This is a genomic window from Rhizobium sp. 01T444, from assembly GCF_056398305.1.
On record NZ_JBFTPD010000028.1, the window covers coordinates 1 to 55,209 of the forward strand.

Annotated in this window: 55 protein-coding genes and 2 pseudogenes (1 of these 57 only partly in view); 25 read left to right on the plus strand and 32 right to left on the minus strand. The window is 60.8% G+C overall.

Features of this window, described 5'->3' with window-relative positions:
* Nucleotides 1-315 precede the first annotated feature (315 nt).
* Nucleotides 316-507, plus strand: a complete 192-nt coding sequence (locus AC1DTN_RS28575; RefSeq protein ID WP_439015469.1) for a DUF6494 family protein — start codon at nt 316-318, stop codon at nt 505-507.
* Between the two features lie 62 nt (nt 508-569).
* Here the strand turns inward: AC1DTN_RS28575 and AC1DTN_RS28580 are convergent, their stop codons facing one another.
* A complete protein-coding gene (locus AC1DTN_RS28580; protein WP_477923638.1) occupies nt 570-1,064 on the minus strand; it encodes a BA14K family protein in 495 nt (164 codons plus the stop codon).
* A 482-nt stretch (nt 1,065-1,546) separates the two neighbouring features.
* On the opposite strand from AC1DTN_RS28580, the gene AC1DTN_RS28585 reads away from it, so the two are divergent.
* Entirely contained in the window at nt 1,547-2,608 is a 1,062-nt protein-coding gene (locus AC1DTN_RS28585) for a class I SAM-dependent methyltransferase (protein WP_439017238.1), read from the plus strand.
* A gap of 220 nt (nt 2,609-2,828) precedes the next feature.
* Here AC1DTN_RS28585 and AC1DTN_RS28590 read toward each other — a convergent pair whose 3' ends face one another.
* On the minus strand, nt 2,829-3,224 hold the full coding sequence (locus AC1DTN_RS28590; protein WP_442205523.1) for a hypothetical protein: 396 nt from the start codon (nt 3,222-3,224) through the stop codon (nt 2,829-2,831).
* 409 nt (nt 3,225-3,633) lie between these two features.
* Between AC1DTN_RS28590 and AC1DTN_RS28595 the strand changes: the two genes are divergently transcribed.
* A complete protein-coding gene (locus tag AC1DTN_RS28595; RefSeq protein ID WP_442205522.1) occupies nt 3,634-4,155 on the plus strand; it encodes a hypothetical protein in 522 nt (173 codons plus the stop codon).
* 132 nt (nt 4,156-4,287) lie between these two features.
* On the opposite strand, the gene AC1DTN_RS28600 is transcribed toward AC1DTN_RS28595, so the two are convergent.
* The 4 genes from AC1DTN_RS28600 to AC1DTN_RS28615 form a co-directional block, all read right to left on the minus strand.
* On the minus strand, nt 4,288-4,494 hold the full coding sequence (locus tag AC1DTN_RS28600; protein WP_113321299.1) for a hypothetical protein: 207 nt from the start codon (nt 4,492-4,494) through the stop codon (nt 4,288-4,290).
* A 39-nt stretch (nt 4,495-4,533) separates the two neighbouring features.
* Entirely contained in the window at nt 4,534-4,782 is a 249-nt protein-coding gene (rpsU, locus tag AC1DTN_RS28605) for a 30S ribosomal protein S21 (RefSeq protein ID WP_007819039.1), read from the minus strand.
* A 28-nt stretch (nt 4,783-4,810) separates the two neighbouring features.
* Nucleotides 4,811-5,101, minus strand: coding sequence for a cold-shock protein (locus tag AC1DTN_RS28610; protein WP_113321298.1), 291 nt, complete (start codon nt 5,099-5,101; stop codon nt 4,811-4,813).
* A gap of 128 nt (nt 5,102-5,229) precedes the next feature.
* On the minus strand, nt 5,230-5,439 hold the full coding sequence (locus AC1DTN_RS28615; protein WP_007819041.1) for a cold-shock protein: 210 nt from the start codon (nt 5,437-5,439) through the stop codon (nt 5,230-5,232).
* A gap of 420 nt (nt 5,440-5,859) precedes the next feature.
* Here AC1DTN_RS28615 and AC1DTN_RS28620 point away from each other — a divergent pair, with 420 nt between their 5' ends.
* Nucleotides 5,860-6,345 carry a GNAT family N-acetyltransferase gene (locus AC1DTN_RS28620; RefSeq protein ID WP_477923641.1) on the plus strand — a complete coding sequence of 162 codons (486 nt, stop codon included), beginning with the start codon at nt 5,860-5,862 and terminating at the stop codon, nt 6,343-6,345.
* 140 nt (nt 6,346-6,485) lie between these two features.
* Nucleotides 6,486-6,998 (plus strand): GNAT family N-acetyltransferase, encoded by a 513-nt coding sequence (locus AC1DTN_RS28625; RefSeq protein WP_439015473.1) that lies wholly within the window; start codon nt 6,486-6,488, stop codon nt 6,996-6,998.
* A 13-nt stretch (nt 6,999-7,011) separates the two neighbouring features.
* On the opposite strand, the gene AC1DTN_RS28630 is transcribed toward AC1DTN_RS28625, so the two are convergent.
* Nucleotides 7,012-7,425: a hypothetical protein gene (locus AC1DTN_RS28630; RefSeq protein ID WP_477923642.1), complete on the minus strand. Its 414-nt coding sequence runs from the start codon at nt 7,423-7,425 to the stop codon at nt 7,012-7,014.
* Nucleotides 7,426-7,833: 408 nt separating this feature from the next.
* On the opposite strand from AC1DTN_RS28630, the gene AC1DTN_RS28635 reads away from it, so the two are divergent.
* Together AC1DTN_RS28635 and AC1DTN_RS28640 are read left to right on the plus strand one after the other, a co-directional pair.
* Nucleotides 7,834-8,151, plus strand: coding sequence for a hypothetical protein (locus AC1DTN_RS28635; protein WP_477923643.1), 318 nt, complete (start codon nt 7,834-7,836; stop codon nt 8,149-8,151).
* Between the two features lie 194 nt (nt 8,152-8,345).
* Nucleotides 8,346-8,720: a hypothetical protein gene (locus AC1DTN_RS28640; RefSeq protein WP_113321294.1), complete on the plus strand. Its 375-nt coding sequence runs from the start codon at nt 8,346-8,348 to the stop codon at nt 8,718-8,720.
* A 356-nt stretch (nt 8,721-9,076) separates the two neighbouring features.
* On the opposite strand, the gene AC1DTN_RS28645 is transcribed toward AC1DTN_RS28640, so the two are convergent.
* Entirely contained in the window at nt 9,077-9,694 is a 618-nt protein-coding gene (locus AC1DTN_RS28645) for a TetR/AcrR family transcriptional regulator (protein WP_477923645.1), read from the minus strand.
* Nucleotides 9,695-9,756: 62 nt separating this feature from the next.
* Here AC1DTN_RS28645 and AC1DTN_RS28650 point away from each other — a divergent pair, with 62 nt between their 5' ends.
* Nucleotides 9,757-10,941: a serine hydrolase domain-containing protein gene (locus tag AC1DTN_RS28650; protein ID WP_477923647.1), complete on the plus strand. Its 1,185-nt coding sequence runs from the start codon at nt 9,757-9,759 to the stop codon at nt 10,939-10,941.
* 107 nt (nt 10,942-11,048) lie between these two features.
* Here the strand turns inward: AC1DTN_RS28650 and AC1DTN_RS28655 are convergent, their stop codons facing one another.
* Complete coding sequence (locus AC1DTN_RS28655; protein ID WP_477923649.1) at nt 11,049-11,471, minus strand: cupin domain-containing protein; 423 nt, start codon at nt 11,469-11,471, stop codon at nt 11,049-11,051.
* 127 nt (nt 11,472-11,598) lie between these two features.
* The gene (locus AC1DTN_RS28660) at nt 11,599-11,955 is read right to left on the minus strand and encodes a hypothetical protein (RefSeq protein ID WP_113321290.1); all 357 of its coding nucleotides are present in this window, start codon (nt 11,953-11,955) and stop codon (nt 11,599-11,601) included.
* A 97-nt stretch (nt 11,956-12,052) separates the two neighbouring features.
* On the opposite strand from AC1DTN_RS28660, the gene AC1DTN_RS28665 reads away from it, so the two are divergent.
* Entirely contained in the window at nt 12,053-12,856 is an 804-nt protein-coding gene (locus AC1DTN_RS28665; protein WP_477923650.1) for a phosphodiester glycosidase family protein, read from the plus strand.
* Between the two features lie 200 nt (nt 12,857-13,056).
* On the opposite strand, the gene AC1DTN_RS28670 is transcribed toward AC1DTN_RS28665, so the two are convergent.
* Nucleotides 13,057-13,518 carry an Lrp/AsnC family transcriptional regulator gene (locus AC1DTN_RS28670; protein ID WP_024324002.1) on the minus strand — a complete coding sequence of 154 codons (462 nt, stop codon included), beginning with the start codon at nt 13,516-13,518 and terminating at the stop codon, nt 13,057-13,059.
* A 137-nt stretch (nt 13,519-13,655) separates the two neighbouring features.
* Here AC1DTN_RS28670 and AC1DTN_RS28675 point away from each other — a divergent pair, with 137 nt between their 5' ends.
* Nucleotides 13,656-14,648: an ornithine cyclodeaminase family protein gene (locus AC1DTN_RS28675; protein WP_477923651.1), complete on the plus strand. Its 993-nt coding sequence runs from the start codon at nt 13,656-13,658 to the stop codon at nt 14,646-14,648.
* Nucleotides 14,649-14,677: 29 nt separating this feature from the next.
* Here the strand turns inward: AC1DTN_RS28675 and AC1DTN_RS28680 are convergent.
* Nucleotides 14,678-14,797 (minus strand): annotated as a pseudogene (locus AC1DTN_RS28680) (IS5/IS1182 family transposase); the annotation flags it as partial.
* Nucleotides 14,798-14,891: 94 nt separating this feature from the next.
* Nucleotides 14,892-15,440, minus strand: coding sequence for an isochorismatase family protein (locus AC1DTN_RS28685; RefSeq protein WP_442205512.1), 549 nt, complete (start codon nt 15,438-15,440; stop codon nt 14,892-14,894).
* A gap of 398 nt (nt 15,441-15,838) precedes the next feature.
* Here AC1DTN_RS28685 and AC1DTN_RS28690 point away from each other — a divergent pair, with 398 nt between their 5' ends.
* Nucleotides 15,839-17,437 carry a GMC oxidoreductase gene (locus AC1DTN_RS28690; RefSeq protein WP_477923652.1) on the plus strand — a complete coding sequence of 533 codons (1,599 nt, stop codon included), beginning with the start codon at nt 15,839-15,841 and terminating at the stop codon, nt 17,435-17,437.
* A gap of 34 nt (nt 17,438-17,471) precedes the next feature.
* Here AC1DTN_RS28690 and AC1DTN_RS28695 read toward each other — a convergent pair whose 3' ends face one another.
* A complete protein-coding gene (locus tag AC1DTN_RS28695; RefSeq protein WP_477923653.1) occupies nt 17,472-18,083 on the minus strand; it encodes a TetR/AcrR family transcriptional regulator in 612 nt (203 codons plus the stop codon).
* A 118-nt stretch (nt 18,084-18,201) separates the two neighbouring features.
* Here AC1DTN_RS28695 and AC1DTN_RS28700 point away from each other — a divergent pair, with 118 nt between their 5' ends.
* The 3 genes from AC1DTN_RS28700 (at nt 18,202) to AC1DTN_RS28710 (ending at nt 19,493) form a co-directional block, all read left to right on the plus strand.
* A complete protein-coding gene (locus tag AC1DTN_RS28700) occupies nt 18,202-18,582 on the plus strand; it encodes a DUF4267 domain-containing protein (protein ID WP_477923654.1) in 381 nt (126 codons plus the stop codon).
* 1 nt (nt 18,583) lies between these two features.
* Nucleotides 18,584-18,904 (plus strand): DoxX family protein, encoded by a 321-nt coding sequence (locus AC1DTN_RS28705; protein ID WP_477923656.1) that lies wholly within the window; start codon nt 18,584-18,586, stop codon nt 18,902-18,904.
* 211 nt (nt 18,905-19,115) lie between these two features.
* Nucleotides 19,116-19,493, plus strand: coding sequence for a hypothetical protein (locus AC1DTN_RS28710; protein WP_442205507.1), 378 nt, complete (start codon nt 19,116-19,118; stop codon nt 19,491-19,493).
* Nucleotides 19,494-19,514: 21 nt separating this feature from the next.
* Here AC1DTN_RS28710 and AC1DTN_RS28715 read toward each other — a convergent pair whose 3' ends face one another.
* Nucleotides 19,515-20,432 (minus strand): DUF1003 domain-containing protein, encoded by a 918-nt coding sequence (locus tag AC1DTN_RS28715; RefSeq protein WP_477923658.1) that lies wholly within the window; start codon nt 20,430-20,432, stop codon nt 19,515-19,517.
* Between the two features lie 162 nt (nt 20,433-20,594).
* Nucleotides 20,595-20,705, minus strand: a pseudogene (locus AC1DTN_RS28720) (TetR family transcriptional regulator); the annotation flags it as partial.
* A gap of 608 nt (nt 20,706-21,313) precedes the next feature.
* Here AC1DTN_RS28720 and AC1DTN_RS28725 point away from each other — a divergent pair.
* The 3 genes from AC1DTN_RS28725 (at nt 21,314) to AC1DTN_RS28735 (ending at nt 26,126) form a co-directional block, all read left to right on the plus strand.
* Nucleotides 21,314-23,071: an SIR2 family protein gene (locus tag AC1DTN_RS28725; RefSeq protein WP_477923660.1), complete on the plus strand. Its 1,758-nt coding sequence runs from the start codon at nt 21,314-21,316 to the stop codon at nt 23,069-23,071.
* A 77-nt stretch (nt 23,072-23,148) separates the two neighbouring features.
* Nucleotides 23,149-23,697, plus strand: coding sequence for a hypothetical protein (locus AC1DTN_RS28730; RefSeq protein WP_477923661.1), 549 nt, complete (start codon nt 23,149-23,151; stop codon nt 23,695-23,697).
* Nucleotides 23,694-26,126 carry an AAA family ATPase gene (locus AC1DTN_RS28735; RefSeq protein WP_477923663.1) on the plus strand — a complete coding sequence of 811 codons (2,433 nt, stop codon included), beginning with the start codon at nt 23,694-23,696 and terminating at the stop codon, nt 26,124-26,126. Before AC1DTN_RS28730 ends, AC1DTN_RS28735 begins: the two co-directional genes overlap by 4 nt.
* 496 nt (nt 26,127-26,622) lie before the next feature.
* On the opposite strand, the gene AC1DTN_RS28740 is transcribed toward AC1DTN_RS28735, so the two are convergent.
* The 7 genes from AC1DTN_RS28740 to AC1DTN_RS28770 form a co-directional block, all read right to left on the minus strand.
* Nucleotides 26,623-28,065 (minus strand): HlyD family type I secretion periplasmic adaptor subunit, encoded by a 1,443-nt coding sequence (locus AC1DTN_RS28740; protein ID WP_113321277.1) that lies wholly within the window; start codon nt 28,063-28,065, stop codon nt 26,623-26,625.
* Nucleotides 28,062-30,206, minus strand: coding sequence for a peptidase domain-containing ABC transporter (locus AC1DTN_RS28745; RefSeq protein ID WP_310386245.1), 2,145 nt, complete (start codon nt 30,204-30,206; stop codon nt 28,062-28,064). The genes AC1DTN_RS28740 and AC1DTN_RS28745 overlap by 4 nt, the downstream gene beginning before the upstream one ends.
* A 42-nt stretch (nt 30,207-30,248) precedes the next feature.
* Nucleotides 30,249-30,557 carry a hypothetical protein gene (locus AC1DTN_RS28750; RefSeq protein ID WP_113325782.1) on the minus strand — a complete coding sequence of 103 codons (309 nt, stop codon included), beginning with the start codon at nt 30,555-30,557 and terminating at the stop codon, nt 30,249-30,251.
* A gap of 67 nt (nt 30,558-30,624) precedes the next feature.
* A complete protein-coding gene (locus AC1DTN_RS28755; protein WP_477923664.1) occupies nt 30,625-31,857 on the minus strand; it encodes a GTP-binding protein in 1,233 nt (410 codons plus the stop codon).
* Between the two features lie 47 nt (nt 31,858-31,904).
* Nucleotides 31,905-37,244, minus strand: a complete 5,340-nt coding sequence (locus AC1DTN_RS28760; protein WP_477923666.1) for a DUF4082 domain-containing protein — start codon at nt 37,242-37,244, stop codon at nt 31,905-31,907.
* Nucleotides 37,245-37,462: 218 nt separating this feature from the next.
* Nucleotides 37,463-38,626 carry an acyltransferase family protein gene (locus AC1DTN_RS28765; RefSeq protein WP_477923668.1) on the minus strand — a complete coding sequence of 388 codons (1,164 nt, stop codon included), beginning with the start codon at nt 38,624-38,626 and terminating at the stop codon, nt 37,463-37,465.
* A gap of 229 nt (nt 38,627-38,855) precedes the next feature.
* Nucleotides 38,856-39,386 (minus strand): dihydrofolate reductase family protein, encoded by a 531-nt coding sequence (locus AC1DTN_RS28770; protein WP_477923669.1) that lies wholly within the window; start codon nt 39,384-39,386, stop codon nt 38,856-38,858.
* A 185-nt stretch (nt 39,387-39,571) separates the two neighbouring features.
* Between AC1DTN_RS28770 and AC1DTN_RS28775 the strand changes: the two genes are divergently transcribed.
* A complete protein-coding gene (locus tag AC1DTN_RS28775) occupies nt 39,572-39,952 on the plus strand; it encodes a hypothetical protein (protein ID WP_477923670.1) in 381 nt (126 codons plus the stop codon).
* Nucleotides 39,949-40,419, plus strand: a complete 471-nt coding sequence (locus AC1DTN_RS28780; RefSeq protein ID WP_477923672.1) for a MarR family winged helix-turn-helix transcriptional regulator — start codon at nt 39,949-39,951, stop codon at nt 40,417-40,419. The genes AC1DTN_RS28775 and AC1DTN_RS28780 overlap by 4 nt, the downstream gene beginning before the upstream one ends.
* Nucleotides 40,420-40,454: 35 nt before the next feature.
* On the opposite strand, the gene AC1DTN_RS28785 is transcribed toward AC1DTN_RS28780, so the two are convergent.
* Complete coding sequence (locus AC1DTN_RS28785) at nt 40,455-40,685, minus strand: hypothetical protein (protein WP_113325709.1); 231 nt, start codon at nt 40,683-40,685, stop codon at nt 40,455-40,457.
* A 553-nt stretch (nt 40,686-41,238) separates the two neighbouring features.
* Between AC1DTN_RS28785 and AC1DTN_RS28790 the strand changes: the two genes are divergently transcribed.
* Nucleotides 41,239-41,823: a hypothetical protein gene (locus AC1DTN_RS28790; protein ID WP_477923673.1), complete on the plus strand. Its 585-nt coding sequence runs from the start codon at nt 41,239-41,241 to the stop codon at nt 41,821-41,823.
* Between the two features lie 155 nt (nt 41,824-41,978).
* Here the strand turns inward: AC1DTN_RS28790 and AC1DTN_RS28795 are convergent, their stop codons facing one another.
* Complete coding sequence (locus tag AC1DTN_RS28795; RefSeq protein ID WP_477923675.1) at nt 41,979-42,500, minus strand: hypothetical protein; 522 nt, start codon at nt 42,498-42,500, stop codon at nt 41,979-41,981.
* A 116-nt stretch (nt 42,501-42,616) separates the two neighbouring features.
* A complete protein-coding gene (locus AC1DTN_RS28800) occupies nt 42,617-43,198 on the minus strand; it encodes a dienelactone hydrolase family protein (protein WP_477923677.1) in 582 nt (193 codons plus the stop codon).
* Between the two features lie 149 nt (nt 43,199-43,347).
* On the opposite strand from AC1DTN_RS28800, the gene AC1DTN_RS28805 reads away from it, so the two are divergent.
* Nucleotides 43,348-43,563 carry a hypothetical protein gene (locus AC1DTN_RS28805; protein ID WP_113324993.1) on the plus strand — a complete coding sequence of 72 codons (216 nt, stop codon included), beginning with the start codon at nt 43,348-43,350 and terminating at the stop codon, nt 43,561-43,563.
* A 117-nt stretch (nt 43,564-43,680) separates the two neighbouring features.
* On the opposite strand, the gene AC1DTN_RS28810 is transcribed toward AC1DTN_RS28805, so the two are convergent.
* A complete protein-coding gene (locus AC1DTN_RS28810) occupies nt 43,681-44,814 on the minus strand; it encodes an FAD-dependent oxidoreductase (RefSeq protein WP_477923678.1) in 1,134 nt (377 codons plus the stop codon).
* 83 nt (nt 44,815-44,897) lie between these two features.
* Between AC1DTN_RS28810 and AC1DTN_RS28815 the strand changes: the two genes are divergently transcribed.
* On the plus strand, nt 44,898-45,632 hold the full coding sequence (locus tag AC1DTN_RS28815; protein WP_477923679.1) for a TetR/AcrR family transcriptional regulator: 735 nt from the start codon (nt 44,898-44,900) through the stop codon (nt 45,630-45,632).
* A gap of 76 nt (nt 45,633-45,708) precedes the next feature.
* On the opposite strand, the gene AC1DTN_RS28820 is transcribed toward AC1DTN_RS28815, so the two are convergent.
* The 3 genes from AC1DTN_RS28820 to AC1DTN_RS28830 form a co-directional block, all read right to left on the minus strand.
* Complete coding sequence (locus AC1DTN_RS28820; protein ID WP_477923680.1) at nt 45,709-49,203, minus strand: hypothetical protein; 3,495 nt, start codon at nt 49,201-49,203, stop codon at nt 45,709-45,711.
* Nucleotides 49,204-49,947: 744 nt separating this feature from the next.
* The gene (locus tag AC1DTN_RS28825) at nt 49,948-50,343 is read right to left on the minus strand and encodes a KTSC domain-containing protein (RefSeq protein ID WP_477923681.1); all 396 of its coding nucleotides are present in this window, start codon (nt 50,341-50,343) and stop codon (nt 49,948-49,950) included.
* Nucleotides 50,340-50,597 (minus strand): KTSC domain-containing protein, encoded by a 258-nt coding sequence (locus AC1DTN_RS28830; protein WP_113324987.1) that lies wholly within the window; start codon nt 50,595-50,597, stop codon nt 50,340-50,342. The genes AC1DTN_RS28825 and AC1DTN_RS28830 overlap by 4 nt, the downstream gene beginning before the upstream one ends.
* 314 nt (nt 50,598-50,911) lie before the next feature.
* Here AC1DTN_RS28830 and AC1DTN_RS28835 point away from each other — a divergent pair, with 314 nt between their 5' ends.
* A complete protein-coding gene (locus tag AC1DTN_RS28835; protein WP_477923683.1) occupies nt 50,912-51,466 on the plus strand; it encodes a terminase small subunit in 555 nt (184 codons plus the stop codon).
* Between the two features lie 4 nt (nt 51,467-51,470).
* Nucleotides 51,471-52,967, plus strand: coding sequence for a terminase (locus AC1DTN_RS28840; RefSeq protein ID WP_477923685.1), 1,497 nt, complete (start codon nt 51,471-51,473; stop codon nt 52,965-52,967).
* A gap of 163 nt (nt 52,968-53,130) precedes the next feature.
* On the opposite strand, the gene AC1DTN_RS28845 is transcribed toward AC1DTN_RS28840, so the two are convergent.
* The gene (locus AC1DTN_RS28845) at nt 53,131-53,697 is read right to left on the minus strand and encodes a hypothetical protein (protein ID WP_439015504.1); all 567 of its coding nucleotides are present in this window, start codon (nt 53,695-53,697) and stop codon (nt 53,131-53,133) included.
* Entirely contained in the window at nt 53,694-54,923 is a 1,230-nt protein-coding gene (locus tag AC1DTN_RS28850; protein WP_439015505.1) for an AAA family ATPase, read from the minus strand. The genes AC1DTN_RS28845 and AC1DTN_RS28850 overlap by 4 nt, the downstream gene beginning before the upstream one ends.
* A gap of 63 nt (nt 54,924-54,986) precedes the next feature.
* On the opposite strand from AC1DTN_RS28850, the gene AC1DTN_RS28855 reads away from it, so the two are divergent.
* Nucleotides 54,987-55,209 carry the 5' portion of a hypothetical protein gene (locus AC1DTN_RS28855; RefSeq protein ID WP_439015506.1) on the plus strand. The gene runs 53 nt beyond the window's last position, so the window shows 223 of its 276 coding nt (coding positions 1-223); its start codon is at nt 54,987-54,989; its stop codon lies beyond the right edge, outside the window.

Below are 55,209 nucleotides of genomic sequence, written 5' to 3' on the forward strand. Positions count from 1 at the left end.
CCTTTGATCCTGGCGGAAAGATGCCTTTGATCCTGGCGGAAAGATGCCCGGCCCTAGCTGGTTTGCAAGCAAACCACCGGGGTTGGCTGAAACGGGTCGCCTGATCGATCGGCCGGCTTGGCCGTAGATCTGGGCTACGACGCGCGCCGGCCGGTCGACCATCCGACTCCGTTTGAGCCAACAGAATGCTGCAATCTGACCAGGAAAGGCTCTAGGATGCGCCGGCGGCTGCATTATTGACACCGCACCTCCCATCCAGCTTTCCTGATCGCTCGCCTTCCCTTACAATCCCTTCCGGACACAGAGGACTCCACCATGAGCGAAGACGCCTTCAACATGTCGATCCGCAAGTTCCTGAAGGAAGTCGGCGTGACCTCACAGCGCAAGATCGAGGAGACGGTGCGTGACCACCAGATCGGCGGCAAAAAGCTGAAGGTCCGCATGACGCTGACGGCGGAAGGCACCGCCCTCAACCACGTGGTAGCAGGCGAAATCGAACTTCCGTAGGCAGGCGAACGACGCGATCAAGGCAAGGCGATGAGTGTGACGCCGGCCGCTCTACGCGCCCATCAATAGTAAGGCGAGACGCACGCCTGTCGTGGACCGTGATAGGGCTGGAACGTATCGTCGTAAGCTCTGTAGGACCGGTAACGCGCATAGCACCAGCGCACATGTCCGTTGCCGCCATAATAGGTCTGGCGATAATAATAGCGTGGCGCGTAATATCGCGTCGAGCCGTAGTAGTACGGACCGTCATAGGTCGAGCCGTAATAGCCCTGATCGTAGTAGCTGGGGCCATAATATCTAGGCTGCGCCAGCATTCCGCCGATGATCGCGCCTGCGGCCAGGCCGCCGAGCGCCCAACCCCAATCGTTGCCACCATGGTGGCGATAGTATCCGCCGTGATAGCCGCCATAGTAGCCGCCATAGCCGCCACGGTAGCGCACCGGTTGCGCCTGTAGCGCCTCGACATCAGGGGCGACAATGGTGGGAAATGCCACGGCCGGCGGGGCGCTCGTCAACGCCGCCGTGAGCGACAGGGCAATGATTGCGAGCCTCTTCATTGGCTTCACCTTTCCGTCTAAATCGCAGCCGATCATTATAACGCGGAAAGGACGGCGTGGCACTTAATTTCCAAGCGGGGACGGTGTCTCTGGCTGACTTTAGTCGCCATTTCTCCCGCGGCGGTCGATCCGTCATGCGCCACCGCTGGCGGCTCTGCTGCCGAATTCCGCAAACCGCTCGCTCCCTCCAGATCTCTGCGCTTGTCGCTATCACATGCGAAGGACAGGCCATGTTGCTGCAACGCTTCAACCTGTGGCCGTTGACACGATCGGATCGCCTCCAAGCTTTCCACGTCGCCCTCACCCGCCCTTGTCACCCGAATGCAGCATTGACTGACCCGCGCCTCGACCTACAATCCCCACAAGGTCGATCCATCGGGCTGGGGTTAACGCATCTTGAGGAGGGTGCCATGCCTAATACTGATCTGCCGAAAGCTGAAAAATCGAAACAGGCCAAGCCAAAAGCCGATATGCCGAACGGCATGAAGCAACCTGACATGCAGAAAGTCGACGCACTCGTCGGTCGCCTCGTCGGCGATCTCGGGGCTGGGGTGTCAGGCGTTCTCGTTGTGCTCGGTGATCATCTCGGTCTGTTCAAGGCGATGATGGATGGGCGGCCGCGCTCCTCGATGGAGCTTGCGGAAACGACCAGCCTCACGGAGCGCAATGTGCGCGAATGGCTGGCCGCCATGGCGGCCTCCGATTACATCACCTATCACGAAGCCTCCAACAAGTTCGCCATGACGCCCGAGCAGGCGCTGGTCTTTGCCAATGAGGACAGCCCCGCCTTCTTCGGCGGCGCCTTCGAGATTGTGCAGTCCATGTGGATGGACGAGCCGAAGGTGGAGGAAGCCTTCAAAACGGGGCGCGGTCTCGGCTGGCATGAACACAGCACCTGCCTCTTCCGCGGCACCGAGCGCTTCTTCCGGCCGGGCTATAACAGCCATCTCGTGACCGAGTGGATTCCGGCGCTGAAGGGCATGAAGGAAAAGCTGGAACGCGGGGCCGAAGTCGCCGATGTCGGCTGCGGCCACGGCGCCTCGACCATCCTGATGGCCCAGGCATTCCCGAAATCGCATTTCCACGGCTTCGATTATCACGGTCCGTCGATCGAGCGGGCAAAGCGCGCTGCGAAGGAAGCAGGTGTGGCCGACCGGGTGACCTTCAGCAAGGCATCCGCCAAGGATTTTCCGGCCGGCGACTATGATCTGGTGGCCATGTTCGACTGCCTGCACGACATGGGCGACCCTGTCGGCGCCGGCCGCCATATCCGCGAGACGATGAAAAAGGACGGCACCTGGATGATCGTCGAACCCTTCGCCCATGACGGCCTGAAGGACAACCTAAACCCCGTCGGCCGCGTCTATTACGGCGCCTCGACGATGATCTGCACACCCGCCTCCATGGCCCAGGAAGTCGGCCTCGGGCTTGGCGCGCAGGCGGGCGAGATGAAACTGCGCAAGGTGGCGCTGGATGCGGGATATCACCACTTCCGCCGCTCGAGTGAAACGCCGTTCAACATGATCTTCGAGGTGCGGAACTGAGTGGGGTTGGGTTGAGCTAGTACGGCGCGGTCCCCCCCACCGCCCCTCATTCCCTCCTCGTGCCGGCACGAGGGATGTCACAGGAATCCAGCCTGCCCAAGTCCTTGGGCAGGAGAGACTTTTCCTCTTAATGCATGAGTCATTCACCGCGCAGACGCGCGGTGGGTGGATTCCTGTGACAGGCACAGGAATGAGGGAAGTTGGGTGCCGACAGCTGCAATTAGCGCCGGCCTGCCGCCTCTCCCCGCGAACAACGCAACATGGCGAGCCACTGGAAATAGCCGAGCGTAGCAATGAGCAAGAGTACCGCTCCAAGGCCCATCCACATCAATGATAGGGTTGCGGAGTCGTCGTGGGATGTCGAGATGCCCCAAAGAGTCCACAGCGGCCGGACGACGCGATAGGCGATGTAGGCTGCATAGATCTTGGAAAAGGTGCTCCAATATCGACGGTCTATTATCTCAAGGTCGAACCCATAGCTGAGTACGGCCGCAACGCCAAAAAGCTGCATGACGCCGTCGACAAACATCTCGAACGTGGGCTCATTGCTATAGAGAATATAGACGCAATCCAGGAGCCAGAGGCAAAGCGCTCCCGCAAATAGTTTCCACAGCATAAGGTGCCCCGAAGTTCGCTTGTTGTCTTGATAGTATCGCCTGGAGATATCAATTTATGCGAGCATCGAGCCGCGAAGTTGATGCCGTGGTAAATGAACTGTTAGGGCAGTAGCGCGGTTGGCTTTGGGCGCTGCGTTGCCTGCCCTGCCGAAGTCCGGGCCGGTCCGAAAGTCTCGGCCAGTCCTTCTATTCCCCATTATTGGCGAGATAGGCTGGGCGCCGACTCCTCCCCACCCTCATTCCCTCCTCGTGCCGTCACGAGGGATGTCACAGGAATCCAGCGCGCCCCAGTCTTGGGGGGCGAGAGGCTTTTTGCGAAAGCGGCCGCAAACAACCGTTCCCAGCCTTGAACAACCCGAAGATGCAGTCGATATTGCCGACGCTAGAATGCATCGGCAGGTACCTTGGATGTCCCCAAATAAATTTGTAGCCGCTTTCTGCGCCGTCATTACGTTGCCGGCGTCCACGTTTGCTATGGAATCGGCACAACTGATATCTGCACTCGAACGGTTTAATGACGGCAACGGCGCTCAGCAGTTAGCAATCAAACTGGCTGGGCTGGTTGAGAAGGCCGATAAGGTTGGCCTGGAAAGACTCGGTGAGCGGATCGAAGCCGAAGACGGGCCTCTGCTTTCAGAAATAGCGGGCGTGGCTCAACGTGAAGGAGATGAACGGACGAAGTTTGCAGCGGCCATGCGGCCATGCCAATACGCGAATATGTTCATCAGGATAATCGCCCTCGATATTGCAAACGGGACAGTCCGGCCCGTCATCAGGGGCGGAACGGTCATGATTGACGGGACGGACATGGATACCGATTTTGCGCAACACATGTGGAGATGCGAGATCCTCAGCCAATTGCCACATAAAACATCAATCGGCTCCAAATGTGCGATGACTGGAGTTTGCAAGGACGACCCCGACCTTTAAAGCCTCTTGCCCTCCTGACGGCGAGCCGAATCGATGTAGCGCCATCACCAAACGCAAAAAGCGGCGCCCAAAGAGCACCGCTTCAAAATCATCAATCATACCAAGCCGTAGCAAGGCGAGGCTCGAAAGCCCCTAGCCCTTCTTCGGCGCCCTGGTCTTCTTTGCCGGCGCCTCGGGGGCTGGCTGGGCGAGCCTCAGCGCGCGCAGCTTTTCCGTTTTCTTCTGCCGGGCGGCAGCTTCGCTTTCAAGGATGTCCCTGGCGACAGACGTCGTCTGCTCGGCCTTCGCCTGCGGCGAAAGCTTTTCGGGCTTGAAGAACGTGTCCTTCGTCTCGGTCATGCTTCCTCCTTCTCGATGGATCGGGAGACCGGGAAAAGATCAGCGACCGCCGCGGGCGGGCATCACCTTCTTCTTCGGTGCCGGCAGCAGGCCTTCGCGCTGCGCCTGTTTGCGGGCGAGCTTGCGGGCGCGGCGGATTGCTTCGCCCTTTTCGCGGGCGCGCTTTTCCGACGGCTTTTCATAGGCGCTGCGTTCCTTCATTTCACGGAACACACCTTCGCGCTGCAGCTTCTTCTTGAGCACACGGAGGGCCTGATCGACATTGTTGTCTCGGACGAGTACCTGCAAGATTTCTCCTTAATCAGCTTTGCTGCTGTTATTTCCTGATGCGGATCGAATTCGAATTGATCCAGCTCGATTTAGAACTTTCGGAAGCCGCCCGCACTTCGGTAGGCAGGGGCGCCGAGGGCGATGCCGCGACGTCTATATCATCCTGGCGGATGCTGCGCTCGAAATTCTCACTCTGGAACCGGACGCGATAATGGACGAAGCCCTGCGCGGCCGGCAGGACGGATAGAATGTTGCCCGAGCCCGAGGGCTGGACGCTGCCGAGAACGCCATGCTTGAGCATGATGGTGTCACCCGGCCGGTAACGACGGCTTACCATATCGTTCTCCACATGAAATCAAAATAAAAGGCCGGGACTGCTCCCGACCTTCCCCGGCCAGTTTCTGGCCTCTGTCTTCGTCTCCGCGCGCCAGTACATCCGTGGTCGCGCGAAGTCGTGACAAATTCTTAGGCAGCGCGGAGGTTGTCAGCAGAGCTCTTGCCCGAGCGACGGTCCTGCACGATGTCGTAGGTGACCTTCTGTCCATCTGCGAGCGAGCGCAGACCTGCGCGTTCAACTGCAGAAATGTGGACGAAAACGTCGGTGCCGCCGTTATCCGGCTGGATAAAACCGAAACCCTTGGTGGCGTTGAACCACTTGACTGTACCTGTATTCATAACGATCTCCTTTCAAAGCAACCGTTGAAGTTCCCCGCGATACCCTGCGGGATTGGGTCGATTATTTGGAAGGAAATCTGACGAGAGCGCATAGGCTCTTCAACGACGTCACAAGCAATGGTCGATGAAGGCAATATAAGGTCAAATTTAAATTTGGCAACAGAAATCAGCAGAAAAACTTAAAATCGCTGGCAAGTTCCGGCTGTAAACGGCTGATTTAGCACCGGAATATTTGCTCGCGTTCTTGCTGCTGGAGGGCTGCGGAACGTCGAAAAAGCTGACCGTATGCCGTGTGGCCATCCCTCTGTCCTGCCGGCCACCTCCCCCACAGGTGGTGAAGATTCGCTGGGAACACCGGCTCCCCTCTGGACGACGACACCGATCGGATGCAGTCTGACGACAGTGACAAGGGGGCGTGTCATGTCCGGGGACATCATCATCCGCGAGCTTTTCGGCATGGATGAAATCGCGACGATCTTTCCGCTCAACAGCCAGGTCGGCCATTTGAGCGAGGCCGTCTTCCGCGATCGCATGTCGGCGATGATCGCGCAGGGCAATTACCGCTGCAACGCCGCCTATATGGGCGAGCGCATGGTGGGCATCTCCGGCTTCTGGACCGGCACACAGCTCTGGTGCGGCAAATATATGGAAGTGGACAATTTCTCCGTCGACGAGGAACTGCGCAGCCGCGGCATCGGTGCGGCGATGATGGCCTGGATGGAGGCGGAAGCAGAGCGCACGGAATGCGCCGTCATCCGCCTCGCCATGATCCTCGGCCGTGAGCGCACGCATCAGTTCTATCAGAGAAACGGATATTTCGATGACGGGCTGCTGATGGTGAAGGCGCTGAGCCTGGGTGCGGCCGAATTTCCGGAATATGTGCCCGGCCCACCCGTCGCTGGATAGCCGGCGTCGGGCAGCCTAAGGCGTCATCACGCGTGGAAGATATGGCCTTGGAACCGGCCCCGATGTAGGAAGGATCTCCGCGCACCCCCAGCGTTTCGATTAAAAGCAGCGCCTCGATTAAAAGCCCACGGGAACGACATATGGCGACGAAGCCGGTTGAACATGCTGTAAGGATCCGCCTTGCCAGGCCCGCCGACATGGAAACCCTCGGCGGCTTCGGAGCCCTGCTCGTCACGCTGCATCACGAACTGGACGCCAAGCGCTTCATCGAAGCGGCAAAAAGCACGCCGGCGCGCTATGCGCAGTTCCTCGAAAGCGAGCTCGCTCTGCCGGAGACGGTGCTCCTCGTCGCCGAAGATGAGGGCGCGCTGGTCGGCTATGCCTATGCCGCGCTCGAAGGCTTCGACTATATGTCCCTGCGCGGGCCGGCAGGCGTCATCCACGATCTCTTCGTCGATCCGGCGCGGCGGCGCGAAGGCGTTGGCCGCATGCTGCTGGAAGCGACGATGGCCGGCCTGAAATCCCTCGGCGCCGAACGCTTCGTGCTGTCGACCGCCTACCGCAACGAGACCGCGCGCAGCCTGTTCGCCGCCATGGGCTTTCGCCCGACGATGGTCGAGATGACGCGCGAAGCGGATCAGGACGTCGGCTGACCGGCGTAGAAGCCTAGTTTAGCACCAGTACATTGAACGTGGTGTCCCTGATCAACCCGTCGCCGTGGGGAGCGCGCAGGACGAACTTGTCTTTGCCCGTATATCCGCCCCTGGCGGTATAATAGAGAACGAGACCCGGTACCTCGACATTCCGGCAGCGGGCATACTGTCCGCTCGCATCGGGAAAGACACGCTCACGCGCAATCTCGACACGTCCATGCTTCGGAGCCTCGACGATACGGGTGACCGGCACATCTGCCAGCCTGCAGTTATTCTTGATGTGCCAGTGCTGACCGAGCTTCGACCGCACGCCCGTCATCACTGTTCTGGATACGGATTGCCGCTGATAGCTGTCGGCAGCTTCCGTCGGGCCGGACACGCTTGCCGCCAAAGAAACGAGAGCCAGAGTTGCAATGAATTTTTTCACAATATCCCCTCCGGCATGCAGCTGCAGGCCTATCCGAACCCTATGGAAAATCAATTTTGAATTGCGAATTTATGCCGTGCCGTAACACCGCAGATTCGACCACAGCAAACGAAGATAAACAGCTGTTACAGCAATGCAACGGCCCGTAGCCCAGCCCCTTCAGAAAGATCAGACGGGCATACTGTTCTGCCATCGGTCCGCCATTTTCTGCAATCATCCCTAGAAGTGGCCGGGGTGGATGATGCGTTCTTTCAAATGGGGATTTCGATGAAGTCATGTCGTGTCGCAGCCGCAATCCTTGCGTCGCTTTTTCTGGGGCTGACAGCCTCACAGGCTGCCGCCTGCAGTTGCAAGAAAATATCCGATAAGCAGAGATTTTCCAGTTCCGACCTCGTGGTGAGAGGCCGCATGAAGCTGGTGACCTACGGCGTCGGTCTTCCGGATTCGCTGACCGATGGGAAGCCGACCCGTATGACACGCGGCGATTTCGAGATCGACAAGGTGCTGAAGGGCAAGATCGAAGGCAAGACGCTTTCGATCTATACGGGCACCGGCATGGGCGATTGCGGCCGGCTCGACGCTTTCCTGGGTGCCGCCATCTATTACGATTCCGATAAATTCGCCGTCTGGGAATTTGGCCTGTCGAAAGCCGAACAGGGCGGGCAGACCTTCTATTTCACTGGGATCTGCGACTACATGAAAACCCCGACACCACAGCCGGAGTGAGCTTTGGCACCCTCCACCGGTATCCGGCTACCGGATATCCTGTGCCCTATATGCGCCATCGCGAATAAAATTGTGCAGTGCGGCTCTCCTGTCTTGCGCCTGCCTCCGGTTGGCGGTTTTTGGGAACTTCTGGCTGCAGGGAGAATTCATAGAATGAAGCCCCCTCGCCCTTCTTCGCATGGCAGGAGTGGACCATGGCAAAGGCAACTGAGTTCAAGACCATCAGGGCGCTCGCCGTAGCACTCAGCGCCGCCCTGCTTTTCAGCGGCGCCGCCAAGTGGCCGGCCTTGCCGAACTCGGGCTTTTTGATCGGCCGCGGTGCTGCACCCGAAGATGTCGATAACGGAACGGCGATCTTCGCAGCCGGGCATGATGGCAGCAGCGATGGAAAGCCGCTCGATATCGAAATCCCGCAATACGGCTATTTCCGCGAACAGGACAAATACGTCATCATCCTGCAGGCCGAGAAATATGACGGGCAAAGCATCATCGGCGCCGAGACATTCGATGGCGAGAAGGTGGTTGGCCTGATCGACGAGTTCGAGCTGCTGGGCGTCCACGCCCGGTAGTTTTGTACGCCCGCGCACGGCCGGGGGTGGCACATAAAAAAGGAGGCTCGTCGGGAAGGACGGCCTCCAATTTGCGTCAAGTCGGCCCAGCTCCACAAGGCCGATCTCACCCTAGCCGTTAGCCGGGCAATCGCCACCCCCCAATCGGGTGATGTTTTGCGGGATTACGAAGATTTTCGAGAAAACTGAACGGATTCAAAGGTGTATTCCGTTACGTGAGGCTCGTCTGGGTGGAATTCGGCCTACCGCTCTCCTTAGGTAAGCTGCGGTCGACGATAGCGGGACGGCAGCACCGCCCACGCGGCACGCCCCTCCTCACTCTTCATACAGGCGCCAACCCGCCGCCTCCTCCACCATCACACCCGCCAGCGCTCCAGCTGCGCAATCGCCATGTCGGCAATGTCTCGCAAGGTCGCCGTATCCGCGCCATCGCGCGCCTGCACCGCCATGCCCTGGATGATCGCGCCGAGGAAGCGGGCGAGCGCGGTCACATCGGCATCCGGGCGCAATTGCCCTTCACTGATGGCGCGCCGCAAACGCTCCACGAAGCGGCCGACATTGGCCTCGCGCAGCTGGCTCATATGGGCGGCGACATCGATATTCTCGACGGCGGCCGTCAGCACCGCAGTCGAGATCATGCAGCCAGGCGGATAGCCGGGTCGGGTGAAATTGACGGCCGTGTCCTCGAGCAGCGCGCCGAAGGCATCGACCACGTCTTCCGCCTCCTGCCAGCCGCTTTCGCCGACATTGTGCAGATACCAGCTCACCGCATCGCGGTAGAGCTCGGCCTTGGAGCCGAAGGCGGCATAGAGGCTTTGCGGCGTGATGCCCATGGCCTCCGTCAGGTCCGAAATCGAGGTGCCCTCATAACCGCGCTGCCAGAAGAGGATTGCCGCCCTGCTAAGCACCTCGGCGCGGTCGAAAGCCGGTGGACGGCCGCGGCGGCGCTTTTCTTCATTTATCACAGTGATCACTCTTGAAATCCTTTGGCGCTCCGTTATTCTGGAGTGGTCATTGTGATAATAGGAGGATCGTGATGTCTATTCCAGAGCAAATATCGGGTCCAGAGCAAAGATCGGAGCCGAAAAAAAGATCGCCGGCGCTTGATCGGGCGATCGACAGCGCCATCGCCGAGCGGCGCATCGTCGGCACCGTCGTGACCGTGCTGAAGGATGGCGAGATGGTCTATCGCCGCGCCGCCGGCCTTGCCGACCGCGAAGCCGGCCGTCCGATGGAAGCCTCGCTGGTCTTCCGGCTCGCTTCGCTCACCAAGCCGGTCGTCACTGCTGCCGCCATGCATTTCGTCGAGACGGGCGCGATCAGGCTCTCCGATCCCGTCACCGCCACCCTGCCGGATTTCCGCCCGGCACTTGCCGATGGCAGCCGGCCGGTCATCACGCTGGAACATCTGCTGACCCACACATCCGGCCTCGGCTACGGCTTCATCGAGGGGCCGGAGGGCGCCTATCGCAGGCTCGGCATTTCCGACGGTCTCGACCTCGTGGATTTCGACCTGGACGAGAATATCCGTCGGCTGGGTGAAGCCCCGCTCGCCTTTGCGCCCGGCAGCGCCTGGCGCTATTCGCTCGGCATCGATGTGATCGGCGCGGTTCTGGAGCGCGTGGCGGGTGCGCCGCTGCAGGAGATCGTCGCAAGGCATGTCACCGGCCCGCTCGGCATGGCCGATACCGGCTTTCTGGCGCGCGCGCCGGAACGTCTGGTCAAACCCTATCTGGACGGCACGCCTGAGCCGGAGGCCATGCGTGATGGCAGCACCACGGGCAACGCCATCTTCTCGCCGTCACGCGCGCTTGCGCCTTCCGCCTATCCCTCGGGTGGTGCAGGCATGGTCGGCACGGCAGACGACATGCTGCGCTTCTTCGAGGCGATGCGCACCGATGGCGGCGGCATCCTGAAACCGGAGACCCTTGCCGAAATGCGGCGCGACCGCATCGGCGCGTCCGCCCAGTCGGACGGCCCCGGCTGGGGTTTCGGCCTCGGCTGGGCAGTGCTCGCAGATCCCGCCGCCGATGCCTCGCCGCAGGCGCCGGGCACGCTGCAATGGGGCGGCGCCTATGGCCACAACTGGTTCATCGACCCCGCCAACGGGCTGACCGTGCTGACGCTGACCAACACGGCGCTGGAGGGCATGTGGGGCCAGTTCAAGACAGATATCCGCAAGGCAGCCTATGCGGATTTCGTGGGAACGCTCGCAGCATGACGGACTGCGGTGGCCATCCTCGCTGGAGGACGCTCTGACCTTTGAACCGACGCATCAGGCTTTCCGAAAATCGATTCCGATTTTCGGGCCGATGCTGTGGCCGCCGCCTACCCCGCTGCCGGCACCAGCCCGTAGCGGCCCATGATCGCCTTCACCTTCTCCAGATCAGGTGGCCCGCCGGCGGCCATGAGATCGGCAATTTCACGGAAATAGGCAGGGCCGAGCACGCCGGGGGTCAGGACGTTCAAGACGGTTGCCGGCTCTTGGCCGTCATTGCGGAAGGAATGCACCACGCCGCGGCCAATGAAGGCTGACCCGCCCGGCCCGATCACCTGATCGGCGCCGTCGATGCGAAAGGTGAGCGTGCCCGAGAGACCATAGACCACTTCATCCCAGCTCTCATGATAATGCGGCGCCGGCACTTTTGCCTGCGGCGCGACCGTCATGCGGAAGAGATCGAGGCTTCCGGCCGTATCATCCTTGCTGTGCAGGAATTCCAGCGCCAAACCGCCGATCCTGATCGTCTCCATGAGCGCATCCTTTGCGGTTATGTCACTGGCTGGTGGGCAGGATATACCACAGAAGCGGCTGGTCAAATGGGGCTTGAATTGACCGCTGGGTTTGGCGCTGACCAACCGGCCTCTCCCGCACTGCTGCTCAGACGCCCTCCACGGCAAGCCAGATGACGCTCGTGACGAAGAGGAGGCAAAAGCCCGCGGCGATGCCTGCGAAAATGCCGGCGGCAAGGCTCGACTTCCGCCCGACCCACCAGGTGACCGCCGGCGGTGCGACCAGCAGGCAGAGCGCCTGCAGCACCACGACAGGACCCAACCGCATATCGAGGTCGGAGATGACCAATGCCAGTGCCACCACCCAGAGGAAGATACCGCCGAAGACGATGATACCGGCAACTGCGCCGAGCGCTGCGCCATAGGTCTTCCGGACCCGTCCGGTCTCCCAAAGGGCGGGCGGCAGGGCCAATATCCATGGCAGCAGGTCGGTCAGAGTGTGCATGCGGCCAGCTTCGCAGGCAGACGTTAATTTGGTCCTCGCTCTCGCCTTCTTTCCCCGTCATCAGCTACGAGTCACGGGTTACGAGTCAGGAGATGCCATGCTTCGCACCATGTTCGCCTTTGCCCTGCTTCTTGCCGGCGCGTTTGCCGCCAGGGCAGAGGCTCCCGATGCAGGCGGCACGCCGGCACCTACTGACCCCTGCACGCGCCAGAGCTTCGAGGGCGCCGCCTATATCGTCTGCGATGTCGATCCCGCAAAGGCGGATCTGCGCCTGTTCTGGAAGGATGCCGGGGGCAAGCCCTATCGCAGGTTTTCGGGCGTTGCCGATACTGTCACCAGTGAAGGACATCGGCTCCTCTTTGCCATGAATGCCGGCATGTACCGCGAGGATTTCACGCCGATGGGGCTTTATGTCGAGGATGGCAGGGAGCTGATCCCGGCCAATACGGAGGCGCCACCCAAGGTTTCCGGCCCGGTGCCGAACTTCTTCAAGCAGCCGAACGGCATCTTCTATCTCGATGAGACCGGCGCCCACATCATCCCTACCGGGGATTTCCTGAAGCAGCGGCTGAAAACGCGCCTCGCCACGCAATCCGGCCCGATGCTCGTCATCGCGGGCAAGATCAATCCGATCTTCATACCAGGCTCGAGCGACCGCACGCGCCGCAACGGTGTCGGGCTCTCAGCCGACGGCACGCTCCGCTTCGTCATCAGTGAAGGCGACGTGAATTTCCACGATTTCGCAAGCTTCTTCCGCGACGAACTCAAATGCCCCGACGCGCTCTTCCTCGACGGCGGAAACGGCACCGGGCTCTATAATCCGGCGCTCGGCCGCAACGATACATCCTGGCACGGCGGCTACGGGCCGATCCTCGGGCTTGTGGGCGAGAAGCAGGGCTAGGTGGCGTGGACACTTGTCTGATCGATAAGACGATGGCGGCGACGCGCGACTACCGACAGACCACGGGAACCGGCGTTCGCTCCCCGGTTTGCCGCAGAATGAAAGCGATCTGCACCTCCGTGAACTTCGACTTTTTTCATGCCGAAAACTCCGTCTGGACTGGAATTTCCAGCCTCAACCGGTCCGGAAAATCGGAGGTCTCAAAGCGGCAACAATGCGTCAGGCTTCACATCACCGATTGATGCGTAACTGTGGGTTTCTCTGACGCCAGGAAGCGGCAGAATGACCCGCTGCAGGAATTCCTGAAACGTCGCCATATCAGCTATTCGTGCTTTGACCAGGTAGTCGAAGCCACCAATCACCATATGACATTCGATGATTTCGGGTGCCTTCGCAACAGCCTCTGCAAAGCGGTCGAAGACGTGCGGCGCGGTGTGATCGAGCCTTACCTCGATAAAGACGAGCGTGCCGCGTCCGATCTTTGAAGGCTCGAGCACAGCCCGCACAGCGCGGATAAAGCCTTCACTGAAAAGCCGCTTGATGCGCTGCGATGCGCCGGTGGGTGACAATCCAACGCGTTCGGCGAGGTCAAGAACAGTCCGGCGACCATCTTCTTGCAATAGCCCGAGCAGCATCCGATCGACACGGTCCAAGTCACTCATTTCCGATTCACACTTTCTTGGGTTAGAATGCGCGACAATCACGCAAAGAAGTCGAAATTACTATATTTCGTCGCGCCGTTTGCCGCAATACGGTTGGAAAGTAACCAAACCCCAACCAGACGAAGGCAAGCAACATCATGGACAGAACCCAACCTGCCTTAAGCACTCACACCAAAGGTGAGATCAAGATTCTCTCGCTGAGCGAAGCGGAGGTCAAAACATGCATCGACCTGCGCAAGCTGCTCGACGCGCTAGCGGACGGGTTCAAAGCGCTCTCCGACGGTCGTGTCGTCAATCCAGCGCGGCCACAACTCGATATTCCGAATGCGGGCTATTCGTTGGCGATGCCGGCCTGGATGAAGGGAATGCATTTGACCGTAAAACTGGTCAACGTGTTCGAAGGCAATATCGCCCGGGGCATCCCCAGTCACCTCGCAACAATACATCTCTTCGATCCAGAAACAGGAATGCCTGTTTGCATTATGGATGGTACCTACATCACGGCCGTACGCACGTCTGGCTCAGCGGTCCTCTCGGTGCGAGAACTCGCTAGGCGCAATGCCAAGGTCGCAACCGTCGTGGGCGCGGGCGTTCAAGCTAGCCAGCACCTTCACCTGTTGCCGCTCGTTCGCGATTTCCAGGAAATTCGAGTGTTCTCTAAAGATTTTGCTGATGCGCAGGCGCTGGCTTCACGTCATTCAGGCATCACTGCCGTCGAGGACCTCGAGGCGGCGATACGCTCTTCAGATGTTGTGTGCCTCGCGACGCACTCCTATGTCCCCGCAATATCCGCAGAATGGGTTCGACCAGGAACGCACGTGTCCTCGGTTGGTGTCGCGCCGCCCGGCGGCGAACTTCCGATCGATTTGATCGCTCGCGGCACCCTCTTTGTTGAGACGCGGGATTCGTTCGCGCCAACACCCGTGGGCTGCTGCGAACTCGCAAATATTGATCCCGAGGCAGGCACCGATCTTGGTGCGATGTTGCTGGGGCAGCGATCAGGCCGGACGTCTGATCAGCAGATCACGATCTACAAGGCCATGGGCGTCGCCATGGAGGATATGGTGGCAGCCGACCTCGCTTACCGCGAGGCCAAACGCCTGGGTGTGGGCCAAGCTATTTCTCTCTAGACGGCCTGGACTGTTATCTGATCCATGGGACGATTGCTGCGATGGTGACGACGGCGAGGTAGTTTCTCGCCGTTTTCTCGAGGCGCGTTATGCGGCGATATCCGCTCCCATTGCTCATCACGCAAAATCAGACGATCCAAAAAACCCATGACTGTCTCCAGAAGACAGTCTTGAATCTGATTTGCTCAGCCTTGGGGATCCCAAGAGTCCACACGACCTGGGCGTTGAACTCAGGCCGCCCCATCAAGCCGGCTGCATGGCCGTCAGCTGCCGCGTCTCGACGATCTCGGCGAAATCGGATTTCAGATGCGCCATCGTCACGTCGAAGATCGCGCGGGCCGATAGATGCGCATCCGGCAGGTCGAAGCCGAGCACGGCGTCGCTGACGACGCTCATCTTGAAGCCGAGATCCGAGCCAGCCCGCACAGTGGTATTGACGCAGAAGCCGGCGACCGCCCCTGTCACGACGAGATGCGTGATGCCGACCTCTTGCAGATAGCCTTCGAGCTCGGTCGACGCGAAGCCGGACGAGGTGCACTTGATGAAAACAGGTTCGTTCTCCCGCGCCACGGCACAGGGCATCGGCTGGTAGCCGGGCGCCGTCTCATGCAGCGCCGAACTCTCGTCTGCGTCGCGATGGCGGATATGGATGACCGGCTTGCGGGCGGCGCGGAAGGTGGCGGCGAGCTCTGCGATCTTTTCTCCCGCTTCGCCGTTCACACGCTCGCGCCCGGCATTGAGCCGCTCCTGCATGACCATCTGCATATCGATAATGAGGAGTGCGGTGGTCATGGTTCCCTGGTCCTTTTCCGCGCTTGAAGGGCTCTGGGAAAGCTCTAGCATTTGCGGCTGGCCAAGTCGCTCGCAAAACAGGGCAACGGGGTCAACAGGTCATCACTTCTGCGCCAGCGAGAAGTAGGAAGAGGCCGAAGCCTCGTGGACTTGGGCTGCAAGGGCGGCTGACGCCGTGCGCCTCCCACCTCGCATTCCCCGCCTCCCCTCGATCGAAACGGCAATAGCGACGTGACCCGATCGAAGTTTGCTCCAAAGGACGAAGCTGCAATCCGCATTGTCGATGCCGCCAGCCTTCATGGTTCCCCCAACAACCAAAGGCTGAATTCTCCAAAATTACATTACACCACACCGCAAAATACCGCTATGATCCCGCCATCATAGCCAGGGGTGGTGAAATGATTTCGTCGCTTCAAAACCTGCTCGCGGGGCGCGTCGATGTTTGCGTCGTCGGCTCCGGGCCTGTCGGTCTGGCGCTGGGCATCGCGCTTGCCCGGTCGGGGCTTTCGGTCGCGCTCCTGGAATCCGGCGGCAAGGCGATCTCGGAAAAGACGAACCGGCTGGCGTCTGCGGCCTCCATCAGCACCGCCCACCATGCCGAAGCGAGCCTGACGATCCGCCGCGCGGTCGGCGGCACCTCGAAGGCCTGGGGCGGCCGGTGCGTGGAGTTCGACGACAGCGACTTCGATGGCAGGCCGGCGCGCGGCGATGCCCGCTGGCCGATCGAGCACAGCGCCTTCAGGACCTACTATGACGATGCCCGCACCTTTCTCGGCGCCGAACTGCCTGACGTCGAGATGCCTGACATGGAAGGTGAGTTCGAACCCTCGATCGAGAGCTGGGCCCGCGAGCCGGATATGGCCAAGGCGCATGGAACGCTGATCGAAAGCCTGCCGAACCTGCACCTCGTCACCCAGGCTACCGTGATCGGGCTCGATCTCGATCGCGAAGGCGCCCGCACGAAACGGCTCATGGTGTGGCATCGCGGCAAGCTGCATTCCGTGGGGGCAACGATCTTCGTGCTGGCCTGCGGCGGGCGCGAAAATGCCCGCCTGCTGCTGGCTGCGCAGGAAATCGCGCCGCGGCTTTTCGGCGGCGTCGATGGCCCGCTCGGGCGCTATTACATGGGACATCTGGCCGGCGAGCTCGCCCGCATCCGCTTCACCGATCGCAGCTTCATGGAAAAGATGTTCTTCCGGCGCAACGGCACCGGCGCCTGGTTCCGCTCGCGGCTGATACCGAGCATCGCCCTGCAGAACGAGCACGATCTTTTAAACAGCGTCTTCTGGCTGCGCAGCCCGCCGCTGGAAGAGGTCTACGCGACGGCGGGCGCGCGCGCCACGCTGAACATGTTCAGGGCGATCACCGGCAGGCGCAAGATGCGCCGGCTGTCCTTCAAGGCGAGCGTCTCCGACACCACCTCGCTGTCCGCTATGGTCGCAAACCCCATGCAGAGCTTCAACGCCGCCCTGCAGCTGACGACGGCAGCGCTGAAATCCGAACGGCAGCCGAATTTCTTCGTGAAGAACGGCGAACATCTCTACTGGCTCGCCTATCATGGCGAACAGCGACCGGTCGCTTCCAACCGCGTGCGGCTGAGCTCCGAGGTCGATGAAACCGGCCTGAAGCGGCTGGCCGTCAGTTTCGACTTCGACGAGGAGGATCTCGCCTCGCTGATCAGGTGCCATCATGCGCTGGCGGAATGGATCGGCAAACGGCGGATCGGCACCTTCGAATGGCTCCATCCCGAAGACGGCCTGCAAACCGCCGTCCGCCGCCAGGCGCTCGACGGCTACCACCAGATCGGGCTCACCAGAATGGGCGCCTCGCCCCGCTCGAGCGTTGTCGATGGCAACTGCCGCTGCCACGACCTCGAAAACCTCTACGTCGCCGGCAGCTCGGTCTTCCCGGTCTCCGGACAGGCCAACCCGACATTGCCTGCTGTGGCGCTGGCGCTGAGGCTGGCGGACCATCTGAAGGGGGAGTTGCGGGGGTAGTTCAAGCTTCCTCCGCCCTGCCCGGCACCAGCAGTCATTCGCCCTGATGATGTGGGCCACGGCTCGGCGGGTTGCCTCCCCCATCCACGATCGCCCGGACGACGAGCGCGATGCGTTCGTCACGCATGCCGGGCCGAATGCGGCCCGACCGTTCGAGCTCGGCAAGCCCGTGCAGGGCCGCCCAGAAGGTCTCGGTCACGATCTCCGCATCGGCGCAGAACGGAGAGACCGCTGCTGCCAGCACCTCGAAACCGGCCCGAAGCTCCGCTCGCGTGTGGGCTTCCGCGAACCGCAACTGGGTCGGGAGGATAAACATCGCCTGGTAGAGCGACGGGCGGCTATGCGCGAAGGCAAAATAGGCCATGGCGACATCCGTGAGGACATCTCGTCGGTCGTGCGCCCCGTCCACCGCCGCCCGAAGAACGGCCGTGAGCTCCCTGAAGCCCTCGACTGCGACTGCCGCTACGATCGCGTCCCTGTTCTCGAAATGTGAATAGAGAACCGGCTGGCTGTATTCGATCTCCTTGGCCAGACGGCGGATCGTGACGGCGTCCCATCCCTCGCTCTCCGCAATTGCACGGGCTGCCGCGACGATACGATCTTCGCGATCGGCGCGTTCCCGGCTTTTTCGCTCTGCGATACCCATTCCCAACCTCCATGCCCTGCCCGCTGACATCAGGATCATATCACGGCTTGAATATCTAGCAACGCTAGCTTATATCTAGCACTGCTAGATTATTTCAAACCGCTAGAAGGATGGCGTGATGGATTGGCTTCTGAATGGGATCGGCCTGCTTGTGGCCCTCGCAATTATCGCGATCGGCACCGGCTATATTGCGAGCCCGACGACCATGGTGCGCAGTTTTGGCCTGCCGCTTCCTGGAAATGACCCTGACATCCCCTCGTGGCTTCGCCTCAAGGGCGTTCGCGACATCGTGGCGGGATTGCTCGTGCTTGCCTTCATGCTGTGGGGTGTCCAACGCGAGATCGGCATCGTCCTGCTGATCGAGGCAATGATCCCTGTCGGCGACATGCTGGTCATTCTCGCGGCGAAAGGCTCCACGAAGAGCGCCTTCGGCATTCATGGCCTCACGGCTGTGATCATGCTCCTGGTGGCCGTTCCCATGATCACAGGTGCGCACTGAGATGGTTCATGTTCTCTCACTCTGGTTCCTGGCTGTCGCATTCTCAGGCGCGGGGATCGTCAATGCAATCGGCACATCAGGCACGCGAAGCGATTTTGCCCGGTGGGGCTATCCGCGCTGGTGGGGTATTTTGACGGGCGGACTTGAAATATCGAGCGCCGCCCTGATTGCGCTTCCCGCCAGCCGCATTCCTGGCCTGGCGCTCGGGGCGGTCGTCATCGCAGCCGCGATTTTCACTGTTCTGCGCCACCGCGACACTCAGCACCTTCCGCCGCTGAGTGTCTTCGTCAGCCTGATCGCTCTTGCCACGATCTCATCCTGAGCACCATGAGCATATACCCTGACGGGATTAACGTGGTTGTACAATTCAGGATAGCACAACATCTGTTAGAACATTTTCCGGGCGCCAATGATCTTTCATACCATAATCAGCAATGGCTAATTGTTGTTATCGGCACCTGGAGTGCATCATTTCCCCGGCAGGTTGGGAAGACGCAGTCGAAGATCATCGACATCCAGGTGGAGGAAGAACCATGAAGCGCATCGCAGCTCTCGCAACGATCCTTGTTTTCGGCGCATTCCCCGCAATCGCCGCGACCGCGATGACCGGCAAGGAACTGACGGCCCTGTTGTCAAACGGCAAGGAACTCACCCTGGGTGGGCCGAAGGAAGGATATAGCGGCACGCTATCCATATCGAAGGATGGGACCGCCAAGGGTCAGGTCAAGCTCGACAACGGTGACGTGATCCCGATCGAAGGCAAATGGCACATCGCCGGCAACAAGTTTTGCCGAACCTGGAAAGACGGCCGGGACGCCGGAAAGGAAATCTGCGAGACCTGGAACAAGACCGGCCCGAACTCCGTGCGCGTCATGAACGGCAAGCGCGATCTCGGCCCCAATTCATGGTGATCGCCGAACCGGCTGGACCGGCTATTCCCCCTTTTCGTCGGTCTCGTCCGCCGTGGGCTTGGTGCTGAAGAGGCTCTTGAGCGCATTGGTCTTGGATTTTTGCGCCTTGCTCAACTTCAGTGCGCGATTGGCGGCCTTGGCCTGTTCCAGCATCATTTCGATCTGGATCTGCTGGATCTCCGTCAGCCGTTCCCACTGCCGGTTCAACAGGTGATCGACCTTTTCATGCAGGTGGCGGATTTCCAGCTCGGCCTTGAGATTGACCTTGTAGTCGTTGAGCGCCCGCAACCGGTCCTTCGCTTCCTGGCGGCGCTGGCTCATCATGATGATCGGCGCCTGCAGGGCGGCAATGGTCGAAAGGATAAGGTTCAGCAGGATGAAGGGATAGACGTCGAAGGCAGCCTTCTCGCCAAGCAGCAGGTTGATCCCCATCCAGACGGCGAGGAAGAAGCAGAAGGAGATGATGAAGGTCCAGCTTCCGCCGAAGGTCGCGACGACATCGGCGACACGATCGCCGAGCGAACGGTGTTCCTCGTAATCCTCTTCGATGTTTTCGGCGAGCGTGTCATGGGTCTTCAGGCTCTCGACGACCTCGTCTTCGAGGTTGGAGAGCTCGCCGCGTTCGTCGCGCAGCAATTCGGCAATGTACTGGCCGCGATAGTCATCGACCATCTTGCGGCTGATATAGTCGTCCGAGCGGATGCCAGGGTGTTTCTGCCGCACGAAATCGGCGAGCGCGGGACGCAGATCGTCAAAATGGAAGGCGTCCTTCTTCTTCAGTGTGTGGCCTGTGATCGCGTCCACCAGCTTGACCGACTTTGCCTTCGCCTGCGCCAGGCTCTTGGAATAGTCGTCTATCTCGACGGTGGCGGCCTCTCCGTGCCCGGCATCGAAGTCGACGATTTCTCCTGTTAAATCCAGGGGCTTCTCTTCTGCCATCTGCTGATCCTCGCTGCCGATTTTTCGCCCGTCTAGCCATCAATTCCAACAGGATTGTGACATGGATTTCGCCGGAAAATGAGAGGCCTGATGGGTGCGGCGGAATGCCGCCTCACGCAGCAAGAACTCATTGGGCTGGGCGTCTCGGCGGAGGCAGGCTCGGTTGCCTCCCCCATCCATGATCGCCCCGATGACGAGCGCGATGCGCCGGTCGCGCATGGCGGGCCTGATGCGGTCGGAGCGTTCGAGCGCGACAAGCCCGTGAAGTGCCGCCCTGATCGCGCTTCCGACCGGCCGCATTGCCGGCATAGCCCTCGGAACGGCCATCATCGCCGCCACGATCGCAACCGTCCTGCGCCACCGCGACTATCGGCATCTGCCGGCGCTGAGTGCGTTTGTGGGGCTGGCGGCGGCGGTGGCGGTTTCGTTTTGAGCGTTTGTCCGCTTGGGGGCCGATGGCCGACCGTCCGTCGTTGAGGCGTTAATCGACCGGTAGCGGAATGGGTCTACGGGCGGGCCAATGAACAACTCTCAGGCCGGGCTTTTCGTGTGCAGTGAACGCTCGGAACCACCTGGTTCGGGCGCAAAAGATCGCTGACGCCTCGAATACGCTAATCTCAGCGCCGTGAGCCTCACGATCTCATCTCGTGGACTAGAGGGCATGAGTCCAGATGGAACAGCGAAATGCCATTCAGTTGCATTGCCTGAGCAGACCCCTCTTACTTCACTGGCGAGCGGTTAGTAGGAAAGCGCCGATTGACAGTCCTATAGAGGCAATGCGTTTCCGTGGACGACTTGATGGACGCCTGCTAAACACACCTTCTGAGGGAATCGTGCGTCGATCAGAATGCGATCAGACGGCGTCGTATAGGGGAATAGGCGTGGCGCTCAGTCCGACGGCCAGCACCATCACGGTCAGCGAGGTGGTGGAGAAATTTGACAGTGACTTTGCTTCAGTCGCCAAGGCTGTAGAAAACGGCGAATTCGCATTCTGGGTCGGATCGGGGATTTCAGGTCAGGCGCCGAGCCTGGGCGATCTTATTGAACGCGCCTTTGACTACATTCGTCAACGTGCATGCGATCCGGTACTGAAAGACAGGTTTCTACCCGCATTCGAGGAGATTCTTGGTCTTGCCGAGCTTGATCCGGCGCCGTTGGCTGGACAATTCAAGCTTCCCATCGCGGATTGGCCAGAGAGAAAGGCTATCCGCGATCGCCTATGGAACAAGTATTCGCGGGTACTTGATGTCCGGATCCAGGGGACGCCTTCAGACTTCATTCTGTGGGATGCGGTCGACATCAGGGACGCCTTTCAGCACCCAAAGCCGCCGGGACCTGAGCATTTGTGCATCGCGGTCTTGCTTCTCGAAGGAGCCGTGAAGGAAATTGCCTCAGCGAATTGGGATGGTTTCATTGAGGTGGCGGTGGAGAGACTAAGCGGCGGAACTCCAGGAGTTCTCCAGGTCGTCGTCGATCCCAACCAGCTCCGCGGACCGGCAGGGCGCGCAAGGCTGCTAAAGTTCCACGGCTGTATCGTCCATGCCTCCCATGAGCCGCTAGTCTTTCGCAGATTTCTGACAGGCAGCCATACGCAGATTACCGGCTGGCCGCAGAATGCTTCATTCGCAGCCATGCAAAACACAATCACTGACTTGGCGACAACCCACAAGACCCTCGTTCTCGGGCTTTCCATCCAAGACAACAACCTTCAGACCATCTTCAATAAGGCCACTGCGATCCATCCCTGGCCTTGGCCGCCGAATCCTTCTGCGCCAGCGTACGTGTTCTGCGAGGACGCGATAAGGGAAGGACAACGCGACGTCCTGAAACAAGGTTATGGCGATGCTTACAACGACAATATCACGGCGGTACATGATGCCACGCTTCTGAGGGCTTGGGCCGCAAAGGTGTTGGTTGGTCTTGTTCTTCAGCTTCTATCGGACAAGCTCTCGAAGTTGATGGAGCTTGAGTTGGCAAGCGTAGGCAAGCCTTTGATAGCGAGTGATCTGACCCCCCTTCTGAAGGCGATGAGAGACAGTGTCGCAAGCTTGGCAGTTCCTGTACCCGGCAGACACGATCTCAGCGACTTTGTTAATGAGGCGTTAGTGTTGTGGTCACGCATGCTTTCATTGTTTCGGCGCGGCACGCTCCCACAGAATGGCGATGCCTACGAAACGTTGACAAGCTCGACGCCGAACCTAATCGCTGCCGATCAGAACGCCCAGGCTATGGCGCTAGGTAAACTTGGAATTGCTCTTTCCTTGCTTCAAGATGGGTGGACGGCTGGTCGGTGGGAGCTTCTAAAGCCAGCGTCAGACGATCTCGGCGCCGGTGCCCTGACTGCCCGAAGTACCCGGCCAGGCGCGACCAACCGACAAGTATTCATAGTAAAGTCTGCTTCCGAAGCTATCCAGCTTCAAAGTGCAGGAGCCTTCGGAAGCGGAGAGGCCATCGTCCTTCACGGCGACAACTCATGGCATAAGATGGTCTCGGGACCGGCGAGCCCAAGGCGCGTCCGCTCGCCGCCGGGAAGGACCGGGACGATCGGAGACACGCATATCAGTCTGGCCGAGCTCGTTACAAACTGTGCAGACGCTACTACATTGAAAGCGGCATTCGCTTCGGAGATGATGCTTTGAGTACATCGCCAATTGTCAGAGCCATCCAGGACCGACTTCAGGATGCAGGCTATCATAGCCTTTCGACGCCCTTCCGCATGGCCGGCGTGGAGTTTACGTTTACTGGTGCAATGCGCGGTAGCGGGGCGAGGTCTCTGGATCTCGTGCTCCTGTTTGACACCACGACCGGCGAGTTCGGAGATCGTGAGGGTAACCGGGTCCGTCAGCGGGTGGAGGCATTGAGCCGTGCCCTGGACGTGACCGGATCGCGTTACGTGCTCACAGCAATTCTCGCGGGCGCCACGCTGATAGAAGGAGCGGAGGCGCTCTCCGAGACCTGCAGGGTATTGCATGTCGACGAAATAGCGCTTGATAGCGAAGGCAGTCCCGTGGACGATCGGGCGGCAAGGCAGCTCGACGACCGGATACGCGTCCTCCTTCCCTTGACGCTGCCCGACATGATCGAGCCGGGCGATGGAGCACCAGCGCTGGTTCAGCTTATCCGCACGCTTCCAGCAGGCACGGAAAAGGAACTGGTCGACGCGGTCATTCAAGCGTCCATCGCTGGCGAAAGTGCCGTCACCGAGGCGGTGGCTCACGTCATCAACAGCGCTTTGGGAAAAAATTTGGACGAGGAACGTTCATGAGCGACCTTATTCTCAAAAGTCTCGACGTTGCCAATTTCCGCAGCATCCGGGGCAGGATTCACGCTCCGCTCGACGCGAAGGTAATCCTTCTCCACGGCGAAAATGGCGCGGGAAAGACAAGCCTTCTGTCCGCGATCGAGCTTGCCCTGACTGGCAAGGTGCGGTCACTTGAACGCGCAGATCCAAATTATGAAAAACAGCTCCTTCATCGCCTGGCGACCAACGGAAGCGTTTTGCTGAAGGCAATTTCCGGAAGGACGGAGCGAACATTCGAAGCATCCGTGGGAACGGACGGCGCGAAGTCTCTGGCAGCGCTCTCGCTGTCTGATGCAGATTTTTTTCGCGAACGCGCTTTCCTTCCACAATCTCTCCTCGGGCAGCTTCTACAGATCTATCAAGACTCCGGTAAGGACGCCGGATCGCCGTTGGCGGAATTCGTTAGCAAGCTTCTCGCCCTTGACCGTCTCGACGCATTGGAAGCGGGTCTTAAGCCGCTCGCAGACGTTCGTAATGTCCGGAAGAGCGTCGACGGCTGGCTGCCGGCCGAAAACAACGTCGAGCTTTTGAATTCGACAATGTCGGATTTCCGCAAGCAGCGAGCCGAACTCGACACAAGAATTGGTGAAGCTCTTGTCGAAGTGACCAAGCTTTGCTTCGAGCTCGGAATAAAAGTCGAAGCGACTGAATCAACGCTTGAAAGCATAAGCGCCGCGATTGCCAGAGATGACGATTCACAGCCTTACGCCCGCCTATCGGATCAACAGCGAAGACTGGGGTCGATTGGCCGTGAAATCCACTTGGCTCAGACCGAGGATGAAATCGACCCGGAAGGCACGGTTTCGTCGATCGGTGCCGATGAGGCCAGCGCGGCCTTCTCGCAGTGGGAGAAACTAAATGGTCCGCGCTACGAAGATATGCGAACTCGCGTTGAAATGGCTTTCCCGGAAGATACTGTTCCTGTCGATCCCGCAGAGTTCGCGCGTTTCGCGGCAGACCGTCTACCAGCTCAGATAAAGCAACTTCGCGAACGCGTATCCCAAGCCCGCAAAGACATCGCAAGGCAAGTAGCGGCACAGGACGAGCGCGACATCGCCTTGCAGCAGCGAAACTTGATCGACAACGAGATCGCAAGTTTTCCTTCCAGTGCCGGCAGCCTTGCCCGTGCGCTGTCGGAGCTGACGTCTTTCATCGACGACGATTTCTGCCCGGTCTGCGATCGCAACTTCGGCGAGCTGGGCAAATCCTCCCTTGATGATCACGTCCACGCAAAGGTGCGCAGATTGTCGTCATCAGCCGAGCGTTTGTTAGTCCTCGGACGAACGAGAGGCGAATTGGACCAATCCGTCGAATCTCTCGAACGGGAGCTCCAATCGCTTGCCGTTCGCCAGGTCGATCCACAGATACTGGCTGAGTTCGATCGGCGGCTCTCTGTCATGGCGACCCTCTCTGCGGAGGTTGGTGCTATGATCGACGCTCTGTTCGAGGGCGGACGCCTTCGCGCCGAGGACATAGCCGCTCGTCGAGCTGTGAGTAGAGCGGAGTCGCTTAGTGTCGCGTTGTCCTCGGCGCGGGAGACACTCAATGAATTTGCGCATTCGATCGGCGCTGCGCCCCTTGGGCCGGGTGAGTCTGTCGAATCGGCGATGGAAAGAATCGACGAGCTCCTGGCCGTGGCGGCAAATCATTTTGAGGAACGGATCATAGCGCGACGAGAGTTGCTGGATCGTCTTTCTACCATTCGGACAACTACTGCCATGCGCAGCGAGATTGAAGTGAAGCTCGTCGGCTATGCCGAGGCCCTGCAACATGCTGAAGCGTCGCTTCAGCGGGCGCAGACCCTTCGAGAACAGGGCAACGGGATCCGCAATGCGGTCGACGCCGTGCGTTCAGGTATCATTCGAAAGGAATTCAACGATCGCCTCAACCGGCTTTGGCGTGATTTGTTCGTGAGACTTGCTCCCGGCGAACCGTTCGTTCCTGCATTTCGCATTCCTGCTTCGTCGACGCAAAGGCTTGAGCCGAAGCTGATTACGGAGCATCGCGACGGAGGGGGCTCGGGTGGAACGCCCGGAGTGATGCTGAGTGCCGGCAACCTGAATACCGCGGCCCTGACGCTGTTCATCGCACTCCATCTCTCTGTTCCCTGCGCGCTTCCCTGGCTCATCCTGGACGACCCAGTCCAGTCGATGGACGATGTCCATATCGCACATTTCGCTGCTCTCCTGCGGACTTTGTCAAAAGAGCACGGACGTCAGGTCATGATCGCAGTCCACGACCGGCAGCTTTTCGAATACCTGAAGCTGGAACTGAGCCCAGCATTTCCGGAAGACAGCCTTCTGACCTTGGAGCTGTCAAGGGGATCGAGAAGGGATAGCCTGTGCATCGCGACCCGCCATCACTACCAAGAGGAGGCGGCGCTCGTCGCGTAAACGTCATGTCGGCCGTGGCTTTCGCGTGCCTACCCGAAAGGATTCACTCTGAGGTGATCCTTCGCCTGCTAGTCGTGATTGCCGGCCTGCGAAGGTCGTGGTGACCACCAGAGAAAGGAGGCGGCCTTGGCGTGTCGATTGGATGACCGCAAATCGCGCCTAGATGCAGTAACGTCAAAACAAACCGAAGTCCGCTCTCCGGCAATGGCGACGTCTGCCTTTACGACTGATAAGAGGGCGCAAAGCGGCCTTATCCTTCGATAAGGTCCGCTTGTGCCCAAAAGCGGCCATGGCCTTCCGCGAGCCCGCCTCAAACGTCGTCGTGACAGATTCCCACAGCGATGGCGGAGATGGGTAACGCCGCTTCTCCCTCCAACCTCGCGGATCTAAATACCGGCCCCCTCAAAAAACAGGTTTGGGGGCGGCACCGTACGGCGCGCCCCCATTCCCTGGCTCGTGTAGGTGGCCCCTCGCCTACACCTGGCCGGCGGACCCCTCAATTCGGTTCGCGTATCGCATCATCCAGCCCGCGCAGCAGCGGATAGAGGAAATAGGAGATCACCGTCCGTTGGCCGACCTTGATTTCCGTCGACACTGTCATGCCCGGCAGCAATCTTACCGGCGCTCCGGCAGCATTCAGCCTTGTATCAGCCAGCAGAATGCGCGCCTTGAAGAAGGGGGCGGATGGCTGGCTCGGGGTGGCGGTCTGTTCCGGTTGGCCGGTGAGGAAAGTGTCCTCGCTGATCGTTCGCACTTCGCCTGTCGCCGTGCCGTATTTCTGGAAGGGATAGGCGTCGAGCTTGATGCGGGCTTCCTTGCCGACGGCGATGCGGCCGATGTCGCGGGTGTTGATCGAGACTTCAGCTTCGAGCGGCACGTTGATCGGCACCAGCGTCACCACAGGCTCGGCCTCGCGCACGACGGAACCGACCGAGCGCTGGGCGAGATCGAGCACGACGGCATCGGCGGGTGCGGTCAGCGCCACCATGTTGCGGCGAAGCTCCATCTTCTTCTGCTCTTCGCCCGCCATGTCACGCTGGCCGCGCAGGTCCACCAGTTGCTCCATCGCGGCGCGGCGGAAATCCTCGATGAAGGCCTGGCGGTCGGCGCGCAGTTTCGCATAGGCGTGGACTGCCTCGTCGGCCTTGCCGCGCACGGCGGTGATATCGGCCTCGACATCGAGACGGGCGTCGCGCGAGCCGAGCATGGTGAGAAGCGAGCCGCTTTCCTTGTCATAGAGTTTCTTTCGCGTGGCCTCGATCTGCGAGAGATTGTCGCGCCGGTCGTTCAGCACGGCCTCCTGATTGCGGTTTGCCGCAAGCACGGACGACTGGCCGGCGATCTGCTGTTCGAAATTCTGCAGCTGCGCCATGTAGAAGGCCCGCCGCTGGCCGAAGAGCTGCACTTGCAGCTGCTCATCCTTCGTGTTGCCGGCAATCTTCGAATAATCCTCGCCGGCAAGCTCGGCCTCCAGGCGCTTCACCTGGGCGTCGAGGGCGGAAAATTTCGCCCTCAGCTGCCCGACATCGGCCTGGCTGAAGGTGGCGTCGAGCGTCGCCAGCGTCTGGCCGGCACGCACCACCTCGCCGGCCTTCACGTCGATCGTGCGGATGATCGAGGTTTCGAGCGGCTGGACGACGATGGTCGGCTGCGTGGTGACGAGCTTGCCCGGCGCAATCACCACCTCGTCGATGGAGGAGACCGAGGCCCAGGTGATCGCCGCGGCAAGCAACGCCGTGATGCAGTATAGCGTCATGCGGGCGACGCGCGGCGGCGCGCGTTCCTCGAGTTCGACGGCGTCGGACTGGAACTCGGCAATTGCCGGCGGCAGCGGCGGGCGGGCGGTGAGTTCCCTGCCCTTCTCCGGACCCTTGTCTGATGGCCCCTTGTCCGAGGGTACCGGCAGGTTTTCGTCGGATTTTCTGACGTGCGCGTTCATGCGACCTGCCTCATCTGCTGTGCCCAGAGGTGGCGGTAGGTCATGCAGCGCGACACGAGCTGATCGTGCCGGCCGATATCGGCGACCTTGCCGCGATCGATGACGAGAATGGCATCGGCATCGACGAGCGTCGAAAGCCGGTGCGAGACGATGATAACAGTGCGGCCGGCAGCGATGCGGCTGAGGTTGTCGCGGATGATCGCCTCGCTGTCAGGGTCGAGCGCGCTTGTGGCCTCATCGAAGATCAGCAGCCTCGGATCGGTGATCAGCGCACGCGCAATCGCAAGCCGCTGCTTCTGGCCGCCCGAGAGGTTGGAGCCATTTTCCTCCAGCATCGTGTCGAAGCCGCGCGGCAGGCGCTCGATGAACTCTTCGGCGCCGGCGATGCGGGCGACCTCCATGATCTCCTCGATGCTGGCATCGGGCTTGGCGGCGGCAATATTGTCGCGTACCGAGCCGCGGAACAGGAAATTATCCTGCAGCACGACGCCGATGCTGGTTCGAAGATGCACGAGGTCGATCTCGCGGCTGTCATAGCCGTCCATGCGCACCAGCCCCTCCTGGCTCTGGTAGAGCCCCTGGATGAGCCTTGTGATCGTCGTCTTGCCCGAGCCGCTCTTGCCGACCACGCCGAAGACGCAGCCTGCCGGAATGGCGAAGGAGACATTGTCGAGCGCCGGCGCCGCATCAGGCGCATAGCGGAAGCTGACCCTGTCGAATTCGATGCGGCCATGCAGATGCGGCCGGACGCCACGCCCGCGGCCCGCCTGCTCCGGCCGCTGGTTCATGATCTCGCCGAGCATGCGCACGGAGAGCGCCACTTCCTGATATTCATGCACCATGGTGACGATCTGCACGAGCGGCCCCGAGACGCGGCCGGCGAGCATGTTGAAGGCAACCAGCGCACCGATCGTCATCGCGCCGCTGAAGACATCGAGCGCGCCAAGGCCGATGATCGCAACGCTCATCAGCTTTTCCAGGAGTCCCGTCAGCGACTGGGCGATGGTCGAGATCTTCTCGACGCGGAAACGCACGGAGATGGACTGGGCCGAATAATCGTCCCATACCTTGCGCTGGCGCGGCTCCAGCGCCAGCGACTTGACGGTGCGCATGCCATGCACGGTTTCCACCAGCAGGGCCTGCCGGTCGCCTTCGGCCTGGTAGAGCGCCTTCAGGCGGCGCTGGAACGGCCCGACGAGCATCATCACCACGATGCCGACAAGGGCTGCGAAACCGAGCACCACGAGCGTCAGCTTGACGCTGTAGAGAAGCAGGATCGGCACGAAGACGAAGAGCGAGACACCGTCGAGAAGCGTCAGGAACAGCCGGCCGGTCAGGAATTCGCGGATGCGCCCCGTCTGCTGCATATGCTTGACGAGAACGCCGGCCGAGGCCTGCTCGAAGAGCGCGATCGGCAGGTTGAGCAGATGGCCGAATGTGCGGGTGGCGACGCGGATGTCGATCCTGTTCGTGGCGTAGAGCAGCAGATAGCGGCGCAGGAAGCTGAAGGTCGCATCGAAGATCAGCGCGATCCCGATACCGACGGTCAGAACCGTCAGCGTCGCATAGCTCTGGTGCACGAGGACCTTGTCGATGACCAGCTGGAAGAAGATCGGCGTCATCAGCCCCAGGCCGTAGAGCACGAAGGCGGCGAGCGCGACATCGCGGAAGAAGCTACGCTGCTTGATGATCTCAGGGACGAACCAGCGGAAGCCGAAGGGCCGGTCCTCATCGGACATGCGATAATTGCGCTTCAGCAGGATCGCCGATCCGAGCCAGGCCCTGGCGAATTGCTCTTCGCTGAGCATGATCACCTCGGCGCGCGAGGAAAGCGGGTCGAGAACCCGGATTCTCTCCTCCTCGCCCTCCCCGACAGCGCCGGCGATGACCACCCAGTTGCCGTTGTTGAGTTCGGCCAGCACCGGGAAGGCCTCGCCGAGCTGGAACAGGCTTCGCCAGTTGAGATCGAGATGCTTGGCCCTCAAGCCAGCATCCTTTGCCATGCGCAAGAGCTGCCGCACGGCAACGGGATCGTTGCCGACAGCATAATCGTGCTGCAGCCGCTCAGGAGAAAGATCGACGCCGTGATGACGTGCGACGAGCGCAAGACAATGCAGGTTGGTATGCAGAAAACCACTCATGGCCCACCCGAAACAATACGAGACCGAGGCGATAGTTGTTGATCAGTTGAAGTTCGGCGAAGCGTTCGACCCGCCGGCCTGCGCCGCCTGGATATCCGCGGCCGCGGCAGCCGACATATCGCCGATCCGGCGAACCGCACCCGCCTCGACCAGGCCGCCAAGCGCCTTCTGCATGAGATCGACCGCATTGGCGAAGGCGTCGACCGGCATGATGATGCGCTGGCGGAAGACCGGCTTCGGATTGTTGTTGGCATCGCGGTCGGTCGCCGACAGCGACATCAGGTCGATGCGCACGATCGTGCCCGTGATGGTGATTTCGCCGATACCGTCTGCATAAAGTTCGCTGCTCATTGTTCTCTCCTCTGGTTGATAATCAAAACACGTTCACCTTAGGGCGTCTTACGTCCATTAGGACGCTCTAACTCTTTGAATGCGCATGCATATGTGCGTGCTGCCAGGGCGGAAACGGATCCCGAAGCCCGGTGGCGATCTCCGGATCGAAACCCGTTTCCTCCCCGGCAAGGCAATCATCGAGCGCACTGCAGATGGCGTGCCTGTCGAAGCCGGAACCGATGAAGACGAGCTCCTGGCGGCGGTCGCCCCAGACATCGTCCCAGTGCCGATCGATCAGCTGGCGGAACTGCGGATAACGCGGCCATTGCGCCCTCGGCACGGATGCCCACCAGAAACCCCTGGTATCGATGCGGCATTGCGTGCCGGCAATGGACAGCAGGCCGATCTCATCAGGCCTTGTCGCCAGCCAGAAATGGCCCTTTGCGCGAATGAGGCCCGGCCATTTCCTGTCGAGGAAATCGCTGAGCCGCGCGGGATCGAAAGGCCGGCGGCTGCGATAGACGAAGCTTGCAATGCCGTATTCCTCGGTCTCCGGCACATGATCGCCCCAGCCGAAGAGCTCCTTGTGCCAGAGCGGATGGCGAGCAGCCTTCGCCTCGCTGAAGAGGCCGGTATCCATGATCGCGCCAAGCGGCACCTGGCCGAAGACCGCCTCGATGACGCGGGCATCCGGATTGAGCGCCGCCACGACCTGGCGAACCTCGGCGAGCATTGCGGGCGGCACCTCACCTGCCTTGTTGATGATGACGACGTCGGAAAATTCGATCTGCTCGACGAGGAGTTCGACGAGCTTGCGCTCATCGTCCCCGTCACGCCTTTCGCCGCGATCGGCAAGGAACTCGGCGCTCTGGTAATCGGCGAGAAGATTGACCGCATCGACGACGCAGACCATCGTGTCGAGCCTTGCCACGTCGCAGAGTGCTGCGCCGCTCTCGTTGCGGAAGGAGAAGGTGGCTGCGACCGGCAGCGGCTCAGCAATGCCGGTGCCCTCGATCAGCAGATAATCGAAACGGCCGGCGGCGGAGAGCCGGCGTACCTCGCTCAGGAGATCGTCGCGCAGGGTGCAACAGATGCATCCATTGGTAAGTTCCACCAGCGTCTCGTCCGTGCGCGAGAGGTCTGCACCCCCCTCGCGCACGAGGTCCGCATCGATGTTGACCTCGCTCATATCGTTGACGATGACAGCAACCCGACGACCCTCACGATTACTCAGTACATGATTGAGGACAGTCGTCTTGCCGGCGCCGAGAAACCCGGCGAGAACCGTAACCGGCAATCTGTTGTCTGCACGCATCATCGATATGATCATCCTTTACGATGCTTGGCCTTACATCCTCGCAGGCTTTACGCCGCGAGCTGCGGTTTGAACGCCACGTCCACATAGTAGTTTGTGCTGTTGTAACTGCTCGTCGGGAACAGCCCGCCCGATCCGTAGGCGTAGACGCCGTTATTGCCGGCGAGCGCCTTGAGGTCGCCGTTCGTCACCTCGCTGCCGAAGTAATTGCCCGTTGCCGAGTAGTTGCCGTTGGTCGAGTAGGAAACGACGTAGGTCGTATCCGCCTGGATCGCGACCTGCTGGGTAAGCTGCGCGGTCTGCCAGCCGCTGGCCGTCTCGTTGTTGAAGGTGACGCTGCCGAGCAGAGTGCCCGAAGCCGTCCACAGATAGCCGTTGTGCGGGCCTGTATTGTCGGCCCCCTTGTAGAAGCGGATGCCGGTGATCCAGCCTGCCGTATCGGCCTGGAATTTCATGCCGAGATTGACCGGCTGGTTGTCGTTGACAGAGATGACCGAGGGTGTCGCATTGGCGGCAAAGAGGTTCTGCTCCGGTCCTGCAGCCGGGTTGTTGACGGCGAGCGAAACTTCAGCTGATGCCGTGCCGCCCTGCCCGTCGGCAATGGCATAGCTGAAGCTCGCCGGCCCCGAATATCCCGCCGTCGGCGTGAAAGTGACGGTCTGCGCCTGGCTGTCGAAGGAAACCGTGCCGTTGACCGCACCGCTGACCCCGGTGATCGAGATCGTATTGCCATCGGCATCGCTGTCATTGGCAGTGAGTGCCGAGGCCTGGATGGTGATCGGCGTGCCCGTGTTCGTCGTAAAGCCGCTGTCATTGGCGGCGACCGGAGCCGTATTCTGCGCGCCCTGCTTATAGAGCACGTCGACCCAGTAATTGCTGGCATTGTAGGAAGAGTTCGGGAACAGGCTGCCCGTGCCATAGGCATAGACGCCGTTGCCGCCGCTGACCGTGCTTGCCGGCGCCGTCAGCGCACCGCTCGTATAGTCTGTCGTGAAGTAGTTCGCGGTTGCCGAATAGAAGCCGTTGGAATGATAGCTCGCCACATAAGTCGTGCCGGCGGTGATATTGATCGGCTGCGTGAAGGAAACCGTCTGCCAGCCGCTCGCCGTCTCGTTGATGAAGGTTGCCTGCCCAAGGAGTTGGCCGCTCGCCGTCCAGAGCGAGCCGACATGCGTGCCGGTATCCTGGGCGCTCTTGTAATAGGTAAGCCCGGTGATCTGGCCATTGGCGGAAGCGATGAACTTGACGCCGAGCTCGACCGAGTTGGCGTCATTGGCGGCGGTAACACCCGACGTGTCGGCGCTGGTGAACAGGCTTGATGTCGTGCCGCCGCCGGGCTGTGAATTGACCGTCAGGCTGACGGTTGCCGACGACGTGCCGCCATGCCCGTCCGCGATCGAATAGGTGAAGCTTGCGACACCCGTATAGCCCGTAACAGGTGTGAAGATGACGCTATTCGTCTGGCTGTTGAACGTCACCGTTCCGTTGACCGCACCATTGACGCCGGTGATGCTGAGCGGATCGCCATCGGCATCATGGTCGTTTGCAAGCAGGCTTGCTGCGGCAATCGAAAGCGCGGTGTTGGAATAGGTCGTATAGCCATTGTCATTGGCGGCGACCGGCGCCGTGTTGGTGGTCGACTGGTTGAAGACGACATCCACCCAGTAGTTCGACGACTGGTAGCTGGAAGTCGGGAATGTCGTGCCCGATCCGTAGGAATAGACGCCGTTGGCGCCCGCAAGGCCCGTCAGCGCGCCGTTGGTATGGGCCGAGTTGAAATAGCCCGATGTCGCCACATAGCTGCCGGTCGTGTGGTAGGAGGCGACATAGGTCGTGCCCGCCGATATTTGCAGCGGGTTGGAGAATGCCGCTGTCTGCCAGCCGGAGGCCGATTCATCGGCAAAGCTGATCGTCGCAAGCAGAGTGCCGTTCGCCGACCAGATCGAGCCGGTGTGCGGCCCGGTATCGCCGGCGGCCTTGTAGAAGCGGATGCCGGTGATCGTGCCGCTTACCGAGGCCGTGAATTTCATGCCGAGTTCGAGCGGCGAATTTTCCTGGATGCTGCCGCCGGTCGGCCCTTCATTGGCGGCAAACAGCGACTGGCCGGCCGGACCCGGATCGACGGTGAGGCTGACATTGGCCTGGTCCGTGCCGCCGCGTCCATCCGACACCGTATAGCTGAAGCTTGCCGGACCGGAATAATTGGCAGCCGGCGTGAAGATGATCGTGCCGTTCTGCTTGTTGAGGGTAACAGTGCCGTTGAGCGCATTGCCGACGGCGCTGATCGTCATCGCATCGCCATTGGCATCGGTATCGTTGGCGAGAAGCGTGGCGATGGAGATCGTCAGCGTGCCGTTGCGCGAAATCGTCAGGCCGCTGTCGTCGCCGGCAACTGGCACGCTGTTGGGTCCGGCATCGAAGACCACGTCCACCCAATAGTTGGACCCGCCAGGGCTGAGGCCCGGGAATGTACCGGCATTGTCGCTATAGGCATAGGCCCCGCCGCCATCGACGGCCTTCAGCGCGCCGCTGGCATAGGTGCTGCCGCTACCGAAATAATTGTCGGTGACGGAGTAGAAGCCGTTGCTGTGATAGGAGGCCACATAGGTCGTGCCGGCCGCAATCTGGATCGGCGAGGAGAACATCACCGTCTGCCAGCCGGAGAGCGATTCATTCGTCGATACGCCCGTTGCCAGCAGCGTCCCGTCGCTGGACCAGAGGCTGACGACATGATCGCCGATATTGTAGAAGCCCTTGTAGAAGCGGATGCCCTGCACGGAACCTGCGGTCGTTGCCTGGAAGCGCAGGCCGAGTTCGACCGGATCGCGATCGATCGCCACTTCCGTCGCCGGCTTTTCCGCCAGCGTCCACAGGCCCTGCGTGCCGGGCAGCGTGACGGTGACCTGCTTGCCGGTCGATGGCGCCTCCAGATTGACGCTGTCATCGACGGCGCGTGACATGACGGTGTAAGTGCCGCTTGCCTGGACGACCCAGTTATAGCTCCAGCTCTCGCGGCCGGTGGCCTTGAACCAGTGCTGGCCGCCATCGGTGGAGACTTCCACGCCGGCAATGATGCCGCCGCCGAAATCCTGCGCCGTGCCCGTGATCGTGACGTGCTGGCCTTCGAGGAAGCTTGCTCCGATGATGGGCGACGAGATCGACGAGGTCGGCTTCAGCGTGTCGGTCGATTGGGTCGCAAGGATCAGGCTCGCATCGAGCGTCGTCGGCTGGATGCCCATGTCCGCGAACATGTTGACCATCGCCTGCTGGACGTTGCGATCGGTCGATGTCGTCGGGCCCTGGTGGTTATCACTGAGCCCCCAGGACCAGAAGACGGTGCCTGCGCCGAAGACGAGTGCGCCGCTTGCGGCCCGGTACATGGTGAGGCTGTGGGTGGCGACGGCGGAACCGACCGTCGCGCCGTAATCGCGCAGATAGGTTTCAACCGAGATGGACGAGAGCGACAGGTTGACGAGACCATCCGGCCGGAAGCCGTTCTCGACATCGGAATCCCACTCGTAGCCAAGCAGGTTCTGCACCAGATTGTAGGTATCGCCTTCATTCAGCTGGGAAACATCGGTATTGCGCCAGAAGCGCAGGTTCGAATAGTCGTAGGGGATGGAGATCGTATCCTGGCGGTAGCTGTCCACCTGGAACATCGTGCCCGTCAGCGAATTTTCCGGCTCCTGCCCCGGATCGGCATAGCGCGGATCGCGCCAGGTACCGGTGCCGACACCGCTCGGATCCGAGCTCGTGCCCCAGGTTTCCTTGTAGCAGACCATGGTGCGGTAGGCTTGGCCGCTGCCGTCGATGCTGCTCTCCCAGCGAACCTTCCAGTAGCACTCGTTGCCGCTCCAGAAGGCGAGGTTGACGCCGGAGTCGCGCGCTGCCTCGACATTGGCGCGCTGTTCGGCAGACCAGTATTCGTCATGGCCGACGGAGAGATAGGCATCGTGGTTGAGCAGCAGCGCGCCGTTGCGCGTCGCATCGACGCCCGAGATATAGGAAACGTCGTAGCCGTTCTGCTCCAGCCACGAGATGGCGGAGGATTCGACGCCGAAGATGTAATCGTGCGAGCCGCCGATCGGGCTCGTATTGGTGATGATCGGGCGGTTGTAGCTGACAGCCGAGGCGCGGCCGATCGCCTGCAGGCCGCAGCTGCAGTTTGGCGGCAGGTAGCCGATCATGTCGGCGGGATCGACCGGGACTTCGCCATAATAGAGGCTGGCGCCGCCCCAGGCATTATAGGCCTGCCATGTCGTATCCGAGGTCTGGAAGACGATATTGCTGGTCGAGGCATCGTCGCGCACGACGAAGGGGATGATGCTTGCATCCTCGGTGCCGTCCTCGCGCACCAGCTTGGCGAAATAGACGCCCGAGACGGCATCGCCAGGGATCTGCCAACTGGCCGATACCGACCAGTTGCCGCAATCGATGAGACCGAGCGACATGTCGACGATCGGGTGCGGCTGGATCTGCGCCGTGGTCAGCGATTTCTCGATCGAGTCCACCTTGCGCGCGCCGGCCCCGCCATAATAACCCATGCGGTAGATATCGATGCGGTAATGGGTGGAATCCGTGGCGATCTTGAAATCGACCGTCTGGCCGATATTGGTGCTGATTTCGGTGGCAAAGCCCTGGATGCTGCCGTTGCCATCACCCTCCAGACCCCATTCGCTGATGGGGTTGCCCTGCTTCATGTTCTCGAGCGCGATCTTGTTGAGCGTCGGCGCAGCAGCAGCTGCAGCGGCCGGCGCTGCGAGCGCCACCGAGCCTACGGGGGTTTCGGCGGAAACGCTCTCGCTCGGCTGCACCGAGATGGAGGCTATCGAGGTCTGAAGGAGTAACGACGTCGTGCCGGAACCGGCGGCAGGATCGGTCGGAGACGTGGTAGGGCCTGCCGTGCCGGCATCACTGGTAATGCCCGTCAGCACGGGCGCCGACGGCAGCGTCGCGGCTTCCTGGTACGGGTCCGGGCCGAGCACGGTGCGCTCGGTTGTCGTGGTGGTCGTCTGCAGCGCCGGGAGGATCGAAGCCGTCTTGGTGGACGTATCCTGCGTGCCGCCGTCGCCCGAAGGCGCTGATATCGCCGTCGGCGGTATCGAGGCRGTCTGCACGCCGCCCGATGAGACCAGCGCGGCAGGCTGCATGATATTCCCGATAAAGGAAGACGGACTTGCGAAGGAGGACGGGACGGCGGCGCCGTCGGGAGTGGCGAAGCTGCGCTGACTGGCAAAGCTTAGGGAACCATCGGTACTCGCTGATGACACAACCGTCGCGGTTCCCAGCACTGCGCTCCAGGCTGAGGGTGCACGACAGATACTCAACGCTCCACCAAATGTACTCAGATACTCAAGGTTACTAACGCGAATTCTCCGCATAAGCGGCATCCCCCTTCCCGTCCACCCGCCTCCTGGACCTGCCCCTCAACCGGCCCCATGAAGCAGCATTTCAAGACATGCATTCTGGCAGCTTTCGCATGGGAACGAACGACAGCAATCCGCGGTATGCGGGTGGTGCCCCCTACGCCCATATGATGACCCCTCGGCATGCCCGACTGGCATGGCACGGCCTTTCATCTTTCTGGCGTGTGGTCGGTTTGCGGCCGTTACCGGCTCGACCCTTCCAAGGCCGCGGCAGGCGCCATCGCCGCCCGGCTTTCTCCGGCGCCGGTCACCCTGCCCGTCAGCGCAAAGCGCCTCAGCGACAGGACGGGCTTTTCGATGAGGTGCCAGGAGACTGCGGCGACGCAGAGGACGACGGCGACAGTTACCGCCGTCAGCATGACGACGCCGGGAACTGTGCCGACGAAGACCGACGGCGCCAGGAAGATCGCGAACTGGATGAACGGCACGTGGTAGAGATAGACGCCGTAGGAATAATCGCCGCGCTCAAGACTTTTCGGCAGCGGCAGTCGCGACAGGCCGGCATGGATGGTGATGTAGGTTAGAACGGGGATCAGGATCAGCCGGTTGGCGACGCTGTGGGTCGCCCTCGTGTCGAGCACGATCATGGCGGTCAGCGCAATGGCGATACAGGCATAAAGCGCCATCCTGCTCATCGGGATCCGGTCGCGCAGCTGATAGGCAAGGATGCCGCTGAGGAAGGCCGTGACGAGTTGGGCGCCGCGGCTGACGAACAGCGCATGAAGGGTCGAACCGTTCTGAGCCCCGGCGGGCATGAAATGCTCGACTGCAAGGCCGGTAAAGACGTAACCCGCAAGCAGCAGGAAAGTCGCCGCCGGCCGCCGCACCACACCTGTGATCATCATGACCGACATGATGGTGTAGCAGATGATCTCCCAGGGAATGGTCCAGAGCGCACCGTTGACCTGCGGGGTCGGGTTGCCTGTGAAGACGCCGGGCAGTTCGGTATGGATCGCGCCGATGATGTTCATGAGATAGGCAAAGAAGCCTGCGTCAGTGAAGTATTCGCCAAGCGGCAGCGTGGTGACGGCCGGGCCGATGATGAAGGCACAGATCAGGATATCGACCGCGAGCGCGGGGACGATGCGGAGCGCGCGATTGAGCAGGAAATTTGCGAGGTCGAGCCGCTGGGCGCTGGCCGTGATCAGGAAGCCGCTCAAGGCGAAAAACATCGGCACCAGACTGTATTCGAAGAACCACAGGAAAGGGCCGGTGCCGGCATCCCAGTAGCCGTCAGCAATGACGACATGATAGAAAACGATGGTAAGCGCCAGCGCGAGGCGCAGGAAATTGAAACCTGGAGCAAGGCCCTGATAGCCCGCCAGCACCTCGCCAAAGCTCTTCATCGCCCCTCCGGAAAACCGAGCCTTACGCCCTCCAGCCAGCCGGTGAAGCACAACCACGGCGATGGAGTAATAATTCCGGATGCATCCTAAACATGAATTTTTCAACGAAAAGTTAGCGAGACCCGCGTAAAAACACACCTTGCGCGGTATATTTTCAGACAGTCTGCCGCGCTTTGGGCGTATCGAGGCGAGTAATCGACGCTTTTTTCGTCCGGCTCGCGCCCTGCCCTCAGGCCGGAACGTAGGTCAGCCTGATCACGTCCTCGTCGATGCGATCGCTGGCCACAAGGCGCAGCCGCGGGCGGGGCGCGGCGAAGAATGGCGTGCCGTGGCCGAGCACGACGGGATGGAAGTAGAGCTGGTACTCATCGATGAGACCAAGGTCGGTCAGGCTTCGCGCCAGGTCCGATCCACCAATGCCGACCTCCCCGGCAAGCCGGTCCTTCAACCCGCGTAGGACCGTTTCGAGCCCCTCCCCGACAAGCGTGGCATTGGGGCCGACCGAGCTCAGCGAGCGCGACACGACCCACTTCTGCTGGCCCCGCCACGCCGCCGCAAACTCGCGTCTCGCCGCGTCCCACTCAGCGTGGTCGTCATCCCAATAACGCATGATCTCGTACATGCGGCGACCGTAAACGATGGCTGCCGCGCCCCGCACGCTCTCGATGAAATGACGGAAGAGCACGGGACCGGGCGCAAACGCCTGATGGTCGATGTAGCCGTCCAGTGACACGTTCTTTCCGTAAACAAGCTTGGCCATGTTCTCTTCCTCCTCCCGGAGCGCCGGGCCGGCGCCATTCTGGTTGCGTCATGCAATCAGCTGCAGGATAACTCGACCGGTTTTAAATCGCAATCGGTTTCAGGAATGCGGATGAAATCCGTCGTGCGGGCGGCGCGATCAAACGGCATCTGGCAATATGTATGCGAATCGCATATATTTGCCAGATGGAAACAAAACTCGAATCCGCAATCAACCGGTGGCACGAAGCAGTGAACGCCGGCGATCCGACGCGGGCTGCAGCGGCAGTGAGCGACCCGGTCGTGGTGCTAGGCCCGAAGGGTGCCGGCCCCATCTCGCCCGCCGACTTCGCCGGCTGGGTGGAAAGGTCGGGGATCAAGCTCGTGGCGCGATCCTGGCATCCGGTCAGCGATCGCCTGATGGTGGTCGAACAGGATGCGTCATGGCCGGAAAGCCCGGGGCCGATGCGCGTGGCGACGGTCTTTCGCGTCACCGGCGCCAAAATATCGGCAGCGCTGAGATTGCCCGATCTGAGCTCGGCGCTGGAACTCGCATTCATCTGCCGCGAAATGGCCGCCAGCGAATGAGAGACCCGGACGAAGACCCTTCGCAGCAAGAGACCGGCGGTCCCGGACAGACCCTGTTCGAGTTCATCCGGCACTGGTCCCGTCGCTCGAGCACTCCTGCTAGCCGCTCGATGGAGCAGAACGGCAGATATGTCCTCGCCACCGAGGCGACCGACTCCCTTTCGAAGCGGGCGCCTGCGACGATCAATTCCGTGGCCCGTGAAATCGGCATCGATCAAAGTGGCGCCTCCCGTCTCGTCAGGGATGCAGTGGAAGCCGGATATCTGGAAATGAACCCCTCTCCTCGCGACGCCCGCGAACGCGTGGTCGCTGTCACCAGGGCGGGCCAGCGACTGCTTGTCGACGCCCACCATTGGCAGGAAGAGGTGTTCGAGCAACTGACTGATGACTGGAAGGCCGAGGAGCGCGCCGTCTTTCACCATGCAATGCTTCGACTGCTCAAGCGCTCGCATGATCAGGAGGAGTAGAGCATTTCCACGGCCCGCAGAAAAACGGACTTGCCCTAGGTATCGGCAAGCCTGAGTTCGATCAGCTCACGCGCCAGCTCGTAGGTTCCATCCTCGTCGTCGCCGGAGGCTTCGTCGATCATCTCGGCGGCGGTGCGATAGACTTCCCGCTCTTCTTCGGGAGAAAGCAGGCCCTTATTGCCAAGCACGGAGATGAGCGAGTTCAAAACGGCAGCGGCCGATAGTGTCATCGCTTCGGATGTGAGACGCGTGGACTCTGAAGACATTTTTATTCCTCGATCGATAGAACAACGCTAAACAATACGTTGGGCCTTCAACAAGTTCCAAGTCGAGGTTACAGGTCCGGCCCACCCGCAGATCCGGTTGATATTATCGCGACAATAATGCCTGCACCACCCCTGATGATTGCAAGAATTGGGCTAAGCCGTTTTGGTAGATTTTATCTTGAGGATGCCATCATTCGGGCTATCCTGCCGGGGAGTTTCACTGGTATGCAACTTGACCTGCGCGGGAATGGCACAGTAGCTGATAGTGGATTTATGTCATGAATCTGATGGTGCGCGATGCCTGCCGAGATGGGCTCGACCGACTTGGAGGGGAAATCGTGGAAACCAGTCAGGACCGGTTCTTTCAGGCCGTAGCGATGATGCCGGATTGAGCTTACAGATGCCACAAACCGGAATTGAGGGGATCGAGAAGGCCGTGAGTTCGCTGCGGAACATCAAGACCGCGCTCGACAGAATGATGGAGAGCCTCGACTTCGTCAAAGTGAGCGGCCTTCTCTATCGCCGGCCAGGCATTGGCGGCGTTGAAAGCCTTGTGGAATGGAACCTGTTCGGAAAGCCGATCAACAATATCGCGTGCGATTTTGGCCTCAGAAACCCGCAAGCCCTCGCCTTCGCCGAAGAATGCCTGATCCTGTATGGCGGGCCGGTCTACGGCCACAGAAAGCCAGAGACATTTTCATTCAACGCGCGCTGTCAGGTCGGAATGCATTGCAGCTGGAGTCCGCGCTCCTCTTTGCGGCTCAGCGATTATGGCGATCGCCTAGAGCCGCTCATCGAGCGGGCGGCGGCCGATATCGGCATGCTGATCCGCAAAAGGGCTGCGGCAATAACATCGCTCGAACAATTTTGCGATCTCCTGATCCGCAACGACGACTGGATGCCATGGGATCATTCGCACGGCGCCTTAAGAGCCGCCGAATACGCCTACCTCGCCTCGCGGCTTGGGATCAAACCAGAGACCATTCTCAGAAATCTCGAGCCATATGCGCGCGTGAATATCAGAAGTGGCGTGTCCAGGACGATCGACGCTGGCATCTATCTGCAAAACATCATGCGACACCTGGAGATCACCAGCGCAGAAAGCGTCGGAGTTACGATTGGTAAAGATGGAGCCTAAAGGGCTCATCAATAGCTATCGAAGCCGCCTACACTGTCCTTGCTTGGGGCGGTCGCCTCCCTCATCTCCTCCTGGTGCTGGCACGAGGGCCCCGGAATGAGGGAAATTGAGATTGACAGCGCCTCATCCGGATACCGAACCCATCTGATCCAACCTCATCCTCCTCCCTGACCACCCGCCTGTCCGCTATCGAGCCCCCTAGCAAACGCCTCGAACCGCGCATCATACGCCCCGAACGCCCCCTCCCCATCGAAAATCCCCCAATATTTCCGGAACGACGGCTTCTCGATCTGCCTTCTCAGAAACGTCTCCCAGCCGGGCCAGAAATGCTCTGTTATCTCGGGCGTCTTGTGCCGTTCCAGAAAGGCGCGCTCGAAGATCGAGATCATCATCTCGTAGAAAATGTCGCGCCTGACGAGGTCGTCGGGGGAGAGGTCGGCGGGTTCTTCCTGCCAGGGGAAGATGCCGAGGTGGGGATGTTCGACGGAGAGTTCGAGCAGCCGGTGATAGGCATCGCTGATCGTCAGATAGGAGCTGTTGAACTCCTGCTCCTTCTCCTTCACATGGGCGCGGCGCGCCTTGATGAGCTCGACGACGCCGGCGACGATCGCGACGAAGGTGCCGACGGCCGTCAGCAGCGAAATGAGATCGGCATAGTCGAGCAGCGCATTGTGCATGGGCGCAGGCTACATCTTCGCCCTGGCAGGTCAATCGCTGCCTGTTACCCGGACTGACACACACTCTCCCTGCCCATGCCCGCCGGTCGTTCCGCTTGCGGGGGCGCAGGAATGGATCAAACGCGATCCAGGAACTTAAGCACCCTGATCGTGAGCAACGCGGTTGCATCCGCGTCATAGGATGGGAGCGAGCTGTCGGCGAAATAGTGCTGGTCGCCGGGATACAGGAAAAGCTCCGCGTCCTCGACCTTCGCCACGATCTCGCGGGCCGCGTCGATATCCCCCTCGCCGACGAAGACCGGGTCGTTGTCCATACCGTGAATCTGCACCGGGACGCCGTCCGGCCAGGGGCCGAAGGCCCACGTGCCGCTGATCGGCAGGCAGGAGTAGAAAAGCAGGGCTCCGCGGGCTCCTGGCCGTGTCTGCGCGAGCTTCTGCGCCGGCAGCACGCCGAACGAGAACCCGGCATAGACGATCCCCGAGGGCAGTTTGTCGGCCAAGCGGACGCCGCGCTCCCGCATGTCGTCGAATCCGGTCTCACCGATATAGGTGAGACCCTGTTCGATGCTCTGGAACGTGCGTCCGTCGAAGAGGTCAGGCGTGTGCACGACGTGACCGGCGGCCCTGATGTCGTCGGCGAAGGCGCGCACGCCCGGGGTCAGCCCCTGTGCGTGGTGGAACAACAAGACCTCGGCCATAGAGAGCCTCCGCATGAGATGGTCTGGCACACGTTCGGCCAGTTTACAGGGTCATCGCCTCGCCGGGAAGAGTGCGGACGCGGTACGGCTTGACACCAGCATCGGCAAATTTAATCTCCATCCGGTTGCAAAAAACTGGGAGACTGCCGATGCTTCGTACCATCCTGCTTGCAGCGGTCACCATCGCCATGACCTCCGCCAATCCCGCCTCAGCGGCAGCCTGCAGGAACGCCGCCGGCCACGCCGTCAAGTGTCCGGCCAAATCCGTGCAGCAGAGGTCGGTTGGGCAAAGCAGCAAGCTTCCGCAGGGAAAGGCGCGCACGCACGTGTCGGATACGACCGGCCGAGTGAATTACAAATGGTGACGGCCGCCTAGAGCAATTCCAGCAAAAGTGCGCAGCGGTTTTGCGTCCAGAATTGCGTGAAAACAAAGAGTTAGAGAATTTCCGTGATTCGGAGAAGAACGGAAAGGCTCTAGCGCCTCATCCCTGCCCGAGCTTGCCGGTGAAGAAATCGACCAGCCCATAGGGCGCGCGGTCGCCGACGCAGAGATCCAGGATAAAGCGGGCGCCTTCCGCCTCCGTCGCGCTGCGGGTAAACATCGGCTCTTCATAGGCGGCGAGCGCTGCTTCGATATTGTCGGGCTGCGCGGCGATTGCCTTTGCGAGCTCAGCGCCGTCGAACATAGCCAGGTTTGCCCCCTCGCCCGATGGCGCCATCAGGTGGGCGGCGTCGCCGATGAGCGTCACGCCTGATGCCCGCGGCCACCGGTGCGCATCCGGCAGCGCATGGATCAGGCGCGGGGCGAGCGCCGTATCGCTTTCGGTGATCAGTGCAGTGAGCGCCGGCGCCCAGCCTGCAAATTCCGTGGCGATCCTGGCCTTTGCCGCAGCGGCATCGGAAAAGTCGATGCCGGCGATCCACTCGGGCGAGCGGTTCATCTGGATATAGGCGTGCAGCACGCCGCCCGCCTCGCGATGGGCGACGATGCCCTTGCCCGGCGAAAGCGCAAACATCGCGCCGTTGCCGACCACTTCTGCCGCAGCCGTGTGGCGGACATCGGCATCATGGAGATAGGTTTCGATGAAGGCCGTGCCGACATAGGCGGGCTTGGCATCCGAAAGCAGCGGCCGCACCTTCGACCACGCACCATCTGCCCCGACAAGCAGATCGCTGGCGACGCTGGTCCCGTCGGCAAAGCTCAGTTCGTGCCGGCCGGCGCCGAGTGCCGCAACGCCGGTGAGTTTCTTGCCCCACTGGATCATGCCCGCAGGCAGGGAGCTTATGAGGATGCGACGCAGATCGCCGCGCAACACCTCCGGGCGCGAGAGCGCGCCGTCATCGGCCTTCTCCAGCAGCACCGCGCCATGCTGGTCAAGCGCGCGTGCGGCCTGGGCGCCGTGATGGATGATGGCGCGGAACGCCTCGGTGAGGCCGGCATCCTCCAGCGCCCGCTGGCCGTTATGCGGGTGAATATCGAGCTGGCCACCCTGTGTGCGGGCCTCGGCCGAAGGCTCCGCCTCGTAGATCGTGGCCCCTATGCCGTTGACGGCGAGGACGCGGGCAAGCGTGAGGCCGCCGAGGCCTGCCCCGACGATCGCGACTGTTGCAGTCATTACATTCCCTTCCGAAGATGATTGGAACGGTGTTCCATAGATAGTAATTGGAACGTCGTTCCATTCATGTCAAGATGCAGCCCATGAAAATCAGGAATCAGCAAATCAAGACCCAGCGGACCAGAACCCGCCCAAACAGGACCCAACGCAGCGAGCGGCGCACCGACGCCCTCTCAAAGGAAAGGATCGTCGAAGCGGCGATCCATATCCTCGATGCCGAGGGCGAAAATGCCCTGACCTTCCGCGCTCTCGCCGCGCGTCTCTCGACAGGCAGCGGGGCGATCTACTGGCATGTCGCCGACAAGAACGAATTGCTGACCGCCGCCACCGACGCCATCATCGGCCGCGTGCTGACCGATGTCGCGCAAGATGCCGAACCGGGCCAGGCGATCCGCACCTTTGCCCTCGGTCTGTTTGACGCCATCGACGCCCACCCCTGGGTCGGCACCCATCTTTTTCGCGAGCCGTGGCRGGCGGCGATGCTGGAGATCTTCGAAGCCATCGGCGGAAGGCTGCAGGCGCTCGGCGTTCCCGAAGAGGCGCTGTTTAATGCCGGGTCGGCGCTCGTCAATTACATCCTCGGCGTTGCCGGACAGAATGCCGCCAATGCCCGCCTGCTGCCGCAAGGCACGGACAGGACCGCCGCCCTCCGCGCCGTCGCCGCAAGCTGGACCGAGCTAGACCCGGCGCGATATCCCTTCGTGCATCATCTGGCCACGAAGCTCGGCGACCATGACGACCGCGAGCAATTCCTCGCCGGCATCGACCTGATCCTCGCTGGCATCGGCACGATCGGGCGAACAGATCGAGGGAGCTGAGACCGCGGAACGGGCGGCTCTCGCCCTATCGCGGTCTCACCCCGCACCCCTGAGCCGGATCATGGTGGCGGCAAGGTTACTCGACGAAACCCATGACGCGCAGCATCGAAAACAGGATCGACCATGCCCGCTCGCCGGCGACCGCCGGCCCGGATCTCGCCACGGCAGGAGCGGACTTCGGTTCGATCTCCTCCTCGTCGGCGCAGGACTGGATGTCGTCAGCAAGACCTGGCGGCGCCGCCAAGGGTGGGCCTGTTGCCGCACTCTGTGCCTTGTCGGGCGTGCCGCAGGGAACGAGATAGCCCTGCTCCGGATCGACCGCGTTCAGAAGGTAGAGATAGGCGAGCGCAGGAGACATGCTGCGCTTGGGGAAATAGGAGGCAAAGAGCCCAGTTGCCGTCGAGCGGTGGGAAAAGATCTGGTAGACGCGCGTCTGCACGAATTGCACCAGCTCGGGATCGTCCCGGTTTACGAGCAGAGCATAGGGTTCATAGGTCAGATATTCGGCGCCGGTCGGCTGCTCCACCACGCAGGGCGCATTGCGGGCGTTCCAGCTGTCGAGCTTGCCGAGGATCAGCTCCCGATCGCCCATGAAGATCGGCCTCAAGCCGGGGCTCGGGCTGCAGAACCACTGGATGAGCTGCCCGTAATCCTCCATGGGGCAGAAATGATATTCACGCCAGGACTTCTTGTCCTTGTCCTTATCGCCGCCATCTTCCTTCTTGGCTGCAGGTTTGGATGACGGGCATAGGGGATCGGTAACGGCTGATGCCAGCTTGCCCAGATTTGCCTGAAGCGCCACCTTGCACGCTGGGCTTTCCGGGTTGGCCTGCTCGCCCTCCTTCTTCGGAGGACAAATCTCCTTCAGTGTGTCCAGGAGCTTGTGCGCCATCACCTGGGACGGCAGCGGGAGGAACGATGTAGCCTGCTCCTTCGGTTGAATCTCGAGGTCCGCGAGGAACAGCGCACTCTGCAGCGCTTTCCTGAGCACCGCCTGGTCGGAAGCACTCAGGGTGGCGCCTTTCGGAAGCATCTGGATTCTGCGCTGTGTCGCCGCCGCCGCATCGAGAAAACGGCACCGCTCGTAGATCGCCTTTCGCTGGGTCGGCGCAAGCGTCTTGAAGAGATCGACCTGGCAGCTCTTGAGGGCGACATCGGCGGCGGTCGTCGCCGAGACATAACCGATCAGAACGTCGCCACCGCGCGTCGTCGCCTCGCGCGACGACCGGTCGAGATAAGAGACGCCGGACGCAAAGACGATCGGCGAGTAGATGCTGTTCCAGTTGCGTCTGGACCGGCCCTCGCCACCCTCGGCATCGTCGCCTGAATCGCCTTCCTCGCGATCGCCTCCATCGCTGTTGGCGCTGATCGGCGATCCGGAAAAGCGCATCGTAACAGTATCGCATAGAACCTGGATACGTTCCTTGCCGTCGACGGTTTCCCCGTTCACCAGCTTGAACCGGTCGGCTGATGTAACCGACTGTTCCTCGATCGTGTACTCTCCGCCTTCGAATATTTGATGGCATAGATCCGCCAGGTAGCCGATATGGTGAGGCTTTCCATGTCCGTCATCGGCGAGATACGAAAATGGCTCGACATCGTCACGAAAGCCGACCCGGATCTCCTTGGCAAGCATCGGCGTGCTGAGCGCAAAAGCGGCTGCCACGATAACGCTGACGGCCAATCCAACATTCTTCCCATCGATCGGCGACCGCATGTGGCTGGAACCGGGCTGACCCAAGATCCAGGTCGACAGAAACACCAGGACCGTCAGTATCAGGCGACTGAGGGTATCCGACCGGCGGCTGCAGTCTGCGGTCGCGATTGTCGCCATACTCAGGCATTCACGAGCCCAGACGGGATTCCAGAACCAGCTGTGGGCGATGGATAGGATAAGGACCGCGGCAGCACAAGCCACGGCGTGGCCAAGCACGGGTTCGCCGTCAACCCGCCGATCGGCCGCCAGCAGGCATATCGGGACCATGGGAAGAACGATGACGGCCAGCGTCGGGTAATAGAGTATGAAAGGACTCGATCCGCCGACGAGCAGCGCATTGAAATAGTTCGCGTTCTGAGCGACCGCGAAGGCGCGCAGCATCGCGACGCCGGTCAGTCCGATCACCGATGCAGCCAGGGCAAGCGCAAGGCAGGCCATGATCTGCGACAAGCGCGAAGAATGGCTATGCTGCCCCTTTGATTGTGTTCCGGCCCAATCCTTCGTGTCCCATCGATATTGGCGGAGCGAAAATGCCGCAAGAAGAGGCAGCCAGGTAAGGGAAGCGATCGTCAGTGTTTCCAGGAGGGCGGTAAGCAGGACGCCGGCGAGATTTGTCGTTTCGACATACTGGCCGGCAAGCTCCTGCACCCCCTTCCAAGCGCCGGCGGCGAAGAGAATGAAGACCGGAATGAGCGATACCAGAAGCCCGGCTTCCGGCCCGCTGCCGACCGCATCGGGCCGGTCCGTGTCCCACAGCAGATCGGCAAGAGCGTCGATAGCGTGAACATCAGCCGGGTGCGACGGCTTGCCCGGCCCTCGAAAGTCGGGATCGCGCTCGAGGAAGATCGCCAGCAGGGTCACCAACTCGAAACGGATCGCGGTTGCGTCCTTGATGACGTTCGAAAGATAGTCGTCGAACCGGGTTTCGCTGAAATGCGTGTCGGGTTTCGCCGGATCGACGGGTTCCCGCAGCCTCCGCTGCCCCTCGTTCAGCAGCTTGTCCGCCAGGTCCACGAACTTTCTTTCGGTCTCCCGCACGCGCGTTGAAACCTCGGCTCCCGGCCAGCTGCCACGGGTGTTCTTGGCCCAAACGACCAGGAGCTCTAAGTGCGACAGGAGGCTGACCAGTTCCTTCCTTCGGGAAAGCCGCTTCCCCAGCAACCGTTTGAAGCGCTCATTGCTCTCGATCTGCTCTTCCCAATTCTCGCGATAGCCATTCAACAGCGCGCGAAGGGAGCCCGCGCTTTTGTCTCGGTCTTCCTTATCGTTCTTAGGGGGACGAACGGAAGGTTCCTCGAGCGTGGCTATGAGGCTGCGTGTCGTCTGTTCGACACGCACGGGGATGCCGGCCGCCCGGAAAGCCCGATTTCGAAGCCACTCCTCAGCGAGCCGCACGGGCGGAAGCATATCCGCGAGCCCTGCGAACGCGAAGGCAAGTGTCAGCGGCCATTGCGGGCTGTCGAACTTCAGTTCGGCGACATCGACAGAGATGCCGGCAACGGGGATCATCTGCGTTGCCTGAAAGATGAGCTTGCCGAAGAAGGTGAGCGACACATAGAGCAGGAGCAGCGCGCCCGCGTAGATGAAATAGGCCCTGTGGAGCGAATTCTGGCCGCCAAGATCCGTGGGGTCGAATTCGCGCAGCGCTTCGGAGGTGGCATTGATGTTCCGCCCCTTGCTCTTGAACCGCGGCCAGGAGAAGAACACCACGAAAAGGCAGCCGAAGGCGAAGGCGTACAGGAAAGACGGATCGAACCTGACGCCCATCATGGGAAGCTGCGGCATGTCGCTGAGGCTAAGGCCCTGGTACTTCCACAGCGACCACGGGATATCCGCCGGCCAAGGATTATCCATCCGCCCCTCCAGAAATAGTGGCGTTCGCAGGTTCTCAAGCGGAACCAGTCAGTGCCGGTGGATCCGGATTTTCCTCGCTAGCAGCGAGCGACATTCGGGTCGCATGGCCCCGCTACCGCAGCGGGCGGAACGACTGCCATGGTCGATACGCTGAGGCCTATGGCGATGAGCAGAACGAAGATACGCATGTTACCCTCCCTAACTCACTTTATAGTAGCATATCTGAAATAACGAGGAAAGAGCGCCTGCCGTAAGCGACAGTCAAGTGCAAAGAAAGACGCTGTGAAATAAAGATTTACGGCCTTGTTAGGCTACCTTTTCACTTTGGCAGAATGCTATCTATCATTGAATTAGCACATTCGTAACTATAGGCGGTCCGCATGTCGGACCTGGCCGGAGGGCGGGTTGGGCGTCGCGAGAGAGCCAAAAAAACGCCGCCACCAGTTCGCATTCTTCCTTCTTTCACCCCTAACCACCTGAAAATGAATAAGAATTTGGAATAGTGCGGCAAAAACGGCCTAAATTCAGGCTAAGTTATTGATTCTGAATAAGTGATCCACTTACCCCTAAAAAATACGCGTAAAGAGATTCAAATTAAGAGAGAGCACCTGACGACGGAAAAAAATACAAAAGTTTTTTCGCTTTCCTGGATCACTTATTCAGGATCAATGACTTAGCCCCGTTTGCAGCCATGCCTGCAGCATCGGCCCCTCATCGGGCCGCGGCTCCGATGGTCTGCCTGTCTCAGTGATGAGGGCTGCGGGAGAAAAGCCGGGGGAAGGAAAAGTGCCGATGGGGTTCGTCGTCGCGGGGGAAGGCATCGCGGATGTGCTGCGTGTAATACCAGCCGGGCGATGGCGCGGTGATCAGGTTCAGGACAACGGCGGGAGGCACGTCGAAATATCGGCGGCGGCCTTTCAGGCGATGCTCGACTTCGAGGACCTTTGTCGCAGGATCATAGGTGATCTCCCTGATCAGATGCGATGCGAGTTCCAGCGTCGCCACCCTCGGGCGGGTGCCGGGATCCCCGGAGATGTCTTGAGACTGCGCCCCGCGCTGGCCGGGCGCGGCAGCAGCACCTGCCGCGTAGTCATGCCGCCCCCCGTGCTCGCCCCCTTGCCCGTGATGGGTTCGGCTCATCTCCGCCCCGCACCTTCGGCTTCCAGCGGGCGGTTCGACGGCTCGATCTGGGATTCGTAGAAATCCAGCTTGTCCTCGGCAATGCGCAGGCCGACAATGTGCCCTTCGATGACATCGACATGGGTGTGCAAGCTGCCGTCGGAAAATTCGACGACGAGCCTCGAAGGCTCTTCGCTATAGCCAATTCTGCTGATTTCCCTGTCTCGGCGCGCCTTTTCAGATGCACCGATAGCATTCTTAAGTTTTTCAAGCATCAGCGAGCTCCTCTATTCTAATAAATCCCTAATCAATTCAATGCTTCGCGTAACGAATAGCTTTTCGTTCAAAAGATCAGGTCGTTAAGATTTGGATATGTGTGACGAGCGTATTCCACGGGGAATTTCTTGCTTTGAGGTAGGCAGATCGATCCATTTTCCTCCGGAATGGCGTGGCACGAAAAGCGGCTGAGGCACCAAACGCATAGGCTCCGGAAAGGTTCCCGCCCGTCGTTCACAATTCTCCGTTGCCTTTCCGTTCATTGCACCAACCATTATCAGGTTATCTCCTCGGCAAACCGAGGTGTGATGGCATGAGCGAATTGACGGCGCGGCAGCAGCGCTTTGTGGAGGAATATCTCGTCGATCCCATCGGCGCGCAGGCGGCGATAAGGGCGGGTTATTCGACGCGCGCAGCGGCGGTGACTGCCTATCAGCTGCTGAAGAAGCCTGATATCGCCGCAGCCATAGCAAGGGCGAAGGCGGAGCGCTCCGAGCGCACGAGGATCGATGCGGACTGGCTGCTGACGCGGCTCGCGGCCGAAGCCGAGGCCGATCTCGGCGATCTCTATGACGAGAATGGCGATCTCAAGCCGATCCGGGAATGGCCTGCCATCTGGCGGCAGGGGCTGGTGACGGATGTCGAAATCTCCGCGCTCTACGAGGGCACGGGCAAGGAGCGTCGCGAAATCGGCCATGTGAAAAAGGTGAAATTCGCCGAGCGGCTGCGCCGGCTGGAGCTGATCGGCAAGCATATCCGCATCAATGCCTTCAAGGAGATCGTCGAGCATAAGGGCCTGAGCGCGCTTGCCGAGCGACTGGAGCGGGCGCAAAGGCGCAGTGAAGGCAATGATGGCGAGGCGCAATAGGCCCATGATGCCTCGAAAGCCCCTGCCCTCCGGCAGCGAAGTCAGCGATCCCAATGACGAGATCATCGACCTTGCCGCCGGCTGCCGCTTCAGCCCGAAGCGCTGGAGCCAGATTGCCTGGGACTGGGGTGTGGGCGAACTCGCAGGTTACGATGGCCCGCGCCCCTGGCAGGACGAGATCAACGATCTGATCGGCGCCCATCTGGCCGACCCCGAAACCCGCTACCAGCCGCTGCAGATATCAGTCGCCTCCGGCCACGGCATCGGCAAATCGGCGGAAATGGGCATGCTCTCGAACTGGGCCATGTCCTGCTTTGCCGATTGCAAGGTGGTCACGACAGCCAATACCGAGGGCCAGCTGCGCACCAAGACGGCGCCCGAGATCGGCAAATGGTTTCGCCTCTCGATCACCGCCCACTGGTTCGATGTGCAGGCCATGTCGATCAAGTCGCGCGATCCCGATCGCAGCGAAAGCTGGCGGCAGGATTTCATCTCCTGGAGCGAGCACAATACGGAGGCCTTCGCCGGCCTGCACAACAAGGGCCGCATCATCCTTCTGCTCTTCGACGAGGCCTCGAAGATCCATGACAAGGTCTGGGAAGTGGCCGAGGGCGCGCTGACGGATGAGGACACCGTCATCATCTGGATCGTCTTCGGCAACCCGACGAGAAACAGCGGCCGTTTTCGCGAATGTTTCCGCCGCTTCCGCCACCGCTGGGTGGGAAGGCAGATCGACAGCCGCTCGGTGCCGGGCACCAACAAGCAGTTCCTTCAACGTCTCGTGGACGATCACGGCGAGGATAGCGATATCGTCAAGGTGCGCGTGCGCGGCCAGTTTCCGAGCCAGTCCGCCATGCAGTTCATCTCCGCCGACGATGCAGACAGGGCGCGCAGCACCCATCTTCGCTCCGAGCAATATGCTTTCGCGCCTGTCATATTGGGCATCGACCCCGCCTGGACGGGCGATGATCCGACCGTGATCATGCTGCGCCAGGGCCTTTATTCGAAGCGGCTAGCGACCATTGCCCGCAACGACAATGATATCGAGGTCGCCAATCTCATCGCCCGGCTGGAGGACGAGTATGAGGCCGATGCGGTCTTCGTGGACGCCGGTTATGGCACCGGCATCGTCAGCGCCGGCACGGTCATGGGCCGCCCCTGGCAGCTCGTCTGGTTCGGCTCCACCAAGGTCCTGGACCCCGGCTATTACAATATGCGCGCCTATATCTGGGGCCAGATGAAGCGCTGGCTGAAGGCCGGCGGCGCGATCGATCCCGCCAATGAGGTGCTCTATCAGGACCTGGTAGGCCCGGAGACCGTGGCGCGGCTGGATGGCAAGATCCAGCTGGAAAGCAAGGAAGACATGAAGGACCGCGGCCTGCCCTCGCCCAATGAGGGGGATGCGCTGGCGCTGACATTCGCGCAACCGGTGGTCAAGAAGATTCGTCACCGGCCGGGGACCGGGGTGAAGGCGGCGGTGGATTATGATGTCTATGGGTAGATCGGCGTGGCGGATTTGCGGGATTCGGCCGCAGATGCGACCGGACATCATGGCCGCCATAGGGCCGATTCAGGAATGTCCGGTTCCGGGAAGTGCGTGGTGAAGCTGCCGTTGCCGTCAGTTGACCGTTGCCGAGCGCGTGGAAGTCGCGCGTATCCGATAGCTAGAGCACCCCAATACAGCGTAGCAGGGCTTGCAGTTCGGCCTCAACAGCTGCCGCCCGCAGGACGGCATCCCGATCAATTCGGCGCGCTAGATTGGCGCGCGTCATGGGCTTTTTGTATTCCGGCCATTCCTTCTCGAGCGCCTTTATCGCCCCCGGCGTATCGGGCGGGCGGTGGGCCGCCTTGCCCTCCAGATGGCGCAGCAGCACCGCCTCAAAACAGGGTCGTTGCCAGAGGATCGTGATTCGGTTGTCGGCCGCGAGCTTGCTCGTTCGCTCGGCGCGCTGCGGATCGCGCTCGGCCTGGTCAAAATCCAAAAACGCGAAGCGTTCCGCAGGTGCACCACGTTTTCTCTCGAGCAGCTTCAGGCGCAGCACTGCCATTTCGATACGCGACAGCGGATCGCCTGCCCCAGGCCCTAATTCGTCAACGTGCAGGTGCACCGGCAAATTGGCATCGCGGATCAAGTCTTGCAGAAAACCGGCATAACCGACTTCTGACGCGCCCTCACAGCCGATATATACCGGACGGCGAAGCTCGATATATGGCGTGCGACGACGATTCATCCGAGATGTGGAACCCCGCCGTATGCACCGCTCAGATATTTGCGGTAGTGGTTCTCGTCGCGGCGCACCTTCACGTCCATAAGGCTGTAAAGATGGCTGCGGCCCTGCCGATCCTTTTCGCAGATCACGATTTCCTCTTTGTTGAGGTCATCAAGCAGCGAAGCCGAATGGCAGGAAAGCCAGAGTTGTGCTTCGAATTTGTTGCGCCCCGAAGCCGCATAGAACCATCGTACTAGCTCGGGCAGCATGTTCGGGTGAATGGCCGCGTCCATTTCGTCGATCACGGCGATACCACCCGTGTCCAGCGCGCTTACGATGAACGGGAACATTTTGATAAAGGCCCGCGTGCCGTGGCTTTCCATCAGCCAAGGCATTTCGACCTCAAGCCCCGCATGCTTGAACAGCAGCAGCGGCCCGTTGTCCGTATTCTGAAAGCGCATCCCTTCCACACCCACGTCGATGCGACTTAGCTCATCCCTCAATCGCGAGACGACGTCGGGCTGGTTCTTCAGATAGTCGATCACGTCGCGATCGGCGAAGGAGTGCACAGGCTCAATTTGGAAGACGGCTTTGCGCGCTGTATCCACGAGAACCTGCGCGGTCGGGTGCTGGAATTTCGCGAACGACGACAGCACCGTGTGATTGCCGGCGAGTGTCTTCACGAGGTGCTGGAAGCCCGAGAGGCTGAAGGTCTTTGAGTCCTTCACCTTGCCCTCGGCATCGCGTTCATAGACTCGCTGCCATTTCCCTAGGCCGTTCGGCCTCTGGCGCAGCGCCTCGGACGCAATCCGTACGGCGAGCCCGTCCTTGAGTTCGATTTCCAGTTCGTAGCGGTAAGTGCCTTGCTCGACCTTTTCGCCGTTTGTGGCGCGCTGATAGACTTCCGGCGTCAGGTTCATGATACCGCCCAGCTCGATCGCGAACCGGATCGGCCGATTGGCGGATTCCACATCGTTGAAACGCTCAATACCAGCGAAGCCTGGCGCAGTGCGCACTACGCTGTCGCGGATCATCGTCACAACGAATTCGAGCGCGCGCAACACCGTCGTTTTGCCCGAGGCGTTCGCGCCATAGAGCGCGACGACCTTCGGCGCGCGCACGTCCGCGCCCTCGAAGATGGGAGCATAACGGCCTTCAGGATCAGGCACTTTTCCGTCCACCGTCAGGTCGAGCACCTGCGGATCGCGGATGGAGAAGAAGTTTTCGATCTCAAGCTTGTAGAGCATAGAATACCTCGCTTGCGGGTCAAATTAGCATTTTCAACGAAATTTTGTCAATAATCCGATTATATGCTGATTAACTGCTTTCCTCAGCGACAGCCCCAAGGAGCCGGAGCCCAGTCGAAACACTCGATCAGCGGCGCGATCGATCCCGCCAATGAGGCGCTCTATCAGGATCTGGTAGGCCCGGAGACCGTGGCGCGGCTGGACGGCAAGATCCAGCTCGAAAGCAAGGAAGACATCAAGGACCGCGGCCTGCCCTCGCCCAATGAGGGTGATGCGCTGGCGCTGA

Bases quoted from the DNA above. Each gene is read 5' to 3' on its own strand.
- AC1DTN_RS28575 (WP_439015469.1), top strand. From the start codon at position 316: ATGAGCGAAGACGCCTTCAACATGTCGATCCGCAAGTTCCTGAAGGAA.
- AC1DTN_RS28640 (WP_113321294.1), top strand. From the start codon at position 8,346: ATGGCAAAGGCAACTGAGTTCAAGACCATCAGGGCGCTCGCCGTAGCA.
- AC1DTN_RS28835 (WP_477923683.1), top strand. From the start codon at position 50,912: ATGAGCGAATTGACGGCGCGGCAGCAGCGCTTTGTGGAGGAATATCTC.
- AC1DTN_RS28840 (WP_477923685.1), top strand. From the start codon at position 51,471: ATGATGCCTCGAAAGCCCCTGCCCTCCGGCAGCGAAGTCAGCGATCCC.
- AC1DTN_RS28825 (WP_477923681.1), bottom strand. From the start codon at position 50,343: ATGAGCCGAACCCATCACGGGCAAGGGGGCGAGCACGGGGGGCGGCAT.
- AC1DTN_RS28755 (WP_477923664.1), bottom strand. From the start codon at position 31,857: ATGATGCGTGCAGACAACAGATTGCCGGTTACGGTTCTCGCCGGGTTT.
- AC1DTN_RS28775 (WP_477923670.1), top strand. From the start codon at position 39,572: ATGGAAACAAAACTCGAATCCGCAATCAACCGGTGGCACGAAGCAGTG.
- AC1DTN_RS28745 (WP_310386245.1), bottom strand. From the start codon at position 30,206: ATGAGTGGTTTTCTGCATACCAACCTGCATTGTCTTGCGCTCGTCGCA.
- AC1DTN_RS28845 (WP_439015504.1), bottom strand. From the start codon at position 53,697: ATGAATCGTCGTCGCACGCCATATATCGAGCTTCGCCGTCCGGTATAT.
- AC1DTN_RS28580 (WP_477923638.1), bottom strand. From the start codon at position 1,064: ATGAAGAGGCTCGCAATCATTGCCCTGTCGCTCACGGCGGCGTTGACG.
- AC1DTN_RS28795 (WP_477923675.1), bottom strand. From the start codon at position 42,500: ATGCACAATGCGCTGCTCGACTATGCCGATCTCATTTCGCTGCTGACG.
- AC1DTN_RS28585 (WP_439017238.1), top strand. From the start codon at position 1,547: ATGAAGCAACCTGACATGCAGAAAGTCGACGCACTCGTCGGTCGCCTC.
- AC1DTN_RS28655 (WP_477923649.1), bottom strand. From the start codon at position 11,471: ATGGAGACGATCAGGATCGGCGGTTTGGCGCTGGAATTCCTGCACAGC.
- AC1DTN_RS28675 (WP_477923651.1), top strand. From the start codon at position 13,656: ATGGACAGAACCCAACCTGCCTTAAGCACTCACACCAAAGGTGAGATC.
- AC1DTN_RS28830 (WP_113324987.1), bottom strand. From the start codon at position 50,597: ATGCTTGAAAAACTTAAGAATGCTATCGGTGCATCTGAAAAGGCGCGC.
- AC1DTN_RS28625 (WP_439015473.1), top strand. From the start codon at position 6,486: ATGGCGACGAAGCCGGTTGAACATGCTGTAAGGATCCGCCTTGCCAGG.
- AC1DTN_RS28660 (WP_113321290.1), bottom strand. From the start codon at position 11,955: ATGCACACTCTGACCGACCTGCTGCCATGGATATTGGCCCTGCCGCCC.
- AC1DTN_RS28810 (WP_477923678.1), bottom strand. From the start codon at position 44,814: ATGACTGCAACAGTCGCGATCGTCGGGGCAGGCCTCGGCGGCCTCACG.
- AC1DTN_RS28690 (WP_477923652.1), top strand. From the start codon at position 15,839: ATGATTTCGTCGCTTCAAAACCTGCTCGCGGGGCGCGTCGATGTTTGC.
- AC1DTN_RS28750 (WP_113325782.1), bottom strand. From the start codon at position 30,557: ATGAGCAGCGAACTTTATGCAGACGGTATCGGCGAAATCACCATCACG.
- AC1DTN_RS28740 (WP_113321277.1), bottom strand. From the start codon at position 28,065: ATGAACGCGCACGTCAGAAAATCCGACGAAAACCTGCCGGTACCCTCG.
- AC1DTN_RS28765 (WP_477923668.1), bottom strand. From the start codon at position 38,626: ATGAAGAGCTTTGGCGAGGTGCTGGCGGGCTATCAGGGCCTTGCTCCA.
- AC1DTN_RS28705 (WP_477923656.1), top strand. From the start codon at position 18,584: ATGGTTCATGTTCTCTCACTCTGGTTCCTGGCTGTCGCATTCTCAGGC.
- AC1DTN_RS28635 (WP_477923643.1), top strand. From the start codon at position 7,834: ATGAAGCTGGTGACCTACGGCGTCGGTCTTCCGGATTCGCTGACCGAT.
- AC1DTN_RS28670 (WP_024324002.1), bottom strand. From the start codon at position 13,518: ATGAGTGACTTGGACCGTGTCGATCGGATGCTGCTCGGGCTATTGCAA.
- AC1DTN_RS28710 (WP_442205507.1), top strand. From the start codon at position 19,116: ATGAAGCGCATCGCAGCTCTCGCAACGATCCTTGTTTTCGGCGCATTC.
- AC1DTN_RS28700 (WP_477923654.1), top strand. From the start codon at position 18,202: ATGGATTGGCTTCTGAATGGGATCGGCCTGCTTGTGGCCCTCGCAATT.
- AC1DTN_RS28805 (WP_113324993.1), top strand. From the start codon at position 43,348: ATGCTTCGTACCATCCTGCTTGCAGCGGTCACCATCGCCATGACCTCC.
- AC1DTN_RS28615 (WP_007819041.1), bottom strand. From the start codon at position 5,439: ATGAATACAGGTACAGTCAAGTGGTTCAACGCCACCAAGGGTTTCGGT.
- AC1DTN_RS28620 (WP_477923641.1), top strand. From the start codon at position 5,860: ATGTCCGGGGACATCATCATCCGCGAGCTTTTCGGCATGGATGAAATC.
- AC1DTN_RS28685 (WP_442205512.1), bottom strand. From the start codon at position 15,440: ATGACCACCGCACTCCTCATTATCGATATGCAGATGGTCATGCAGGAG.
- AC1DTN_RS28590 (WP_442205523.1), bottom strand. From the start codon at position 3,224: ATGCTGTGGAAACTATTTGCGGGAGCGCTTTGCCTCTGGCTCCTGGAT.
- AC1DTN_RS28595 (WP_442205522.1), top strand. From the start codon at position 3,634: ATGTCCCCAAATAAATTTGTAGCCGCTTTCTGCGCCGTCATTACGTTG.
- AC1DTN_RS28665 (WP_477923650.1), top strand. From the start codon at position 12,053: ATGCTTCGCACCATGTTCGCCTTTGCCCTGCTTCTTGCCGGCGCGTTT.
- AC1DTN_RS28785 (WP_113325709.1), bottom strand. From the start codon at position 40,685: ATGTCTTCAGAGTCCACGCGTCTCACATCCGAAGCGATGACACTATCG.
- AC1DTN_RS28600 (WP_113321299.1), bottom strand. From the start codon at position 4,494: ATGACCGAGACGAAGGACACGTTCTTCAAGCCCGAAAAGCTTTCGCCG.
- AC1DTN_RS28695 (WP_477923653.1), bottom strand. From the start codon at position 18,083: ATGGGTATCGCAGAGCGAAAAAGCCGGGAACGCGCCGATCGCGAAGAT.
- AC1DTN_RS28850 (WP_439015505.1), bottom strand. From the start codon at position 54,923: ATGCTCTACAAGCTTGAGATCGAAAACTTCTTCTCCATCCGCGATCCG.
- AC1DTN_RS28800 (WP_477923677.1), bottom strand. From the start codon at position 43,198: ATGGCCGAGGTCTTGTTGTTCCACCACGCACAGGGGCTGACCCCGGGC.
- AC1DTN_RS28715 (WP_477923658.1), bottom strand. From the start codon at position 20,432: ATGGCAGAAGAGAAGCCCCTGGATTTAACAGGAGAAATCGTCGACTTC.
- AC1DTN_RS28820 (WP_477923680.1), bottom strand. From the start codon at position 49,203: ATGGATAATCCTTGGCCGGCGGATATCCCGTGGTCGCTGTGGAAGTAC.
- AC1DTN_RS28650 (WP_477923647.1), top strand. From the start codon at position 9,757: ATGTCTATTCCAGAGCAAATATCGGGTCCAGAGCAAAGATCGGAGCCG.
- AC1DTN_RS28730 (WP_477923661.1), top strand. From the start codon at position 23,149: ATGGCCGGCGTGGAGTTTACGTTTACTGGTGCAATGCGCGGTAGCGGG.
- AC1DTN_RS28735 (WP_477923663.1), top strand. From the start codon at position 23,694: ATGAGCGACCTTATTCTCAAAAGTCTCGACGTTGCCAATTTCCGCAGC.
- AC1DTN_RS28770 (WP_477923669.1), bottom strand. From the start codon at position 39,386: ATGGCCAAGCTTGTTTACGGAAAGAACGTGTCACTGGACGGCTACATC.
- AC1DTN_RS28780 (WP_477923672.1), top strand. From the start codon at position 39,949: ATGAGAGACCCGGACGAAGACCCTTCGCAGCAAGAGACCGGCGGTCCC.
- AC1DTN_RS28610 (WP_113321298.1), bottom strand. From the start codon at position 5,101: ATGGTAAGCCGTCGTTACCGGCCGGGTGACACCATCATGCTCAAGCAT.